The sequence below is a fragment of the Occallatibacter savannae genome, assembly GCF_003131205.1.
GTDB classification, from domain to species: domain Bacteria; phylum Acidobacteriota; class Terriglobia; order Terriglobales; family Acidobacteriaceae; genus Telmatobacter; species Telmatobacter savannae.
This window is the reverse complement of sequence record NZ_QFFY01000007.1, coordinates 57,672-115,342: the sequence shown is the minus strand read 5'-3', so window position 1 is coordinate 115,342 and position 57,671 is coordinate 57,672. Positions and strand designations below refer to the sequence as shown.

The window sequence follows — 57,671 nt, the reverse complement described above, 5'->3', positions numbered from 1 at the left end:
GAGCACGTCGTCCCTTATATTGTCTGACCAGATCTATGCGGTCAGTTCGCACGATATCGGCCAGGGCAATTGCGTGATCGGGAACACTCACGTTTGCCCGAGGGTGACGCCAAATCCGGCTACCCCGGTGAACTATAAACGCAACCAGGAGTTGAACTTCTGGATGCAGGTCTACAACCTTGGGATCAACGACCAGACCAAGGCGAACGAGGCCAAGGTTACGTACCAGATCATCGACACGGCGACAAACAACGTCGTGCTTGAGAAACAGCAGGATTCAAAGGACTTCGGCGAGCATAGCGACCAGCTCACGGTGGAGAAGACCCTTCCGATCGCTGGTCTGCAACCGGGCAAGTACAAGGTGACGATCAAAGTAAATGACGAAATCTCGAAACAAGAGATTGCGCAATCGGCACCTTTTGTCGTGGAATAGTACGCAAGGCTTCGCAAGAGGGTCAGCCGGCACTCAGACCGGCAACCAGCGAATGCTCGATTCCCAGGACTTAGCCAGGACGCCGCCCGGGTCACCAAGGTGTTGATGATTCGAAGCAGGCTCCATCTCGTCTCCCTCATCGCGTTGATCGTCGTCGCCGGCGCACCTCTCTACGGAGCGTCGGACGGGACCGTGTCGGGAGTGGTGCGCGACTCGGCCGGCGTGCCGCAGATGGGCGCGGCCGTCGAACTGCTGAGGCCGGACCTGACCGTGGTTGCAGCGGTCTATACGAACAGCAAAGGAACCTACACGTTTGGAAACGTGCTGCCGGGCCGCTATGCGGTGAAAGCGATGGGCACGTCGTTTCTTCCGTCGCTGCGCGAGAACGTTAAGGTCCGCAGCAATGCGGTGGTGAACCTGACGCTGAATACCCTGTATGAAGTGATGCAGTGGCTGCCGGCGGAGCCGAAGGCGGCAAACGCAAATAAGGACGACTGGGAGTGGACACTGCGGTCTGCTGCGAATCGTCCGCTGCTGCGCTGGCTCGAAGATGGTCCGCTGGTGGTGGTTTCAGACCGGCCGGGCGCGAGGCCGAAGCTGAAGGCGCGGCTGATGGCTACAGGGCAGGAAGGAACATTCGGCGAGAGCGGCGAGCGCTTTTCCGCGACGGTTGAAGATACACCGGCAAGCAGCCGTGAACTGCTCGCGCGGGTAGACTTTTCTCCGGACTCGAACGAGGGCATGGAGTCGATGCTGGGGTTCCGGCAGGACCTCGGGATTGCCGGAGCGGTGGAGTCACTGGCGGCGATTTCGATTCACCCGGTGGTCGAGGGACCGGATGGCGTGGGGCTGGAAGAGGCGATGATGCGCAGCGCCGAGACGATGAATCTTGGCGATGAGTTTGAAGTCGAGGCCGGAACGCAACAGGTGCTGGCGCGGTTTGGGCAGAATTCACAAAATACCGTGGTACAGGCGCTGCCGTTCGCGACTGTGAAATGGAACGGTGCGCAGTCGACGGTAAGCTACCGGATGGCCAGCGCGCTGCCCGTTGCGGGGCAGGCACCATCAGAAACTGGCTACTACATGCCGAGGCTCGCGATGCGCAGCGGGCAATTAACGATGGAGCATGGGCTGCACCAGGAGATTGCATGGGAGCGGCGGACGGATGCTTCGGGCGTTTCGTTCGCGGTGTACTCGGATCGGATTGACAATCCGGTGATCGAGGCAAGCGGACAGGCATCGGCGGGCGATAGTGTTCTGCGCGATCCGCGAAGCGGATTAATGCGTGGGGCCGGGCAGGATTTTTCTGGCGCGGGGTTCGTAGCGAGAGTTGACCACACGATGGCCGGCGGCAACCGGGTTCAGCTGGCGTACGCCAACGGTAACGCGATGGTGATGCCGGCAGTTGTGCATCCGACGGGGCTGAATCAGATCTTCGCTGCGGCTCGGCCGCGACGCGCACAGATGTACGCGATCTCGCTTTCGGGCACGCTGGAGGGAACAGGCACACGTTGGCGCGCAAGCTATCGCTGGCAGCCGTCGGACACAGTTACGGCGATCGCGCCGTACTCGATCAGCGCAATTGAGCCCTACCTCAATCTGCACCTGCGCCAGCCGATCGTCACCCATGAGGGCGGGGTGAACGTGGAAGCTCTGCTGAACGTGAGCAACCTGCTGGCGGAAGGCTATCGCCCCTACGTCACCAACCAGGGAACAGTGGTCTTCGCGCAAGACCAGCGCGGAGTTGGGGCCGGCGTGGCGTTTACGTTCTAGAGCAAGTCGGCTTCACGACTTGGTGATCAGAGACAATCGGGAATTTCAGCGCTTCGCAAGTGCGGGTGACTTCGTGTCTGGTTGAGGCAGCGCGCTCGCCGATTGCGGTCGGCACTCGAATGAGAGCAGTGCGAGGTTGTTGAAGGCGGGAGGCTGGGGCGCTGTCTCGGTGCATCCATGTTCAGCGAGAATTCTGCGCATGATTCCGGGTTCATCGGGGAACCTGCTCCAATGGCCCGAGCGAGTCGTGTATGCGATCCAAACTCTGCCCGAGGCCTGCTGAACAGCGTTGCCGAAGTCGTTTCGGACTAATGCTTCGCTACTCGTGGACTCGATGTCGGGGATGCCCCGTGCACAGCAGGGCCAAGCCGTGTTTCCGAAGCGAACCGGCGCATCGTCCCACCCATGCATTCGGAGATAGAGCTGGAACTGCTCCCGGAGCGATGCGTGCACCCACACGAGGTCGTGCGGTTGAACGTGCGTTTTCAGGTATGCGATGGCACCGTCAGCATCCTCGGTGGGTGCTATGTTGCGGGCGTTCTGGGATCGGCTCGCGTTCAGTGTCAGCACAATCGCAAGCAGAATTGCCAGATCCAGAACGGGTCTGATCCACGGACGCCCCATCGTCATCAGGTACACGGAAAGCAACTGAAGGCTGGAGACGATCGCAAGGACGAGGCCCGGGAGCGCAAACAGGCTGGTGCGCTGGCTGAATGGGTAGAGGGAAAGGTGATCTGCGATGACGATGATGAGACAAGGAAGCAGGCAGACGAACATTGTTGCAAACCAGTTGCGGTTGCCGTGACGCAAACGGATCCAGGACAGAATGAAGCCACAGAAGAGCAGGGCGAAAACGCAAAATAGCCGGACCGATTGCCGGTTGAAAAAGTGACCCAGAGGCATCTCGCCGATGAACCTGTAATATTCGAGAGTCCAACTCAGACCCGGGCCGCTGAAGAAGAGGTCGTGCAATGCGGGCGAGGAGTTGGGGACTGCGAAAACACGATAGATGCACAGGGCGACTGAGCCGACGATGGCCGAGAAGGTCGCGGCGTGCGCAACGGAACTGGAGAGCGAAGCGTTCCTGCGGGGAGTTGAGTTTGGAGTGACGGGGACGATGAAAAACAGGCTCGCCACTCCGGGCATGAGAAGGGCGCACCCGTAGCTCATGGAGAGGCATACAGCCGCGATTGCGAGCAGGAGCCAGAAGCGCTTCCGAGTTGAGCGCTGAATGTAGAAGGTGCACGCCAGCAAAATCGCAGTGGAAGCGAAGAACTCGGAGCTGTATTGCTTCACCTCACGAGCCAAGGTGATCTCGGTCGGGGAAAGAATGAGAAGCATCCATGCGAGCAAGGCATAGTGCCGCCAAAGTGTGCGGGATGCCAGCAGGAGCGTGGCAGCGACGGCTAGCAGGGCCATGATCAACGGGGCTACTCGCAAAGCCGCGTTGCTGATGCCGAAGATTGCTAAGGAGAATCGCGCCAATAGCAGCACGACGGGCGGAGTGGTTTGCAGCCAGTCGCTGGGATAGAACATGCCAGCGAGCGAGTGCGCTTGGATGGAGTTTGCAACCCACGCCTCATCGAGCCAGAGGCTCCGCCCCATGCTTCCGGTGAGCAACGCGATGTTGTATCCGGCGACGAGGAAAACAGCCAGCGAGAAAAAGGCGCGGGTTCGCAGAACGAGGGTGATGGGACGAAGAACCCGAAGCAGGGGCGTGTCGAAGCGGGAAGTGTCGACGAGGGTTCGCGGCGATCTGCGTTCTGGGAAAGTCAAGCTGGTTGAGTTTTGGGAGTGCTCAACCTACGATATACGCCGATGTAGTCAAGGCAAAGACCAAAAACGCCGACACTGCGCGTCGAGGGCGGAAACCAGGCGGGATGTTGGAGACTGGTGGACGCGGTAGGAATCGAACCTACAACCTGTCGGTTAAGAGCCGAATGCTCTGCCAGTTGAGCTACGCGTCCAGAGGTGTGTACGTTGTGCGGCGGGGAATGATGCGCAACGGAGATCTACAGAAGGTCATCTGCCGATCCTTGAAAAGGATACCACAGGGTTGGTGTGGATTCCAAAGCTAGTCGATTGAGGATCAGACGCTCTGGCTCTGGGAGTGTAAGCGATGAGGCTCCTTTGAAATCAGAGGTGTGTGCGAAAAGCGGATCCTTCGCTTACCACCCCCACGCTGATGAAAACGCGTGGGGCCCCGTGCGCTCAGGAAGACAGGCTCCTTTCATTCGTCCGAATCAATCACGAATGGTCGGGGTTGAAGTTTGAAGCGAAGGACTGGAATTTTTGTTCGACTTCAGCACCGGCCAGAGGTTTGCCGTGGCCGGGGGCGAGGATGCGGGGCTGCAGGAGTGAGAGGCGGCGGATGGAGAGGATCGCATCGGTCCAGTTGGACGTGAAATAGGCTGGGGGGCCGTGTAGTTCGGGCGGCTGCGCGACGGCGGCGTCAAAGAAGGACTCGGGTTTGGTGGTGCAGAAGGCGTCGCCGACGAGGAGAGTCCGGTCTGATCCGCGGAAGAAGGAGATGTGTCCGGGTGTATGGCCGGGAGTGTGGATGATCTGCCAGTTGGGGAGGACTCTGGACTCTTCTTCGCTCTCGAAGAGGCGCAGACGCGCGGAGAGATCGACGGGACCACGCGGATACATCGGAGATAGCAGAGACATGAGGCCGCCGCCAGCGCCGGTGTTTGGGGGCGGGTACTCCTTTTCGCCGGTGAGGTAGGGAGCTTCGAGCTGGTGAGCGTAGATGGGGACGTTCCAGTGGTCGGCGAGTTCGCCGGCGGCGCTGACGTGATCGAAGTGGCCGTGGGTAAGGACGATGGCGATGGGCGGGGCGGAGAAATGCTTTTCGGCCCAGTTGCGGATGAGCGAGGCGGAATAAGGAACGCCGGCGTCGATGAGGGTCCAGTGATGATCGGTGTGGCGGACACCGAAGACGTTGACGAAGGCGATGCGGAGGCCTTCGATACCTTCCGCGACATGGTCGATGGGGACGGCGGCGTGCTGGGTAATTTCGGTTGAGGCCATGCGGGCTGCTCCCTCTGCTAAGTCGGCCTGTGCCGAGGTTTGTCGGGGCACAGGCGCAGTGAGTCAGATGAGGGAAGCAGGGCGGGAGAGGCTTAGGACCTGAGGCGATCAGTTGCTGGAGAGCAACTCTGCTTCGTCGACGGTGCCAGTCATCGGGAAGAGGTGATCCACCTTGGTCATTTTGAGAAGCTGGAGGACGCGGGGACCGACTCCGGCGGCGACGAATCGCACACCTCTATTCTGGCAGCGCACAAAGTGACCGACGATGAGGCCGAGGCCGCAGGAGTCAACGTAGGGAACTTCGGTGAGGTCGAAGATGTTGAGCTGAGCCGGATGATGTGGTGAGGGTTCGGTTTCAAAGAGATTCTTGAGGGCCGCGGGACTGAGTGCGGCGTACATGTCGCGGGCGGTGAAGGGGCCGGAAAAACGAAAGACAAGCGAGTTGGGAGCCTGGCCCTGGGAGCGTTGGATGTGGAAGCTGGAACCTTTCCAGATTTGAGCGGGTGCGGTTGACATCGGGTCTCCACGGTCTGGATTTTCAGAGCGGGCGCCGGTCAGAAAGGCGTTGTGCTGGACCCAGGATGCGAACCGACCGGTGTGCAGGGATTGTTACTGCTGGGCAGGGCAAAAGGCAAGTTTAAAAAAATCGCGTCACAACGCGGTACTGCTGTCACGTGTGTGACGGAGATTACTTACAACCGCCGTCTGTTGTTGTGTAGACTCTACGTAATCAATCAACAGCTCGAACGTCTCGCGCAAAACGTGATCGATGATTTTGTGCACGCACGGAGACGGTTTTTGGGTTTTTGCGGCCGCCGTAGTGAGGCGGACGGTGGAGTTGTGCCTTGCGTTCGTTGTGCGTGCTGCGTGCGGAATTGTTGTGCTGGATTGGACCTCGCCTGGGTGAACGGGCGGACGGAGCGATCGGTTCAAGCCTGATCCAGAATGAGCGGGCTCTGCGAGGGAAACGGCAGTCCTGGACAAGGGTTTTCGCGGCATCGCTCGTGCTTATCGGCCTGCTGGGATTTGCGTGCACCGCTTCGGCGGCGACCACGTACTACGTGAACAATCGAGCGGACTCGAACTGCAGCGACGCCGGGCCCCATAGTCCTGCACGGCCCTGGTGCACATTTTCGCCACTCAACAAGATCGGGACGTTCGCACCGGGCGATCGGATTCTGTTGGCGCGCGGAGGTTCGTGGAATCAGCAGCTGACGCTGAGCGGACAAGGCTCTGCAGCTGCACCCGTCACTTTGGCGGCTTATGGATCCGGACCCGATCCGAAGATTCTTCGGAATCAGGCGATCGGCGACCTCTGTGTTTTGATCACCAATGCGAGCTACTGGGACGTATCGGATCTCGAGGTCGGGCGAGCAAGCGCGGGAGTTCTGTTCCATTACACGCAGCTCGGGAATCACGGGATCAGAATCAGCCACATCTATGCGCACGACAACAAGGGCATTTGGGGCGGGTATTCGGCCGATTATCCGGTCAGCAAGAAAGTGCCGGACCCATTTGCGGCCAGTCTGAATATCAACCTGTCGTCGGGAATTCTCTTCAATATCGCTTCGGACCTGACGTTCACTGCGGCGCAGTATGTGTTGAAGGGCGTGACGGTGAGCGATGTACGCGGCGCCAACAACGTGGACAGCCTGGCGTTCGATGCAGAGAAGACGACGGTCGAAGGCCAGGATGGGCACAACGCGTTTCAGGACGTGGTGATGAGCGGCCTCGTATTCGCCAGTGACAACGGGCATGCGAGCGATACCTACCAGCGGGCGGGGCTGGGATGCAGCGATGCGCTCCGGCTGCTGGGTATGACCAATGTGACGCTGATGAACTCGGTGTTGCTGGGCGAAGCAGGCTGCCGCACGCCGACCGGGACGGCCGCGTTGATGCTGGGACGCGTGAGCAAAGTCAGAATCGTGAACAACATCTTCTTCGGTGTTCCGCACTCGGGCAGTCCCGACGAGACGGCGATTGATTTTGAGTGGGCGGAGAGCGAAGTGGACCTGCATGCGAATCTTTTCGCGGGAAATGCGGGTCCAGCCGTGGAGATTCTCAACATTCATCTCGGGGATCATACGAATGCGTTCGACTTCTGCGGGAACACGTTCGCAGACAATGCACATTCGCATCGGCCGGGCGCGGCATCGATCTGGGAGGACAACTACGGACGCGGGTACGGAACGCCGTCGGGGAAGATCCGGAACAATCTCGTTTTCGAGCAGAACGGGCCGTTTCTGGCGGGCAAGAACATCGCGCTGATCTCAAATGTGAATCAGCATCAGACCGCGGTGGGGCCCAACTATGCGGCTGAGCTTTTCTCGCCGGTGCAGGGGAAGAATCAGTGGCGGTATTTGTATCAAGCAGGTGATTCGACCTGGAGCGAGATGTCGACGTACTCGGCGACTCTGGAGCACGGGGCCTGGATGCGAAGCGAGCACCAGTATGTGAGTGCTTTCGATCTGGTTCCGGCGAGTTGTTCCGGCGAATGCACGACGGGCGGCGTTGCGCGGGCATGGGTAGCTCCGCGGGCGGGCACGATCAGTATCCGAGGCCGGGTGCTGATGGCCGGCGCTGAAGAAGGTCAGGGTGCGCTCGCGAAGATCAGCGTCGCCTCTGCGCACAGCGTTGCGCAGATCTGGCCTGCAGTGCCGGGCAGACAATCGATCACGTCGAAGGATGAAGCGGGTTTCAGCACGGATGTTGATTCAATCCATGTAGAGCCGGGCGACGAAGTCCGCTTCGAAGTTCACGGCGATGGTGAAGGTGGACACAGCGCGGTGAGTTGGACCCCGTCGGTTGGATATGTGGACCAGGGCGGGGTGTCTATGGCTTCCAGAGGCCGTTGAGTTACGGGCTCGTTTAACGCCTATCTCGCCAAAATTGGAGGACCCTTCGACAGGCTCAGGGCGGGCCGTGGGGCACCCGATTCAGTCGACGCGGAGGGCTTCAGTGGGGCTGATTCCGGCGGCGCGGCGTGCCGGCAGATAGCTTGCGATTGAGGCTGCTGCGCACAGGATCAGGGGCACGGCAAGATACGTGAGCGGATCGTGGGGGCTGATTCCGAAAAGCAGCGACCTCATGGCCTGCGTGAGGACGCCTGCCGCAATGACTCCGATCGCAATACCAGCGACCGTCAGAGCAAGTGCGGAACGAACGAACATCCATTTGAGTTTGGATCTTTGTGCGCCGAGCGCGAGCCGAATGCCGATTTCGCGTGTGCGCTGCGCGACGGCGTAGGCGATGACACCGTAGATGCCGATGATGCCGAGCAGGAGCGCCATGACGCCGGCGATGGCCAGCATGGTGAGCGTGAAGGATGTGCGCGCCATGGATTTGGAGTAGATTTCCTGCATGGTTTCGACCGAAGCGACGGGCAGATTGCCGTTGACCGACCACACCGCTTGCTGGACCTGATTGATGAGGTTTTGGGTTCCCGCACGGTCGGTGCGAATGGCGTAGCGGACGGAGCGGACGGCGTCGGGCGCAGGCGTGGGAAGATACGGCGTGTTGAGGTATACGGGCCAGTAGATGATGGCGGGTGAGTTTTCGTCAGCGCCGTGCTGATGAACGTCGCGCACGACGCCGATGATTTCGCTCCACGGATTCTTCTCGAACTGGCGGATATGCTTACCCACAGCAGCCTGTGCGGAGCCCCAGTTTTCGCGTGCGAAATTTTCGGAGACGATCACCTTGTTGCGTATTGCGTAGATGTCGTTCCACGTGTAGTCGCGACCGGCAAGGATGCGACTGCCGATTGCGTTGAAGTATCCGGGTGCAACGTAGTTGAACATCTGGAGGGGAGGTTCCTGCCGCTGATAGCTCTTACCCTCAACGAAGATCAGGTCCCAATTGGGGTCGAAGGACTCGAGCGGCAGTGCGCTCGCGTATGAAACGGAGGAGACGCCGGGAATTGACGCGATCTTATCAGCGATTTCATTGTGACTCCGCGCGGCGAGAAGGGGATCTTTGACGAGCGACTCTGGGATCGAGATACGGAAAGTTTGCAGATGATCCGGGATGAACCCAGGATCGACGTGACTGAGAGCGGCGAACGTGCGGATCATGAGCACGGCGCTGACGAGCAGAACGAGAGCCATGGCGACCTGGGCGATGACAAGGATGTCGCGGGAACGCTGGCGGTCGCGACCGAGGCTGGAGGTACGGGAAGCACCGGCGGTGGTGAGGGATGCGCGCGAGCGAGAGTATTTCCATGCGGGAATGGAGCCGAAGAGCAGGCCTGCGATGAGCGAGAGCAGGAAGGTGAAGCAGAGCGAGCGCCAATCGAGCGCGATCTCAGTGGCGCGAGGCATATTGGCTGGGCCGATCGCCAGTAGAAGCCGGAGCGCGGAGTATGCGATGGCGATTCCGAGAACGCCGCCGAGGAGACCGAGAAGGAGGCTTTCCAAGAGAAGCTCGCGCGCGATGCGTGCGCGTCCCGCTCCCAGGGCGGCGCGGATGGAGAGCTCCTGCTGGCGTGATTCGGCGCGAACCAGCAGCAGGTTCGCCACATTGGTGCACGCAATGAGCATGACCATGCCTACAGTCGCCATGACGACCCAGAGAACACTTGAGACGTTACCGATGACGAGCTGCTTGAGGGACCGGAAAGCGGGTGTGATGCGCCACTTTTCGTAGTAGTGCGGATTGGTGCTGGGGCCGTTTGACCATGAGTCCATCCAGACGCCGAGAAGACGGCTGACGTCGGCGTCGGCCTGCTGCAGCGTGACGCCGGGTTTAAGACGCGCGATGCCGTCGTAGCCGAACGGAGCCATCCCGAGCTTTTGGGTATCGAAGGCGAGCGGTAGCAGCAGATCGACGTCGCGGTCGACCATGCGAAAGCCGCGCGGCATGACTCCGACGATTTCGCGCGCCTGGGAGTCGACCTGAATGGTGCGACCGATGACAGAAGGGTCACTACCGAAGCGACGCCGCCAGTAGCCGTAGCCCAGGATGGCGGTTTTGCCGCCGTGGGGATCCTGATCGGCAGCGGAGAACCAGCGGCCGAGAACAGGCGGAACGTCCAGGGTTTCGAGGATTCCGCCGGAAATGAGTGCGGTGGGAACTTCTTCGGGCTGGGCGAGGCCGGTGATGTTGGAGTTGCTCCACGTCCAGATGCCCATCGACTGGAAGCTCTGGTTGTGACGGGAAAACGTGAAGTACATCGAGGGCGATAGCTGCAGGCCGCTAGAGAAGTTGGCCAGGCCGCCTGCGCCTGGAGCATTGAGCCAAAGTGAGACGAGTTGGTTCGAGGCGGGGTAGGGAAGGGGCTTGAGAAGGACGGCGTCGATGACGCTAAAGACAGCGGTGTTGGCGCCGATGCCGATTGCGAGAGTGAGCAGGACGGTGAGCGCGAAGCCGGGTGACTTGCGGAGGCGGCGGAGCGTAAATCTGAGATCGGCGACGACGGATTCGAGTGCTGGCCATTGCCATTGTTCGCGGCTGCGCTGCTGGAGAAGGGCGACGTTGCCGAATTCGCGCCGGGCGGTTTGTTCGGCCTGGCTGCGAGGCATGCCTTCTGCTTCAAGCTCGTCAGCGCGCTCCTGGATGTGCTCTTCGATGGAGATGTCAATGTCGGTGTAGCGGCGGGTGCGACCGAAGAGGCGGCGAAGCGGGTTCATCGTGATCTCCAAGACTGCGTATAGGCCGGGAATGTTGAAGGGGAATCCGCGCTGGATCAGGCCTCGTTGAAGGCGAGGACGCGTGTGATGCCATCGAACATCTTGCCGAAGCTGGAGAGTTCTTTCTCGAGATGGCGGATGCCGGCATTGGTGACGCGGTAGATGCGCGTGGGACGGCCCTTGGCAGAGACGCCTTCTTTCGATTCGAGCAGGCCTTCGCGAAGCATGCGCTGAAGGGCGGGGTAGAGCGAGCCTTCTTCGACCTGTAGGAGGTCGTTCGAGACTTGCTTGATGTGTTTGACCAGCGCATAGCCGTGCATCGGCTTGTGTCGGAGGGACTGGAGGATCATGATTTCGAGTGCGCCGGGAAAGAGGTCGCGGGTGTCGGTGCTTCGAGCCATGGATGGAGGGTAGCGCTGGATAACTATTTTGTAAATAGGTATGTGACCGACAGTCATCAGTGATCAGTTATCAGTGGTCAGTGATCAGATAGCAGGGAGCAGAGGACACTGGATTAGATTTGGTGGCCGGCAAGACGGATCAGCTGGGGCGTTCGAGGAAGCCGCGGCCGGCAAGGATAAGGGGTATGCAGCGCTCGGCTCGGGTGGCTCGTGTGGCGGGCTGTTTGGCGGAGGAGATGTGAAAGCAGTAGGACTTTCTGCGGCCGGGAGTGAGGGCTTCGAATGCAGCTCGCAGTGCAGGATTCTTGTCGAGCAGGGTTTGCAGTTCGTCGGGGACGGGAAATTCGGAAGGCTTTTTGAGCTTTACTTTTTTGCCGGATTCTTCGAGTTCAATGGCTTCGTAGAGGTAGGCCGTCAGGGTTGATTCGAGAGCGGCGATTTCTTTGACCGAGGTGAACTTGATCCAGCGGCCGGCCTGGGTGTGTTCGCCGACCTTCTGAAGGATGTGCTTGGGGTCCTTGAGGAGCGCGCCTTTGAAGAAGGAGAAGGCGCAGGACTCTTTGAGCGGGATGATGATGGCGACGTTCTTCTTCTGGAAGGTGAAGCAGGATTTGCTCCACTTGATTTCTTCGGTGAGGTCGCAGTCGAGTGCGATCTTGCGGAGCTTGTCGGTTTCTTTCTGCCATTTCTTCGCGTAGGGGACTTGCATGGGTTCAGCTTAACGCGCTGACGGCAGGGGTGCGAGGGCTAGTGGCCGATTCAAGGATTGAAAAGCAACTGCGGGTTCCTCCGCTGCGGCCGCCTGCGGCGACCTCCTGGTCGGAATGGCACTCATTGTTGTTGGTCGGACAATTCGTATGCCGCGCTCGATTGGCGTTTTGCGCTGTGCGCTGAAGGTTCGATTCATTTACTTGCTGGTGGATTTTTGGGCGGCGATCCAGTGGGTGACGCGTTCGTCGAGGACGTCGAGCGGGAGGGCGCCGGAATCGATGACCTGATCGTGAAAGGCGCGGATGTCGAACTTTGCGCCGAGTTCCTTTTTGGCCTGGTCGCGGAGCTTGAGGATTTCGAGCTGGCCGATTTTGTAAGCGAGAGCCTGGCCGGGCCAGGCGATGTAGCGATCGACCTCGGCCTGCATGCTGGTTTCGTCGATGGTGGAGTGGTTGTGGAAGAAGTCGACCATCTGCTGGCGTGTCCAGTGCTGTGAGTGAACGCCGGTGTCGACGACGAGGCGGATGGCGCGCCAGATATCAGCCTGGAGACGGCCGTAGTCGGAGTAGGGATCTTTGTAGAGGCCTATGTCTTTGCCGAGGCGCTCGGAGTAGAGGCCCCAGCCTTCAGCGAATGCGGAGTAGCCGCCAAACTTGCGGAAATCGGGGACGCCCTGGAGTTCGCGGGAGATGGAGATTTGGAGGTGATGGCCGGGGAGGCCTTCGTGATAGGCGATGGCTTCGACTTGGTAGAGATCGCGGTCAGTGGGGTTGTAGGTGTCGATGAAGAGGCGGCCGGGGCGGGAGCCATCCGGTGTGCCCGCCTGGTAGTAGGCGGGGGCGGAGGTCTTCTCGAGGTAGTCGGGAACGGGTACGACTTCGAATGGGGATTTCGGGAGGTGGCCGAAGAGCTCGGGAAGTTTCGCCTGCATGGGGCCGAGATAGCCGCGGTAGGTTTCGAGAAGCTGGTCGCGCGAGGTGGCTTTGAGCTTGGGGTTGGTCTTGAGGCTGGCGCGGAAGGATTTGAGGTCCTGGAAGCCGAGCTTCTGCGCGATCGCCAGCATCTCGGCTTCGTCTCTCTTCACTTCATCGAGGCCGATCTGGTGGATCTGGTCGGCGGTGAGGTTGGTGGTGGTGCTCTCTTTGATCCGGAACTTGTAGTAGGCGGCGCCGTCGGGCAGGGATGAGATGCCGGGCTCAGCGCGACCTGCGGGTATGTAGGAGACCTCGAGGAAGCGGGCGAAGCGCTGATAGGCGGGGAGGACCTGTTTCGAGATGGCGGCGAGCATTTCGGTCTTGATCCGGGTTTGCTCAGCGGCGGAGATGGAGTCAGGGAACTTCTTGAGTGGGAGGGCCAGGGGGGAGTCCTCGGCATTTTGATTGGCGAGCTGCTTGACCTGGTCGAGGGTCTTTTCGAGGAGGAACTTCGGTGGGACGCGCTTGTCGTCGATGCCGAGCGACATGTTGGCGGTGACCTGGTCGAAGGCGTGGGGCAGGGCGCGAAGGCGTGCGATCCAGTCGTCGTAATCCTTGGCGGTAGTGAAGCTGAGCTGGGCGACGAGCTGAGGGTACTCGGCGTAGATGCCGCCCATCTGGTTGACGGGCATCTCCCAGGCTTTGAATTCGGCGCCTTCTTGCTCTTCGGTGAGGTCGTGGATGAGGAGATCACGGCTAACCTGGTCCTGGTCGGGGAGGCCGGCGGGGTCAATGGCTGCGAGCTTGAGAAGCATCTCCTGCTCGACGGCCAGCCAGTCGTTGATGGCTTTGACTGAGTAGTCGGAGAGCTGGTCGTTGTAGCGCTTGTCGCCCAGGGTGGAGGCGAATTCGGGGTTGCGCTTGAGGGTTTGCTCCCAGTAGTCGTGGAAGATGGCGTGGAGCGCTTTGGCGCGGTCTTCGGCTGAGGTGGGGGCGGTGGCGGAACCGGGCTGGGTGGATACGGGAAGGGAGGTGGAGAGGAGGGCCGCGGCGGCCAGCAGAAGTGCGGATTTCTTCAAGGGGGTACGTCCTTCGCGGGGAGTGCTCATCGGCTTGAGTTTAGAGCACGGGGGAGGAGGACGGTCCAGCGTCAGGCGGAGAAGGAGAGGCGTTTCTCGAGGAGGCGGTAGAGGGTGGAGCGGCTGATGCCGAGCTGGCGGGCGGTTCTGAGCTTGTTTCCGTGGTTCAGGTCGAGGACGCGGCGGATGTGCTGATGCATGACGGCATCGAGGTTGAGCAGTTCGAGGCTATGAATGGAAGAGGCTTTTGGTGCGATGCGGATGGGGAGGGATAGATCTTCGGCGCGGATGATGCCGCCGGAGGACTCAATGACGGCGGACTCGAGAGTGCTAAAGAGTTCGCGGAGATTGCCTGGCCAGGGGTGTTCGAGGAGGCGGGCGATGGCGCCTGAAGTGAGGACGACGGGTTGGATGCGGTAGCGCGCAGCGATGCGGAGCAGGAGACGGTTGGCAAGCGGAACGAGATCTTCGCGGCGTTCACGAAGGGGAGGAACGCAGAGACGGATGGAGGTGAGGCGCAGAGCGAGATCGGTGAGGAACTGCGAATTGCGTGCGAGCTCGCGCAGCGGCGACTCAGAGGAAGCGAGGACAACGAGCGCCGTGGACTGACGGAAGTCGAGATCTTTAAGAACGCGCAGGAGCAGAGCCTGGGCGGGACCGGAGAGGAGATCGACGCGATCGAGAAAGATGAAGCCGGCCAGAGACTGCGGATCGATCTGGGAGAGCAGCCAGTTGCGCGCGTCGCAGCGGGAAAAGCCCCACGGCTCGATCTCGGAGTGACGGCCTCTGTAGATTCGGTAGAGGTGACGCGCCAAGGTGTGCTTGCCGGATCCAGGTTCGCCCTCAATGGTGCAGATGCGGAGGTGGGGAGCGACGATGTTGGCCTGATGAAGCAGCTTGCTCATCGAGGGGCTTGCGGCGATAAAGGTACTTTCAGAATGATCTTCGTCGATGGCGTTCAAGGCTTCCGGCGCGGCGAGGTCCAGGGTAGGCATGGTTGTGCCTCATTGTGCGGGCTTGCGTCTGCCCACGCTCTGTTCATCGGCAGAGACTGCCGAAGAATGAAGACGATCGTTTCAAGCAAGGACGGCGGGGGTTCTGGGATAGGGGCCAACTGGCTCCTGCTCGTGCGACATCGTATACTTGAAGCATGTCGGTAGTTCGCAACATTGCGGCGATCGCGAAAGGCATGAGCATCACGTTTGGCGAGATGCTGCAGCCTACTCAGGTGGAGAACTACCCTGACGGCCCGGGGCCGATGCGCGGAGCGAAGTTTGAAGAGCGCTTCCGCGGGGCTCACGTTCTGCAAAGGGACGAGAACGGGCTGGAGAAGTGCGTGGCGTGCTTCCTGTGCGCGGCGGCTTGCCCGGCGAACTGCATCTATATCGAAGCTGCGGAGAACACCGAAGAGGTTCGGATTTCGTCGTCGGAGCGGTACGCTAAGGTGTACAACATCGACTACAACCGGTGTATTTTCTGCGGGTACTGTGTCGAGGCTTGCCCGACCGATGCGATTACGCATGGACACGGGTTCGAACTGGCTACGCTGAACGCGACGAACCTGGTGATGCGCAAGGAAGACATGCTGCTGCCGGTCAGCGCGATTGCGCCGGCAAGGTAGCTGATCTCAGGCTTCGTCTCCCCAATCTTTCTTCTTCATCGCTTTGAACGCGGCGGGGTCGCGTTTGGGGATCTGAACGAATTCGGCGTGGCCGTCGAGGCGGCAGAGCTTTGCGGTGATGCCGGCTTTGGTGATTTGCGGCTGGGCGAGGATGCGGGCGTTGGCGGCTGGAGTGAAGAGGCTGTCGCGGACGGCTATGAGGTAGGAGAACTTTTCGTCTTCCCAGGGGACGTCGGCAGATTTAAGCAGCATGTGATCACGCGAGCGCTGAACGCGCTGAGCGAAGTGGCACCAATCGGGTGCAACGAGGGGACAGGGCTGGTGATGGGGGCAGGGGGCGAGGATCTTTGCGCCTTGTTCGATGAGTAGATTGCGAGCGAGCAGAATGCGTTCGTAGCCGGCGGGGGTGCCGGGTTCGATGATGGCGAGTGCACCGGCGCAACTGGTCCAGGCAGAGGTAAGGAGGGCGCGGATGTCGGGTGCGGCCATTTCGGCGAGGGTGTAGCTGAGCAGGATGAGGTCGGCGGAGTGAGGCAGTGGAGTGGGCAGGCTGGTCTGGACCACGCGGGCTTCACGAAGCGGGCCGGACATGGCCGAGGCGGAGAGTTTGCGGCCGAGGTCAAGCAGGAGAGCGTTCGAGTCGAGTTGGGTTATCGAGGAGATGGCTGGCCACGCGTCGGCCGCTGCCCAGCTTGCGGTTCCAGGTCCTGCGCCGAGGTCTAGGATGGTGACGGGACTGAGGGCGGGGAGCCGCTCCGGGAACCGGGCGAGGACGTTGCGGACGGCTGCGTACGTCGCGGGCATGCGGGCGACTGCGTAGGCGAGGGCGTCGAGATCGTCGCGGAGAGCGTGAGCGGAGCCGCCTCCGTTGCGATAGTGCGCGGAGATGCGGGCAGCGCGTTCGCTGAGGAGGTTGCGGGAGACTCCTTCTAGCTGCCGGGCGATGGCGTTGCGCAGTTCTGGCGGTAATTGCATGGCCTGGATCAGTTTATCGGCTTCGACGAATCAGTTCGGGTCGGGGCTGAAGCGGTCTGGCGAAGGAATGTCGCCGTTCGATGCGGCCCTGGCAGGAATCGGACGCATGGCCCTTAGAATCGAAACAGATATGACGACAGCGCGGCAACATCCCCTGGTCGAGATCCTGAAGACACGCATTGCCATTATTGATGGCGCAATGGGCACGACTATCCGTACGTACGGCATGACCGAGGCCGATATTCGAGGCGAGCGGTTCAAAGATTCGAAGAAGGACCTGCTGAATAACGGAGATCTGTTCTCGCTGACGCAGCCGAAGATGATCGGCGATATACATCGGCGGTTTCTCGAAGCGGGTGCGGACATTCTGGAGACGAATACGTTTGGGGCGACAACAATCGCGCAGAGCGAGTTCTTTGTGGATGACCCGCGGGAGCATGGGGGACGGAAGGATCCGGCGTTTTACCAGAAGGTGATCGAGGATCCGTTCCTGAAGAAGCTGGCGTGGGAGATCAATGAGACGTCTGCACGGCAGTGCCGGGAGTGGGCGGACAAGGTCGGCAAGGAGACGGGGAGACCGCGGTTTGTTGCGGGTGCGATTGGGCCGCTGACGGTGTCGCTGTCGAATTCGCCGGATGCGAACGATCCGGGATTCCGCTCGGTGACGTTCGACCAGGTGAAGACGGCTTACGCGGAGCAGGCGCGCGCGCTGATTGCGGGCGGAGTGGACTTTCTGCTGGTGGAGACGATCTTCGACTCGCTGAATGCGAAGGCTGCGCTGGTGGCGATCCGCGAGGTTTTCGATGAGGATGGCGTGGAGCTGCCGGTGATGATTTCGGCGGCGGTGGGACGCGGGGGAGAGACGCTGATTTCCGCGCAAACGACCGAGGCGTTCTGGAATGCGGTGGAGCATGTGAAGCCGCTTTCGGTGGGGCTGAATTGCTCGCTGGGGCCGGATCTGATGTATCCGTTTCTGGAGGAGCTGTCGGGGAAGGCAAATGTGGCGATCTCGTGCTATCCGAATGCGGGGTTGCCGAATCCTTTGTCGCCGACGGGATTCAACTTCGGGCCGGAGGACATGGCGAAGTATCTCAGTGATTTTGCAAAGGCGGGGCTGATCAACATCGCGGGCGGGTGCTGCGGGAACACTCCGGAGCATATTGCGGCGATTGCGAAGGCGTTGGAAGGGCTGCCGCCGAGAGCATTGAACGCAGCGGAGCCCGTTGAGGTGAGCCGATGAGGCCGTTGCGTCTTTCAGGTTCGCAGCCCTTCCGGCAGCAACAGGGCGTCTTCATCATGATCGGCGAGCGGACCAATGTTGCGGGTTCGCCGAAGTTTGCGCGATTGATCAAGGACGGTAAGTACGAAGAGGCGGTCAGCGTTGCCAGGCAGCAGGTGGAGAACGGGGCAAATGTCCTGGACATCTGCATGGACGAGGGAATGATTGACGGCGTTGCGGCGATGACGCGCTTTCTGCAACTGCTGGCGAGCGAGCCGGAAGTAGCGAAGGTTCCATTCATGGTGGATTCGTCGAACTGGGCTGTGCTGGAGGCGGGGCTGAAGTGTTTGCAGGGCAAGGGCATTGTGAACTCGATCTCGCTGAAGGAGGGGGAAAAGGCTTTCTGCGAGCGGGCGGCGACGGTTCTGAAATATGGCGCAGCCGCGGTGGTGATGGCGTTCGATGAGAAGGGGCAGGCTGCGGATTTTGAAGACAAGATCCGGGTGTGCGAGCGGGCTTATCGGATCCTCGTGGATAAGGTCGGATTTCCGGCAGAGGACATCATCTTCGATCCGAACATCCTGACGGTCGCGACGGGGATGGAGGAACACAACAACTATGCTGTGGACTTCATCCGCGCGACGAAGTGGATCAAGGAGAACTTGCCGGATGCGAAGGTGAGCGGCGGCGTTTCGAATATTTCGTTCAGCTTCAGAGGGAACAATCGCGTGCGAGAGGCGATGCACGCGGCGTTTCTGTATCACGCGATCCATGCCGGGCTGGATATGGGCATTGTGAATGCGGGAATGCTGGAGGTGTACGAGGAGATCGAGCCGAAGCTGAAGGAGTTGGTTGAAGATGTTCTGCTGAACCGGCGAGCGGATGCAACGGAGCGGCTGGTTGAGTTTGGCGAGACGCTGAAGGGCGAAAGCGCTGTCGTCGCGGAGAAGAAGGAAGAGGAGTGGCGGCACGGTTCGGTTGAGGATCGGCTGACGCACGCGCTGGTGAAGGGAATCGACAACTTCATCGAACTCGACACGGAGGAGGCGCGGGCGAAGCTGGGCAGGCCGCTGGCGGTGATTGAAGGTCCGCTGATGGCGGGGATGAGCGTGGTGGGTGACCTGTTTGGTGCGGGGAAGATGTTTCTGCCGCAGGTGGTGAAGTCGGCACGCGTGATGAAGAAGGCCGTTGCGTATCTGACGCCGTTTATGGAGGCCGAGAAGGCGGCACTGGCGGCGGCGGGGCATGAGGTGAAGGCGCAGGGGAAGATCGTGCTGGCCACGGTGAAGGGCGATGTGCACGATATCGGGAAGAACATCGTGGGGGTTGTGCTGGCCTGCAACAACTACGAAGTAATCGATATGGGCGTGATGGTTCCGGCGGAGAAGATTCTGGAGCGCGCGAAGGAAGTAAAGGCCGACATCATCGGGCTGAGCGGGCTGATTACGCCGTCTCTTGAGGAGATGGTGCATGTGGCGCGGGAGATGGAGCGCCAGCAGTTCAAGCTGCCGCTGCTGATCGGGGGAGCGACAACGAGCCGCGCGCACACGGCGGTGAAGATTGCGCCGCACTACAGCGAGCCGGTGGTGCATATCGTGGATGCGAGCCGGGCGGTGCCGGTGACCACGAGTTTGCTGAGCGATGAGAACAGGGCGGAGTTTGTTGCGCAGCATCGGGCCGAGTACGATGCAGTGCGGAAGATGCATGCTGCGCCGCAGGTGAAGACGATTTCGCTGGCAGAGGCACGGAAAAGACGGACTCCGATCGAGTGGAAGGCCGAGGATGTTGCGAAGCCGGAGTTTACTGGTGTGCGCGTGCTGGATGATTTTCCGCTGGCCACGCTGCGGGAGTTTATCGACTGGACGCCGTTTTTCCATACGTGGGAGCTAAAGGGGGTTTATCCGCGGATTCTGGACGATGAGCGGCAGGGTGCGCAAGCAAGGCAGATCTTCAACGAGGCGAATGCGCTGCTCGATCGGATTGTCAGTGAGAAGCTGCTGAGGGCTCGGGCGGTGTATGGGCTTTTTCCGGCGCAGGCAGTGGGCGACGATATTGAGCTGTTCGGAGATGCGGCGAGGACGGAGTCGCTTGGGACGCTGCACTTTTTGCGGCAGCAGGCGAATCGTGAAGGCAGCGAGCCGTGCAGATCGCTGGCAGACTTCGTTGCTCCGCGGGAGATTGGGCTAGGCGATTACGTTGGGGCTTTTGCGGTCACGGCGGGGACCGGTCTGAAGGAGCTGGCGGATAGCTTCAGAGCGAAGCATGACGACTACAACGCGATCATGGCGGAAGCGCTGGCCGATCGGCTCGCGGAGGCATTTGCAGAGTGCCTGCATAAGCGTGTGCGCGACGAGTGGGGATATGGGCGGGCCGAAAACCTCAGCCCGGATGAGCTGATCCACGAGAAATATCGCGGGATTCGGCCAGCGCCCGGGTATCCGGCGTGTCCCGATCATACGGAGAAGGGAACGATCTGGCGGCTGCTGGATGTCGAGGCGAGTACGGGCATCAAGCTGACGGAATCATTTGCGATGTGGCCGGGGTCGAGCGTGAGCGGGTTGTACTTTGCGCATCCGGAGTCGCGGTATTTCACGCTGGGGAAGATCGATCGCGAGCAGGTTGCGGACTACGCTGAACGCAAGGGGATGAGCGTGGCCGAAGTGGAGCGGTGGCTGGCGCCGAATTTGAATTACGATTCGGGGCGGTGAGTCGCGTTCCCGCCCTAGCAAAGCTAGGACGGGGCACCCAGTTGTACGCTCTCGGGTTTCCGCTAGCAAAGCCAGGATGGGCACCCACTGTGAGATTTTTGTGGGAAGTGTCTCGTCTCCCATGTCTCCAAAATCGGGAGACATGGGGCACCCGCCTTTCTTAGTTGCCAAGAATGTTCCCCAGTCCCCAAATGCGAGGGACCGGGACACCCCGAGCTTGACGCGACGTATGTCCGTGAGGGGATGTGGTGGGAGTCACATCCTGCTGCGGTCTGCTTGATTGACCCTGTCTGACGTCAGATGTTCTGATGTTGAGCGGTAGTCTCCTGCGTGTGCCGTTCGTCAGAGGAGAGTTCGCGTGCGGATGAGGGTTGAAATGTTTGGGTCTTTATTGCTGATGGTTGCGTTGATGTGTGGTTGCGGCGGTGGGGGTAAGACAAGTTCGAACGGCACTGACACCCCACCTCCCGCTCAGAACGCTGCAACGCCGACGATGACGACGGCTGCAGCGCAGAACGGCGCGACGATTGTGAGTCTGGCGGACAGCACGAGCGGGGTAACGATCTACTACACGCTGGATGGTTCGACACCGACAAGCACGTCGATGCAGTACTTCGCTCCGTTTCTGGTTTCGTCGAATCTGACGGTGAAGGCGATTGCGGCGGCACCGGGATATCAGAACAGCACAGTGCTCTCGAAGGATTTTGCCCCGAACATCGCGTCGGGAACGCTGGTATGGAGCGACGAGTTTGCGAACGCGGGGGGCGCGAATGCGCTGCCAGACGCGAAGACGTGGACGTATGACACGGGATATCGCTGCTGCGGGAACAATGAGCTGGAGACGTATTGTGCAGCGGGTTCGGCGACGGCGCCTTGCGATCCAGCGAATCCGAATGCGTATATCGACACGACGGGAGTCCTGCACATCGTTGGGCGCAACACTTCTGGGACGACGTACTCCTCCGCGCGGTTGAAGACGCAGGGAGTGTTCAGCTTTATGTATGGGCGCATCGAGGCGCGAATGAAGCTGCCGGAGAGCCAGGGCATGTGGCCGGCGTTCTGGCTGCTGGGGAACAACATCACGACGGTGAGCTGGCCGGCGTGCGGCGAACTGGATGTGATGGAGCACATCGACGGCAGCAATCCGCCGTTCTATGCGGGAGCGCAGCCGCCGGGATATGACTGGATTGCGGGGTCGGTGCATGGCGGGACGACGAGCGCGCATCTGGATGGGACGCAGAAGTACAATCCGCAGGGGTTTTCGGCGGCGGCATGGCATACGTACGGGATGAGCTGGACGAAGGGGCAGGTGCAGTTCTACGTGGATGATCCGGCAAACGTGTATGCGACCTATACGCCTGCGACATTTGGGAACCCGTGGCCGTTTGATGCGGGCCCGCAGTTCATCATTCTGAACCTGGCGATTGGCGGGGACTGGCCGGGAAGTCCGGATGCGACGACGGTGTTTCCGGGCGACATGCAGGTCGACTATGTGAGGATTTACAAGAACTGATTGCAGTTGAACGGATGTTCGCAAGGCCCGCCAGGTGGATGAATGGCGGGCCTTTTTGCGTTATGAACGTGTCAGAATTCCAGGCAGCTTTTTGAAGGCAGGACCGGGCAAATGGGATGGTATGCTTTCGCGTACCATGACACCCCGAAAATTTTCTGCTCTCTATCTGCTTGCAGGTCTCGCGGTCAGTGCTTACAGCCAGAATTCCGATGGGCGAGTTCGCGTGACTTCGCCGGATGGGAACGTGGTTTTCATCCTGGCGGACGCAAAGACGCCGAACGAGGCAGAGCCGAAGAAGAACGGCCTCCGGTACGCAGTCGACTTCCACGCGAAGTGGCTATTGGATGAGAGCAACCTGGGGCTCAAGCTTCAAGGATCCGCGGCCATGGGGCCTCAGATGCACAAGGTCGATGTGCACACGGGCCAGCACGACGAGACGTATCGGATTCCGGTGGGCAAGACGAGCGAGGTGCGGGATCATTACAACTCGGCTGTAGTGGATCTGGCAGATGATGCCGGCCGGAAGATGTCGGTTGAGGTGCGGGCGTACGACGATGGCGTTGCGTTCCGGTATCTGCTGCCGGAGCAGGCAGGCGAGAAGACGGTGCGGATCGAGAAGGAGCTGACGGAGTTCAATTATCCCAAGGATGCGACGCTGTACCCGCTGATCGTGGATGGATTTCAGTCTTCGTATGAGGACGAGTATCAGCAGAGGCAGGTGAACGGGATTCATCGCGAGTGGCTGATGGCTCTGCCGTTGTTGAGCGAGGTTCCGGGCGCGGGCTGGGTGGCAGTGACTGAGGCGGATATCGAGAATTATCCCGGCATGTATCTGCGCAAGGGAGATGAGAGGAACGGGCTTCGGGCGGAGTTGTCGCCGCAGGTGGATGCACAGGGAAAACCGGGCAATGGCATCGCGGTGGAAACGGGTCCACCGGTAACCACTCCATGGCGAGTGCTGATGATCGGCGAGGAGCCGGGGCGGCTGGTCGAGTCGAACATCGTGCTGAATCTGAATCCGCCGTCGAAGATTGCGGACACTTCGTGGATCAAGGCGGGGAAGTCGGCGTGGGACTGGTGGTCGGGAGAGGCGGCTCCGAGCGTCAGCTTCAAAACGGGGATGAATACCGCAACGATGAAGCACTTCATCGACTTTGCGTCGGCGTCGGGTTTCCCATACATGCTGATCGATGCGGGATGGGCGTTGGCGAACCGGAAGAACGCACAGGATTACGCGGCGGTGGCGGACATCACGAAGATCGATCCGCAAATCGACATGCCGGAGTTGCTGCGGTATGCGAAGGAAAAGAATGTACGGATCTGGCTGTGGTCGCACTGGACGTCGGTGGACAAATACGTGGAGCAGGCGTTTCCGCTGTTTGAAAAGTGGGGCGTTGCGGGCGTGAAGATCGACTTCATGAATCGCGACGATCAGTGGATGACGGCCTGGTATCGGCATGTTGCGGAGCTTGCAGCGCAGCATCATCTGATGATCGATTTTCATGGGGCGTTCAAGCCGGACGGACTGCGGCGTACGTATCCGAATGTGGTGACGCGTGAAGGGGTGATGGGAAAGGAGTATCTGAAGTGGAGCGCGCGCGTGACGCCGACGCACAATACGACGCTGCCGTTCACGCGCATGCTGGCGGGGCCGCTCGATTACACGCCGGGCGCATTCGGGAATGCCACGCGGGCGGAGTTTGTGGCGAGGGATAAGGAGCCGATGGCGCCGAATACGCGGGCGCATGAGCTGGCGCTGTACGTTGTGCTGGAGAGCCCGCTGATGATGGTTTCCGATTATCCGGAGCACTATGCGGGGCAGCACGATTTCGAATTTATCAAGCAGGTGCCGGTGACGTGGGATGAGATTCGCGTCATCGCAGGACGGCCGATGGAGAACATCACGGTAGCGCGCCGGAGCGGGAAGGACTGGTACGTCGGGTCGATTACAAACTGGGACGCGCGGACAGTGAAGGTGCCATTGAGCTTCCTGGGAGAAGGGAAGTACACGGCGGAGATTTACGCGGATGCAGCGGATGCGGACAAGGTGGCGACGCACACGGAGTTCACAAAGCAGGAGGTCGACCGCGATACGGCGCTTGAGGTGAAGATGGCGCCGGGGGGAGGGAGTGCGGTTTGGATACACCCTGAAAGCAGGGACTAGAAACGAAGGAACAGCGAACAGGGAAGGACTCATGGAGGAGTCCTTCCCTTGTTTTTGTGGCAATTATCGGATTAGTCGCCGCGGCAGGCAAGCCAGGTGATGAAGGCGCCGGTGAGCATTCCTGCGGCGAAGATGACGCCGGCGGATTCGACCGGTTTGCGGCGCATCATGCGCTTGCCATCGTCGATCATGTCTTCGGTGGTCCGGCGGCCTTGCTCGTATGCCTTTACCGCGGACTTGAACCCATCTTCGACTGCCTGGGTGACGTTGTTGGAGATTCGGGAAACTTCGCGAAGGACTTCGTCGACGGAGGGGACCTTCTCCAGAATTTCTGTGGCCATGACGTGTCTTCTCCTTGATAGATATTGTGAGCCTTTCGGCAAGGCTTTTGGGGCTATTTATATAAGGGCGCAAACGGGCGCTTACTGGGTGAGATGTGCTCTGGATGAGAGTTGTTGTACTGAACGTGCAGGAAACGGGTTAAACGGCGCAGTTCCAGATTGAAGTTGATCCATTCAAATGGGTTTAGGTGCAATTCGCTGTAATGTAACTTGCACGGTGGACAGCCCTGTGATAAAAACAAGTCATTCATGTTTGCCCCCAAAGGGCAAGCCTGGATTTCATGCAGAGTGGCTGAGGGACGGGCCCTGTGACGCCACGACAACCTGCCTGGGCAAACCAGGAGTATGGTGTCAACTCTCGCTCGCCAAATAGAGGCGGGGAACATGAGATTCGGGGTCGTCAAGCAGTCAAAGCTTGGCGGCTTCTAGGGTTTATCGAATCACATCAGGTTCGCTCAGTCCGCTGAGCCGGTCACGTGCCCGCAGTTCCGTAGTCGCTCGCGAAGCGAGGGATCTTGACTACTGCGTATTGGTTGCGATGTCGGGAATGCGGCAAGACCTACGGTCATCAGCCGCTTTCGATCTGCGATGAGTGCTTTTCCCCGCTCGAGGTGGCCTACGATCTCGAGTACGCAAAGACGCGATTCACGCGCGAAACGATCTCCCAGGGACCGCTGAATATGTGGCGCTACCAGGCGCTGCTGCCGGTGAAAGATGGCTACGTTCCGCAGACCCCTTCGGGGCTGACTCCGCTGGTGAAGGCTCCGCGGCTTGGCGCGCAGTTTGGTGCGAAGAACCTGTACATCAAGAACGATGCTGTCTGCATGCCGACGCTGAGCTTCAAAGATCGCGTGGTTGCGGTGGCGCTGGCGAATGCGCAGGACTTCGGGTTCGACACGGTCGGGTGCTCCTCGACGGGGAATCTGGCGAATGCTGTGGCGGCGCATGCGGCGCGGTTGGGACTGAAGACGTACATCCTGGTCCCGTCAGACCTTGAGCCTGCCAAAATCCTCAACACGCAGGTGTATGGCGCGACACTGGTGCGCGTGGATGGGAATTACGATCATGTGAATCGGCTGTCGTCGCAGATTGCGGAGCGCTACAACTGGGGATTCGTGAATGTGAATCTGCGGCCTTATTACGCGGAGGGTTCGAAGACGGTTGGGTTTGAAATCGCGGAACAGCTTGGCTGGCGCTTGCCGGATAACGTTGTGGTTCCAATGGCGGGCGGGTCGCTGATTACGAAGATTCGCAAAGCGTTTAATGAGCTGATTGAGCTTGGGCTGGTGGAAGAGAAGCCGGTGAAGTTCTTCGGTGCGCAGGCGACGGGATGCTCGCCGATTGCGAAGGCAGTGAAGAACGACACGGACGTGATCGAGCCACAGCGGCCGAACACGATTGCGCGGTCACTGGCGATTGGAAACCCGGCGGACGGAATCTATGCGTCGCGCGTGATTCGCGGGACGGGAGGATGGGCTGAAGATGTTTCCGATGTGGAAATTGTTTCGGCTATTCAGGAACTGGCGGAGACCGAGGGTATCTTTACGGAGACTGCGGGCGGCGTTACCACTGCAGTAACGGCTCGACTCTATGCGCATGGGCGCATCCAGCCGGACGAGCTGACGGTTACGTGCATCACGGGCAATGGGCTGAAGACGACCGACTGCCTGAGCGGTGCATACGACCAGAGCAAGGCGATTCGTCCGCGGCTTACGGATTTCGAGTCGTTCGTGGAAGAACGCAATCCAGCAAGCCAGGGATTGAGCCTGGCGGGGGAAAGCTATGGCGGTTAAGGTTCTGTTGCCGAACGCATTTCAGAAGCACACCAATAACGTGAAAGAGATTTCGAGCACGGCGGCGAATCTGCCGGAACTTGTGACGGACATCGAGGGTAGGTTTCCGGCGCTTCGTCAGCACCTGCGCGGCGAAGACGGGCAGATCCGGCGGTTCATCAACTTCTATGTGAACGAAGAAGACATTCGGTTCCTGGGAAACGAGAAGTACGCGTTCCAGGAAGGGGATGAGGTGCTGGTGATTCCGTCGATCGCGGGTGGGTGTTGCTGAGTTTGGGGTATTGGCATGAGGATGCGCGGCCTTGATGCCGCGCATTTTTTTCGAAGCTGTGACTGATCATCACCCTCGATGTGATGGTCTCCCACCTCCCAGAATCGGGACATGGGCACCCGGCCTCGTTGTTGCCCAGGCTCTCGCTATGGGGTGAGGATGAAGGCGAAGGGGCTGGTGGTTGGAAAGGCGTAGCCGCCGGTGACCTGGCCGCGAGCATTGATGCTTCCGGAGATGTAAAGGTCTGCGCCGGGGACGCTCACCGGGCTGTATACACCTTTTGAATAGACGAATAGCTTGTTGGTGTCACCGATCGAAGCCTCAACCAGAGCCTGACCTGAAGCGTTCACGCCGGTGGCAATGGCTGAGTAGCTGCCGGGAGGGTCCAGCGTAGTGTAGACGCCTTTGCTGAACAGGAATGAGTGAGGCGTGTTGGGATCGTACCAGCTGCCTACGATGTCGCCACGGTCATTGATGCCGAGGGGAATGGTTTCGACCGAACCTGGGACGTTGACGGTAGTGAATTTCCCATCGTGCCAGAGAAAGCCGACGAACGGGCTGTCGAATTCGTCGCGCATCTGATAGTAGCCGACGACATCGCCCTGATCGTTGATGGCCCAGGGCGTGGTGGCCCAGGCGCCAGGGTAGTCAAGCAGAGCGTAGTGGCCGCGGTAGAGAATGAATCCGTGAACCACGGTGATATCCGCGTTGGCATAGCTGCCAGCCGTGCGTGTTCAGGTTGTCGTCGTACCAATAGCCCACGGATTCGCCGCTGTTGTTGATGCCAAAGGCGTAGGAGGCGACCGCGCCGGGCAGGTCGATGGTGACGACGTTAGGGGCGTGCGCGGAGAGCTGACGGCTTGCGCCGGGCTTAATCCCTGACCGAAAAGGCATGATCGGGACCTTGCTTTTGTCAGACGCATTTGCCGGGAAAACGACCGAGGCTGTTGCCGCGAACGCTATACAAGAAATTGCTGCAACTCTGGGGAAGAAGGGAAGTTTTTTCATGCGGGGATTGTAACCCGGCTTCTCCTTAAACCCATGGTAAAAACTGAGCAAAGATGCAGCGGTGCCGCGCTGCGGATTGTCAGTCTGCGGGCTGGGCAATCGAGCTGCGCTCGAGATCGATGCGGCTCTGGAACATGGCTTTGATCTCGAGGAAGGTTTCGTCTTCGGGGTTGAACTCGGTGCTGTGTTCGACGTTGCGAAGCGTGGCTTGCAGGACGGCGAGGCGGTGGCGCGTCTTGAGGACGTCGAGGAGATTCTGGGTTTCGATACTGCTCATGGTGGGGAACCTTTGTTTCTATGGAAACACGGTTTTGGCAATTTGTTGCTGCGATGTTGGTGACGGATGTCACGCGAGTTACTGGGCTGGGAAACTGAATGCCGGTGTCACCTGCCGGGCTGGTCTCCTGCTACTTCCTTCGGAGCGGCAACCTCACCTGGGTGTATGGCGATCGATGGATCCAGACATGCAATCATATGGTTGCGTATCTTATTGCCGCTTTGGTGGGATGAACGCATGTCGTGATGAGGACGAATTTAAAGCAGGTGCCGGATCAGTTGAATTTGGGCAAGCACACTACACGGAGACGACGGCTGAGTTTCAGGGAATGCTGCTTGGCTGGAGCAGGAATGGATTCGATAGAAACGGAACCGAGCGCGGCCATGTTCTCTGAAGTTTGAGGACATGGCTCCACAAAACCAGGTGTAGACTGGTGCAGGCGCGCAGGGCGCCACCTGTCCGCGGAGAGGACTGAGTCCACCTGTGAGTGCGAGTCAAACAACAAGGTTCCTTGCGAACCTCCTTTTCACCCCTTGTAGCGGACCTGGGGCAAGCTCAGCTGGAGCTGACGCTGACCACGAAGGAGGTCCGTTATGGCGAAGCGCCACTTTCCTGTTCGACCCAATCTCGACCAACTCAAGCACCAGGCGAAAGATCTGCTGCGCGCATACCGGCGCGGAGAGGCTGACGCTGTGCAGGACTTTCGTGAACAGATGACTCCGGACTCCGGCGCCCGAGAGCGAGGCACAGGAGGCGATGCGCATTCACACGACATGAAGCTGGCGGATGCGCAGTTCGTGCTGGCGCGAAGCTACGGACTGAAGAACTGGGGGCGGCTGGTGACCGCGTGCAGGATGACGGATGCGATCTGGCGCGGAGATGTGGACACTGTGCGCGAGATGGTGGTGAAGAATCCAAGGCTCATTGTTGAGAATGCGCGCGGAGTGGAGCAGAGCAACTGGGGGCCTCCGATGTCGTATGCGGCGAACCTGGGGCAGGACGCGATTATCGAAATGCTGCGGCGACTGGGAGCTGCGGATCTCGAGCCGGCTTTCAACCGGGCATGCCTGCAGGGTCAGATCGCGACGGCGCGCAGGCTCCACGAAATGATGGGACGTCCGCGGCCGGGAGACGGTGCGCTTAACGATCCGGCGTACACGCTGAATGTGGAGGGAACTGAGCTGCTGCTTGAACTCGGCGCGCGCGTATATGACGAAGAGGAGAAGCAACTGGCGCCAGTGGCGATGGTGCTGGAGACAGACAGCAGAAACCCCGCGGCAAAGCACCGGATTCTGGAGTTGTACGCGGAACACGGGTTAGTTTATCCGGACACCCCAATGATGGCGCTGCATCGAGGACGGCTGGATCTGCTCGAGAAGTATCTGCAGCGCGATCCTGAACTCGTGCGGCGCAGGTTTGCGTGGGAAGAGATCTTTCCACCGGAGATGGGTTGCCATGACGAGGTGCTGGCGACGCATGGAACACTGCTTGCCGGGACGACGCTGCTGCACATTTGCGCAGACTATGGCGAACTCGAGATTGCTCGTTGGCTGGTGGAGCGAGGAGCAGATGTGAATACGCCTGCGGCGGTGGATGCGGATGGCTTTGGCGGCCATACGGCGCTGTTTTCGACGGTAGTCTCCCAGGCGAATTTCTGGACGAATCATCACGGGCGAGAACCGGAGGCGCCGTTCACGCGGTTATTGCTGGAGCACGGGGCGGATGTGAATGTGCGCGCGTCTCTGCGGAAGGAGCTGCATCCCGGATACGAGATTCCGGGGGTATTCGAGTATCGCGATGTGACGGCGGTGAGCTGGGGAGAGAGGTTTCACTTTAGAAAGCTGGTGAACCAGAAGGCGGTGGAGATGATTCGGGAGTGTGGAGGGGTGGAGTGATTTCGGCCTTGAGACAGGCCAACATTGTTCCGGATTGCAGTGCCCGCTGTGTCCCAATCGGGACAACCGTTCGCGGAATGGGTGCGTTGGAGAAGCAGAATGAGGGGGAATTTGGTGGACCTGATCGGGATCGAACCGATGACCTCTTCCATGCCATGGAAGCGCGCTCCCAGCTGCGCCACAGGCCCACTCAGGTGGGATACAACTCCTCTATTGTCTCTGCTTTGAATCGATTCGTCAATTTAGGCCCGGGAGTGCGGGAGATCGGGCGGAAGTGGTGCCGTCTCGCGCGGAATGTCTACCTAGGGGACAAACACAGCCCGGCCTCATGCCCCGGGTAGCGTAGAACGTTCTGGAGCTTCTGGGCCTAAGTTGTCCTGAATGCGGCCGATAGCACGGAAGTGTTCCGTGACCGGGAACACTTTGGGGGTGCTCCGGTGTCTAAGAGAATAGGCGCGCGGGGCAATCTCAGAAAGCTTCGCACCCTGCGCGCGGGATTGTAAGGCTATTCGACTGGTTGTTTGGGGCCGGGAGTTAGCCGAAAGCCGAATGCACTTGGGCATGAACTCTGTTGAGAGATGCCAAGGGTGGCGTTGATGCGGTAACGTGGGGGGAACTGAATTGCAGGCGGATCTCACCATGGGAAATGTAGCAAGCGCGCTGGTACTTCAACCCGACGAAGCCGCACTGATCGCTGAGTTGCAGGCAGGGTCTGAAGAGGCGTTTGCGTGGCTGATTTCTCGTTATCATCAGCCGATCTACTCGCTTCTTGCGCGCACGCTGCACGATCGGGCTGACGCGGCCGATCTAACACAGGAAGTTTTCGTCAAGGTTTTCCGCGGCGTAGGCAGGTTCCATGGGGAGTCTTCTCTGCGGACGTGGATTTACCGGATTGCGCTGCATGAGGCGTCGAATCAGCGTCGCTGGTGGATGCGGCACAAGCAGCAGGAAGTGCCCATCGAGCAGGAGATCGGCGACGGTAGCTGCGGCTCGTCAATGAAGTTGAAGGAGACGCTGGTCGATCCTGGCGAGTCTCCGTTCGAGATGGCGCTCCACGAGGAAAACAGGGCGCGCGTTGAAGCAGCGCTCAGTCAGGTCCCGGAGCCGTTCCGGACCACACTTATTCTCCGGGATATTGAAGGATTTGTTTACGAAGAGGTAGCTGAGATCCAGGGGGTGAATCTCGGCACGGTGAAATCACGGCTCGTGAGGGGACGGGCCCTTTTGAAGGCCATTCTGGAGGAAGCTCGATCGGCCGACGCAGCGGCATCGCGCCGGGGATTCGAGGTTTCCCTGAGAGAGGAGGCGAGATGAGCGACTGCGGCTCCATCCAATCGAAGTTCTCGGAGTATCTCGATGGCCGGCTGACCGGGCACGAGATGCAGAGCATCGCCGCCCATATCGATGATTGCCGGGACTGCTCAAGCGAGTGGACCGGGCTGAAGAAGGCGCAGAAAGCACTGGCCTCTCTCGGTCCCGTGCCTCAGCCCCCGGATCTTCTGTTGCGCATTCGCGTGGCGGTGAGCCAAGAGCGGGCACGCAGCCGTAGAAGCTTCATTCAAAGCTGCAGGCTGGCTTGGGATAACACCGTCGGTCCGTTTGTTCTGCAAGCGGCGGCTGGATTCGCGAGTGCGGTATTGCTGCTGGGAACAGTAACGGTGCTGGTGGGGATGTTTACGCGACCGGAGATGGCGCATGGGGCCGACGAGCCGCTGGGGATGGCCACTTCACCTCACTTCCTGTACCTTTCTTCCGCCGTGAGCAGCAGCGACCAGATCCGCGAGGTTAGCTCGCCGGTCATGGTCGAGGCTTACATCAACGGCGAGGGCGAGGTTTACGACTACCGCATCGTCTCCGGTCCTGTAGACGACAAGACCCGGGCGCAGATCGAAAACCTGCTGCTCTGGAGCCACTTCGAGCCAGCTCGCTTTTTCGGGCAGCCGGTGCGCGGATTGGCAGTGCTGTCGTTCTCGGGGGTTTCGGTTCGGGGATAATCCTGCTGAGGCATGAGAAGGCCCTTGCGGTTTCCGCAAGGGCTTTTGTTTTTGGCAGGGAACGAGGTGACCAGGGAACAAGGGAACAGAGGTACGAGTGTATTGGGGCGTGCGGAGCGGGTTAGGACGAATGTGGGGCGGGTGGAGTCCAACAATTGTGCGTGTCTCTGATACTGTCCGGGCCGGACGCGGGGCCATCAGATGCCGTAGACTTCATGCAAGGTTCCTGTTCATGTCGTTAAGCCGTTTCTGCAATTTTGCCAGCGCTGTTTTTGCTGCTGTGAGTCTTCTCCTCGGTGCGGGCGTTCCTTCGGCGGTTTCTCAGTCTTCGAGCAACCAGCAAAGCTCCTCTTCGCAGCCGCTGCAGGAGAAAAACCCGACCATCGTCGATCCGGCTGGCCCGACGATTTCGCTGATTCCATCGCCGCAGCTGTTCTTTATGGCGGCGGCGCTTAACGCTTGCGGTTACGATGAGGGCCTCGAGGACAGCGCACCGGTACGCAAGCATGTACGGGACGAGATGAATGCCGCTCTGACGAAGAGCGAAAATGCCCGCAACAAGCGTGACAAGCTGTGCCTCTATATTGCTCAGCACCGGCTTACGGGATCGCAGCACGATGTTTCGCAGTATGTATCTCTGGCTCTGTATTTGAGCCCGCCGCCGGCGCTCGAGACCACGGTCGAGCTGCCCGAGATGCCGCCTGATGCTACGCAGGTAGCGGAGATCGTGCCGCTGCTCAAGGACTTTGCAGAAGCGATCGACCTGAACGGAATCTGGCTGTCGGTACGTCGAACGTATGACGAGGAGACCAATAGCCTCCACGATCCGCTGTCGAAGATGATCGTGTCGACGAACCTGTATCTCAAGATGCCGGCCTCCACGTATGTGGATCGCCGGTTTGTCGTGGTGATTGAGCCGATGCTCTCGCCGAAGATGGTGAACGCCCGCGTCTACGGGACCGACTACGTGGTCGTGCTTTCGCCTGTGAACGGGAACATCGATATGCAGAACGTGCGCCACGTCTATCTGCATTACACGATTGAGCCGCTGCTCTATTCGCGTACAAACGCTATCGACCGGATGCAACCGATTCTCAAGGAAGTACGCGAGGCTCCGCTGGAGTTCCGGTATCGCTCGGAGACAGTGCCGCTGGTGGTGGAGTGCCTGATCAAGGCCATCGAAGCGCGAACGATGAATACGGGGATTCCGGACTACAAAATTCCGGCGGGCGTGGACCGTTCCGAGCTGCCTCGCTACGAGCGCGAGCGGATCGCCACGCAGCAGAAACAGGAAGCGGTTCGCGTGGCATCGGTTCAGCATGATATGAAGCAGGGTTTTGTGCTGACGCAATACTTCTTTGAGCAGCTGACTCAATTTGAGAAAAACCCGGCCAGCCTGCGCGACACCATTGGGGAAATGGTCTACGGCATGGATGTGGAGCAGCAAGTGCATCGCGCGCGGCAGACGGAATTCGACCAGAAGGCAGATGACGACGTCCTGCAGCAAAGCAAGCCACGCGCGCTGACCGGTCTCGATCTCGCGGAGGCAAAGCTTGCTGCGGGTGATATGGCCACGGCAAGCGCGATGGCGCACAAGGTGCTGGCAAGCAAGACAGACACGCTCGATTCCGTTGCCCAGGAGGCGCGAGCCAATTTCATTCTGGCGCGGGTTGCAATTGCCACCGGGAAACCGGAGGAGGCAATCGACGACTTCCAGAAGACGATCGCCACGAGCAAGGAGCCGCGGCTGCTTGCGTGGTCCCACATCTACCTGGGCCGGATGCTGGACTTGGAGTGCAAGCGTCCTGAGGCGGTCAGCGAGTACCAAGCGGCGCTTGCGGCGCGCGACGGCCAGCAGGATACGCGCCTTGCTGCCGAACGCGGCGTGAAGGCCGCGTATATCGCGAAGCAGGGCCATACCTGCGAAGAGGATGCTGACGGGCCGGATACGCCGCCAGCCAACCCAGGAGCGCCTCCTGCGCCAAACCAGCCGAAGCCGCAGTAAGTGGATGCTACCGGGATGTGAATCCAGCGGCACACTTGCTGCTCTGAGGCGACGTTTACGCGCGATATGACGGTGATTGCGCGCATCCAACCTGTTTGAGCTTCTCACGTCGTTTCCAGTGACGGGGAATCAGGCTAGGTGAGCTTCTCCTGGAGGTTGAATGCGTAGGCGCGACTTCGTCCGCGCGGTGCTTGCTGTAGGTGCTGCGCCCAAACTCTTGCTTGGGCAGCAGGCCGCCGCTCCGCCACCTCCGCCCGCGCCGGTGCCGTGGCTGCTGGGACTGAATGCGAAGACTCCGATGCCGCAGGTTGCGGCAGCAGAAGAGGTAGCCGCTGCGCAGCTACGGTTCTTCTCGACGCAGCAGATGGCGACTCTTGCTCGTTTGAGCGACGTCCTGATGCCGCCGGTTGGCGAGAAGCCCGGTGCGCTGCAGGCACGGACTCCCATGTTTCTGGATTTCCTGATCGGCAGTTCATCGGGCGATCGCCAGAAGCTCTACAGCAGCGGGCTGGAGTGGCTGAATGGGGAGTCGAAGAAGAAGTACAACACGGAGTTTGCGCGCCTGACAGATCAACAAGCGGGAGAGTTGCTGAAGCCGTGGATGCGCACGTGGTTGAACGACCATCCACCGACGGAGGAGCACGCGGACTTCGTGAACATCGTGCATGACGACATTCGGACGGCAACCGTGAACTCGCGGGAGTGGTCAGCGGCTCCGGAGAAGGGCAGGGAACCGCGAACAGAGGAAGAACTCTACTGGTCGCCGATCCAGCCTGATCTTTCGCCACAGAGCGGCCGTGCATTGAGTGTGCAGCCGCATGTTCAGGCGGTACCACCGTCGAAGCATCGAATTCCTTCTTACCAGCGGTGAAGTTGTCCTCGCCCTTAAGAAACAAGAGAGATAGATCGAGATGTTGACCGAGACTTACGACGTTCTGATTATCGGGTCGGGACACTCGGGCGGGATGGCCGCCAAGATTCTGACGGAGTACGGTATACGCTGCATCATGCTCAATGCCGGACCGGTCGCCGACGTAACGCGCGATGCGCAGCACAAGCATGCTTACGAATTGCCGTATCGCGGATTCCGTCCGCCCGGGCAGATCGAACATGTATTCCAGTCAAACGGTTTCAATGCCAACGTGTGGGTGGATGAGCGCGAGGTGCCGTATACCTCGAAGGAAGACCAGCCGTACAACTGGGTACGGGTCCGGCTATTTGGCGGGCGATCGCTCTTCTGGTCGCGCCAGTCGTTTCGGCTGAGCGACTACGAATTCAAGGCAAAGTCGCACGATGGATTCGGCGAGGACTGGCCCATCAGCCATGCCGACCTTGCGCCGTACTACTCGCGGGTGGAGGGCATCTTGCGGGTGATGGGCGCGCAGGACGGCGTGCCTCAGTTGCCGAACGGAAATTTTATTCCGGATGATGCGCCGTGGACTTTGGCGCTACAGCGTTTTATCGAGGTCACGAAGCCTCGCGGCATCCCGGTTTGCAAGCAGCGACGGGCGCTGGGCCGCGACGGGCTTGCGAGCTCGGTGAATCTGCTGCTGCCTGATGCTGAAGCAACAGGAAAGCTGACGTCGGTGGCGAATGCCGTGGTGCGGGAACTGACGGTGGACAAGAACACGGGACTTCCGAATGGCTGTAACTTTGTCGATCGGCTGACGCATCGCGAGATGAGCGTGAAGGCGCGGGCGGTGGTTCTTGCAGCGGGGACGTTGGAGAGCACGCGCATTCTGCTGAATTCCAATCTGGCTAATTCAAGCGGGGTTGTGGGGCGGTATCTGATGGACCAGGTGTATGGGCCCGGAGTGCTGGCGTCAGTGCCGCAGGCGCGCAGGGGAAACATCAACGCATGGATGGGATCGGCGGCGATCGTTCCGAGGTTCAGAAACATCACCTCGAAGACTGACAAGTTTCTGCGTGGCTACGCGATCAACACGACGGCATCGGTCGAGGCGGTCCCGGCGCGCAATTTCGCTCTGTATGGAGCGGAACTGCAGCGCAAGCTCGATGAGTACTTCGGCAGCGGGTTCTATATGACGATCATGGGCGAGGTGCTGGGGCGGTACGAGAATCACGTTCGCATCAACAAGGATCGGAAAGATGCCTGGGGTATCCCCGTGCTGCATGTAGATACGAAATACACCGACAACGAATTCAACATGGCGAAGGATGCTGTGGATACTGCGTGCGAGCTTGCTGATGCCGCTGGATTCGAGATCCTGTCGAAGAACGACAAGCCGAACCCGCCGGGGTACAGCATTCACGAGGTGGGAACCTGCAGGATGGGGGATGACCCGAAGAAGAGCGTGCTGAACAGATTCAGCCAGAGTCACGATCACAAGAATTTGTTTGTGGTGGATGGCGCGCAATTCACCAGCGCGGGATGGCAGAACCCTACGACGACTATCCTTGCGTTGTCGATGCGAGCTTCGGAGTATCTGGCAGGAGAGATGATGCGGCAGAATATCTGAGCATGGAAAAGGGGAGCGGAAAGAGCGCTCCCCTGAATGATTCCGGTCAGCTTAGATAATCGATATCCGGTTCATAATCGGTTCAGAAACGAATTTCCGGACCAAATGTCACACGTAGATTGTTATAGGCTCCGTTATTGAAATAGATCTGGTCGCCGGCTTCGAGACGCAGGCCAATTGGACCGAAGAAGCCCTCGATGCCGCCGCCAGGGTACGCCGCGAAGTGCGTCGTGCCGCCGCCGAACTGGTCGAGAGAGTTGCTGAAGGTCTGCCCTGAGGCCGTCGTTGTCGAACTATGGCTGAACTCGGTGAATCCAACCTTGCCGGTAACAAAAGCGCGGAACGGGCCTGAAGTGCCGAACTGGAACTTAGGTCCGAAGAGACCCGTCAATGGACGCGTACGAGTGGACACAGTGGTGCTGCCCACGCTGCCCGAGTTTGTGCCGGTATTGATCGTGGTGTAATTCTTCACGAAGTCGTAGTTCATCTCGGCTTCGAGAGCGATGTTCGGGTGTACGTTGAATCCGACACGAGCGCCAAGTCCGAGGAAGTTGACTGCGGCTGCGTGCGCCGGGTTCACGCGGAACATATCGCCGTAGACGCCGACTGTTGCGTGATTCAGGTCCCATCTGCTGTGCGGTGGGTTCTGTACGTATTGTGGCGGAGGAGACGTGCTTTGATCCTGCGCTTTGAGGGCTAGGGGGAGTGCCAGAGCAGCGATCAGTCCGGCACAGCCGAGAATGCGTTTCATGAGGTGTGCTCCCAATGTTGAGTTATCCTCGTCCACAGATTGCTCCGTGCGCACGAGAAGCGTTCGCGAACATCACGTGCGGTGTGAACCGCAACGCCCGAACTCGTGTCTAGATGCCTGGGAACCGCAGCAGGTTGGCACGCGGAAGGGTTGCCTGCGGTCGTCACATTCGTCCCTAGACTTGCGCCGAACAGCAGATTCAGCTGTTTAGACACTGTGTCCCTCTGCCGGAGCAGTGGGATGCTCCGCTTGGAATGCACACCACGTCTAAGGAATAATCGGGTAGAGACTGAGCTGCAGCGCTGCCTACAAGGCCACGGCGCTGGATCAGCTCGGGCATTTGTGCTGCAGAGGGTATGTGGAAGCAGTATTGGCGGAATTGGAGTCTGCGCTTGGGCACGAATTTGCGAAGCCCGAGTTGCTGATCTGCGCCCTTACGCATCGTTCCCTGGTAAACCAGCAGCTGCAGTCTGGACCGGACGATTCGCGCAGGCTCGCGAGCGACAATGAAAGGCTGGAGTTTCTGGGGGATGCCGTCCTGGGGCTAGTCGTCGGAGAGGCGCTTTTTCTGAGCCATCCCGAGTGGCAGGAAGGTGAACTGACGCGCGCGCGCGCGCAGCTGGTAAGTCGGCAGCACATGGCACGCGTAGCGGAGGCGCTCTCGCTGGGCGAGTACCTGCGGCTGAGCCGCGGGGAAGATCGCAGTGGGCTGCGTCGGAAGAGCACAGTACTATCCAACACGATGGAAGCGGTGATCGGAGCGCTGTTTCTCGATGGGGGCCTCGAGACGGTCCGCGCTTTTGCCCGTCGATACATCATCGGAGATGCTGTAGAGAAGCTGGCTGAACAGCTGCGATCCGGCGCGGCCTTGGGCAATTACAAATCGGCGTTGCAGGAGAGACTGCAGGCTGAACGCGCCGGCGCTCCGGTGTATCGCGTGAAGAGCGAAAGCGGTCCGGACCATCGCAAGCGCTTCCTGGTCGAGGTGAGGCTGAAGCCTGCGGAGGGAGAGCCCGGCAAACCGCTTGCGCGTGGAACCGGCACGACCAAGAAGCATGCGGAGCAGGACGCGGCGCGTAAAGCGCTGGCGAGACTGACGGGTTCGGCAGCAGCCACCGCCGACGAAGACGCAGATGCAGGGGAGGAAGGGACGGAATGAGTGCTCCAACTCAGACTCCAGCGCCTCCTACGCACAGGTCGCACGTGTGGGAGCACCTGCCGACAGTTCCCGAGGCGCTGGCTTCACTGATGCGCACGGTCGTGGTCGCGCTGTTTCTGCTTACATTTGTGCTTCAGCCATTTCTGATTCCTTCCGAGAGCATGGAACACACGCTGCTGGTCGGGGATTTCCTGCTTGTGAACAAGCAGATCTTTGCGCCATCGGGTGGAGCGCACAGCATCGCCCATCTGGTCATGCCGTATCGCGACGTACGCCGCGGCGACATTGTGGTGTTTCATCACCCCGATCCACCTTACCTCGTGAAGCGTGTGGTCGGGGTACCGGGGGATCACATTCGTATCGATGCTGGGCGGGTGACGGTGAACGGAACGCAATTGAGCGAGCCGTATGTAGCATTCGAACCGGTGGCTCCGAACCAATTCGGTGAAAACTTTCCAACCAGCATCTATACCGATCCGAATGTGGATCCGGCCTGGTGGCGTGAACTGCAGGCTTTGACCAGAAATGGCGAACTTGTGGTGCCAGCCGGCGAGTACTTCATGCTTGGTGACAACCGCAATCACAGCAAGGATTCGCGGTTCTGGGGATTCGTTCCGCGCTCAGAGATTATCGCCCGTCCGCTCGTGATCTACTTCTCACTTCGGCGCCCATCGACAACGGATGTGCAACAGGCCACGGATGATAGACTCGGACACGACAGGGAACTTACGGCACGCCTTGCGGCTTTTGCGCGCTGGAAGCGCATCTTCCGCGTTGTGCATTAGCGGCCGAACACCTACCGATAGAGCGACAGGATGAGCACAAAGAATACGCCGCCAGCCAATGCACAACCAGAAATTGAGCCGGTTCAAGGTGAGAAGCAGGAAGAAACTCCGTTCGAAGCGGCGGCCAGTATCTGCTCGGTGCTTGTAGTGGGGCTGTTCATCCTTACTCTTCTGGCGCAGAACTTTGTTATTCCCTCCGGCTCGATGGAGAACACGCTTCTGGTCGGCGATCATCTCGTTGTCGATCGGATTACCCTTTCGCCACCCACGAAGTGGATGCCCCTTGTCCATTACCGGGAGCCAAGGCGCAACGATATCGTTGTCTTCATCAAGCCAGGGACGATCGACGGTGATGGTAAGCCGACGATTATGTATCTGGTGAAGCGCCTGATCGGAGTGCCTGGCGATCACATTCATCTGCACAACGGGATTGTCTACATCAACGGGCAGGAGCAGCATCAGCCGCATGCCCAGCCCACCACACCGGCGAACTACACGCCGTTCAACGACGAGTTCCCATCGATCCCGCCTGAAGGCAACGGCGATCCGAATACCGGTATTCCGGATGCGTGGGCGAACGAGTTTTCGAGCCATGTTGTTGACGGCGACCTGGTGGTGCCGCCGGGCAAGTACTTCATGATGGGGGATAACCGTCACGACAGCCTCGACTCTCGCTATTGGGGCTTTGTGCCCCGGGAGAACATCATGGGCAGGCCACTTTTCAACTACTGGTCGTTTGTGACGCCCGAGCATCAGCAAGATGAAACCGGGATCGGCAATAATATCGCGTGGATCGCGCACGTAGCGCTTCACTTCTTCACTGACACGCGCTGGAAGCGCACGCTGCACGTGACTCGGTAGATTCGAGAGCGGCAGGGGAGCTTCAGATCAGAACGAACACCATGACGGAAGAGGCGCAAGGCCGGCAGCAAAGGCGGTCAAGGCTGTGGATGCCGGCTCTGGCATTGACCATCCTTGTCGCCATCGTTGTTCTTCCGCCGCTGTTCAGCATCAACGGATACAAGTCTCGTATCGCAAGCGCGGTATCGGCGTCGCTCGGGAGGCCGGTACATCTATCAGGAGTAGAGTTACGCATATTGCCGCGACCTGGGTTCGTGATCACGGATCTGACGGTGCAGGAAGATCCTGCTTTCGGGGCGGAACCGGTGCTTCACGCAAACGAGGTAAAGGCGGCTATACGCCTGTTCTCGCTCTGGCGCGGAAGGCTGGAGATCAGCCGCATCAGCGTCGATGAGGCAAGCCTGAACCTGGTACGCACTGACGACGGCCGCTGGAATATGGACGGCCTCTTCCGGAATGCGGCGCAGACTGAGGCGGGCAAGTTGAAGTCGCACCCGCAGCCTCTGCCATATCTGGAGGCAACAAACTCGCGCATCAACATCAAGAAGGGGATCGAGAAACTTCCGTATTCCTTGCTAGGCGCGGACATGTCCTTCTGGGAAGACGTTCCCGGCGAATGGCGGGTTCGCTTGAAGGGACAGCCGGCGCGCACGGATGTGAGCCTGGAACTGGGTGACACCGGCATCGTGCAACTCGAAGCCAGTATGCGGCGCGCGCCGGAACTGAGGCTGATGCCTGTACATGTTGAGATGGAATGGCGGCAGGCGCAGCTTGGGCAGCTCAGCCGTCTGCTCATTGGAAGCGATCCAGGATGGCGCGGCGATCTCACCGCCGAAATGAAGCTTGATGGTACGGCGGAATCGGCACAGGTGGCGACGCGGCTGCGCGCTGCAGGTGTACATAGAGCCGAGTTTGCGCCGGCCGAGCCGCTGGACTTTGATGCGAACTGCAACCTGGTTTATCGGCACTCAGCACGTGCTATCGAGAAGCTTGCGTGCAATTCGCCTCTGGGCAATGGAAAGCTCTTGATCGAAGGCAACCTGCCCAGTAACGGCCAGCCAAAGCTTTCTGTCCAACTCGACAAGATACCTGCGCAGGCGATTCTGGATGGTCTCAGAACGGTGCGTAACGAACTTGGCGCTGGGCTGGAAGCCGCTGGAACGCTGAGCGGACGGCTTGACTACGATGGCGTTGTGCCCTCGGCTCCGAATCCGGTGGCCGTGCCGCAGAGCCGATCGCGTCGAGTCAGGAGCGTTGCGATACCGACTGCAATCGCAACTGGGCCTTTGACGGGCAGCATTGTTATCGATTCGCTGCGCCTGAGCGGTGGAAGCCTGAGCCAACCGATCGCGATCCAGAAGGCTTCACTCGAGCCTGCGCTGGCGGACGACGGACAGAGCGAGTACCTTGCGGGATCGTCGACGATCCCTGCCGGTGCGCCAACGCCGCTTGCTGTCTCTGTCAGGTTGACGCAAAGCGGGTATCAGGTCGGGGTGAAAGGCGCCGGGACACCGTCGCGGCTCCGACAGATTGCGGAGGCTGCCGGCCTGAAGGAAGCAGGCGCGCTGGACGCGATTGCCGGGGATCCGATAGCTCTCGATCTCTCCATTGGAGGGCCGTGGCTGCCGGCTCCAGAGATACTGCTTGCGGCGAGCGCCGGTGTGAGTGCGGTACCGGTTTTGGGTGGCGCTGCTATTCCAGCCCAGATCATTCCAGATCGCCTGAACGGCACGGTGACGCTGCACAATGCGAACTGGAAGACCGACTCTCTTGCAACCGCGGTGCAGATTCCGCAAGCCGTTCTCCATCTCAGTGGCGGAGCGAAAACATGGGATCCAGTCTCGTTCGAATACGGGCCTCTGAAGGGTACCGCTCGCGTGGTGATCCCGGTGTGCGACGCCGACGTGCCGTGCACTCCAAAGGTGACTCTGGCCTTGACGGCGGTCGATGCGGCGGAGCTGCAATCGACTCTGCTCGGCGCTCCAAAGAAAGGCACGCTGCTTTCGTCGGTAATCTCCCGAATCACCTCTTCGTCTTCCGATCGCAAGTGGCCCGCATTTGAGGGAACGGTGAAAGCGGAGTCGCTCACACTCGGACCTGTGACGCTGGACAATGCCGTCGCCGAGGTGAAAGTCACGCCTGCCGACGCCGAATTGACGACGCTCAGCGCTGAATTGCTGGGCGGCGAAATCCATCTCACCGGAAAGGTCGAGAATGCGGACAAGCCGGTGTATTCGCTTGATGGGCAGGCGGAGGAAATCGAGCCTGCTGAACTCTGCAAGGTGTTCGAGCTCAAGTGCACGGGCCGTCCGATCGATGCCAGCGGCAAGGTGCAGCTCGCGGGATTCACGGACACCGATCTTGGATCTTCGGCGAAGGGCACGCTGCACTTCGATTGGAAGAAGGGCGGCGTGGCCGGTCGCAGTTCCGAAGAAGAGGAGCCGGTTCCTCCGAGCCTCACGCGTTTCGATGACTGGGCGGCAGACGCGGAGATTGGAAACAACGGCGTCACGCTTGGCGAGAACAGCGTGAAGACGGGAGCGCGCAGTTCGACGGTGAAGACGACTGTGCGATTCGGCGATCCGCCGCGCGTCAACTTTGGCACGCCGAAGACGGCCACGCCGAAGAAGTAGTCGGCGGCTTCTGGCAACTCATTACAATCAGGGCATGGCACCCAAGTCCGTTCCTTCCCCTGTCGAGATCCGCTGCAAAGGCGTGCTGTTCGACATGGACGGCATTCTGATCTCGTCGATCGGCTCGGTGGAGCGCAGCTGGACGAAGTGGGCAGAGATGCGCGGAGTGGATCCGGAGTTTGCACTCAGAGTGGCGCATGGGCGGCGAGCGATCGAGACAGCTGCAATGCTGCGACCAGACCTGGACAGTCGAGATGAATTAAAGCTGATTGAGGACATCGAACTCGCTGATGGCGAGGGGCTCGCGGTTCTTCCGGGTGTGCTGGATCTGCTTGCAGCTTTGCCTGCCGATCGCTGGACGGTCGTGACGAGCGCGACGGAGAGGCTGGCTCGACAGCGGATGGCACAGGCTGGACTTCCGGTTCCCGCGCGGCTGATTACGGCAGACGATGTGGAGCAGGGGAAACCCGATCCCGCGCCCTATGTCGCAGGAGCTGCGCTGCTCGGAATTCCACCGGAAGAGTGCATCGTGTTCGAGGATGCGGAGTCGGGCACGCTGGCAGGACGCGCTGCGGGCTGCACAGTGATTGCGACGACGTTCTCGCACGAGGTGGAGTCGCTTGCGGCGGCACACTACCTGATCGAGGATGTGACCGGAGTGCGGGTGAGGACTTTGGCGGGAGAACAGGGGATGGAGCTCGTGTTCACGCCGCTAGCCAGTGATCAGTGATCTGTGAACAGTGGTCGGTGATCGGTGAACAGTGATCAGCGTCTGAGGGCCCCCGCCCCCCTCCCCATATACCTTGTGAGCAAGTCCCCTCGTTTCTTTGGTTTGCAGTAGGGCGGCGTCTGCAAGTGTGTCCAGCGATTGAGTTTAGCTGTAAGTGTATCTTGCGGCGGTACTTAGAGGATATTGCGGTTCCTGAGGTCCCCGGAGGCGCGCCTGTTTCTCCCTTCCATGTCGAGCTCGTGTGCGATGCAGTGCGAGCTTTGATCCGATTATGCGCTTTTGCATGGAAATAGACTGCAAGGGAAATGGTGATGGTGGATACAGGTGGCGAGGTGACGAAGGGCTTCAGATGCCAACCACTGTCTTCTATTCGTTGGCTTCGATGCGGCGGCCGTGGGTGTCTTGCAGGGGACGGGAGTTCAGGCGGAACAGGTAGGTGTAGGCGCGGATCTGGTCGAGGCTCACGCTGATTTCGTTTTCGAGCACGAACCAGCGCACGCCTTCGGTGCAGGGCGGAGTGGTCAGGGAACCTGCGTAGGTCCAGTAGCCCTGATCGGCGGGAAGAAATCCGCGAGGGTTGACCATGTCGGTGACGTTCTCTTTGGCTCCGGCCTTGGGCAGGTGAGGCCAGAGCATGGCAAGCACCGCGTTGGGTGCGCCGCGGTCGAGCGCCATGCGAACTTCGATGACCGCCATCTTTCCATCAGAACTCTTGTGGAGCAGCTCGACGTCCATGTCGGTGAGCTTGCCATTCACTGCTGTTTCGCTGGGATGGTGAAATTCGAATTGCTGCAGGTCGTAGCGAACGCCATCGGCAACGATGTAGCTGCCGGGCCTGACATGCGCAACGATCAGGTTGCCGGTATTCTCGAGGTCCAGGGATGCACCGATGTAATGAAATTCGATGGGCTGCAGCTTCTTGTTTAAGTGCGCGCCGTGGATGTCGATGGGCGACTGATCGCGGCCCTTGGAGCAGGCCTGGTAAGCGGGATCGAGCTTTCCCCAGGCGAGAGGGCCGGTTTTGCCGGCGTAATCCCACTTGGCGCCCGACTGCGCGGCGGCGCAGGCGCTTCCCAGGACAAACACGATCAAGGATGCACAAAGGCGCATGAATCAGATCTCCTGCTAGCTGTTTAGACAACAGAAAGATTTTAAAGTACCTCGCCGCCTCCGATTTCTCCGCGATCGGAAACAAAATCCCGGAACGGCTCGAGATGCGGCAGGGTAGACTTGAACGGAAAACCCCGGCCCAGGCTGCGGGCCGGTGATTCAGCAGTTCGAGTGATCCCGAGAGGACGCTTCAGCGAGATGGAATCGACGAATCCCCTGCGCAGAGCGCCGCGAAAATCGGTCATCATCTTCCTTCTCGCCGTCTTCTTTACTTTCGGCGTGATGGCGCTGGCGAACGACATCATGGCCGTAGGCCGGCAGCCGGTGATCAAGCTTGGGATTTCGCTGGTTCTCTCAGGGGTGTTCGCTGTTTCCTATGCGGCGGGCGGAATCTCGCTGCGCAAGAAGTTCTTCTTCCTGTTCGTGCCGCTGTTTGGGTTTCAGGTCCTCCTGATGGGTTACATCGCCCACGCGTTCCCGGACGCGAAGGCAACTCCGCAGCTTGACGCGGCTCAGACGAGCAGGCTGCAGAAGCGGCTGATTTTCGACGGCATTGCGATGATCGTTACTGTGTCGCTCGGTTATGCGGGCTTCGTGCATGTCTTCGTCCGCGAGACGCGGCGGCATATCCAGGCGCAGGCTGAGAAAGCGCAGCTTGAAGCTGAGATGGCGGCTGCTCGCGAGGTGCAGAGGCTGATGCTGCCGGAGGAAGCGGAGACGTTTCCGGGCTACCTGGTTGACTTTGTATACCGGCCCGCTCTGCAACTGGGCGGCGACTTCTTTCAGATCCTGCCGGATGGGAGCGATGGATTCCTGCTGGTGCTCGGCGATGTCGCGGGCAAAGGGCTGGCGGCGGCGATGCATGTGTCGATGCTGGTTGGCGTGATCCGGAGTGTGGCTCTTGAAACGAGGGATCCGGCGATTGTTCTCAAGAAACTGCACGATCGGCTCGTTGGGCGGACGTCTGGTATCTCGACTGCGCTTGCCGCTCATGTTTCGGCGAGCGGGGTGGTGACGATTGCGAATGCGGGGCACCTGTCGCCCTACCTGGACGGCCGGGAGATCGAGCTTCCGGGAGCGCTGCCGCTTGGAATTGCAGAAGGCGGCGACTACAGCGCGGTTCGTTTTGAGCTGACGCCCGGGGGGCGGCTGACGTTCTACTCCGATGGTGTTGTGGAGGCGCAGAGCAAGACCGGTGAGCTGTTCGGGTTTGATCGCGCGCGCGCGATTTCAGGGGAGGTGGCGGACGCGATCGTTGAAAAGGCGGTCCAGTTCGGTCAGGCGGATGACATCACGGTGGTGACGATCAAGCGGCTGGCGAATGTGGAGGGGCCAATGATGAGCGTGACGAATGCGGTCAGGCCGGCGTCGGCGTAGGGGACGAAAAAGGGGCTGAAGCCCGCGGTTTTCTCGAGCTGGGGTGGCACGACTGAACAGGTTGCTGCGCCGGTCTTGCCAGGACTGATCGAAACCGTCCCGCAGCGGCTAAAGGCGCGCTCTATTTGCACCCGTTGTCGGCACAGATAAATCTGTGCCCTTTCAAAACCCAGCAGTTTCGGACTTTTGCAGCAAGCTGTGAAGTCGTGCCTTGAAGTCATGCTCCGGAACGAAAAAAGGACTCCTTGCGGAGTCCTTTTTCGAGCTTGCTGAAGCGAGGTTAGCGGGCGTTTGCGGTTGCGGCGACGCCGGACTGTTCGGAGAGCTTTGCGGCCTTGTCCGTGGCTTCCCAGGTGAACTCCGGCTCGGTTCGGCCGAAGTGACCGTAGGCCGCCGTCTGCTTGTAGATGGGGCGGCGGAGGTTGAGGCTCTCGATGATGGCCTTGGGCGTGAGCGAGAAGTTCTTTCGCACGAGCTCGGTGAGCTTTGCCTGGCTGATCTTTCCGGTGCCGAAGGTGTCGACCAGAACGCTGACAGGCTCGGCAACGCCGATGGCGTAGGCGAGCTGAACCTCAGCCTTGTCGGCGAGGCCGGCAGCGACGATGTTCTTCGCGATGTAACGGGCCATGTACGCGGCCGAGCGATCGACCTTTGTCGGGTCCTTGCCCGAGAAGGCGCCGCCGCCGTGACGACCCGCGCCGCCGTAGGTGTCGACGATGATCTTGCGGCCAGTGAGGCCGGTGTCGCCCATAGGACCGCCGATGACGAAGCGGCCGGTTGGATTGATGTGGTACTTGGTGTGCTCGTCGAGGAGCTTGGCGGGAAGGACAGCCTGGATGACGTGCTTGAGAACGTCGGAGTGGAGCTCGTCGTTGGAGATCGTCTCGGAGTGCTGGCTGGAGATGACGACTGCGTCGATGCGGGCTGGCTTGCCGTTCTCGTCGTACTCCACGGTGACCTGGCTCTTGCCGTCGGGGCGGAGGTAGGGGAGCTTGCCGTTTTTGCGGACGATGCTGAGCTGGCGGGTGAGCTTGTGGGCCAGTGAGATGGCCGCGGGCATCAGCTCCGGGGTCTCGTTCGTGGCGAAGCCGAACATCATGCCCTGGTCGCCGGCGCCGCCGGTGTCCACGCCCTGAGCGATGTCACCCGACTGCTTGTTGATGGTGGAGATCACGGCGCAGGTGTTGGAGTCAAAGCCGTAGAGGGCATTGTCGTAGCCGATGGAGGCGACGACGCCGCGGACGAGGCTCTGGAAATCGACGTAGGCCTTGGTGGTGATTTCGCCGGCAATGACGACCAGGCCGGTTGCGGTCAGGGTCTCGGCGGCAACGCGGCTGTAGGGGTCCTGTTCGAGGCAGGCGTCCAAGATGGCATCGGAGACCTGATCTGCAATCTTGTCGGGATGACCTTCTGTCACCGACTCAGAGGTAAACAAAAAACGATCGCTCAACTTCGCATTCCTCCCCTTTTGAAGGGCTTAAGGTAGATTGCCTGCCGCGAATCGGCTTGTGAGGGCAGTTGCAGCGGAAGACAAGGCGCATCGGCGGACCGAGGTCGCACCTACACATTGTCTATGGTAACTGCGGCAAGGCTGCGGGGGCAAAGAATGGCAGGGAATGGCGATTCATGCGCACCCAGAGGAGCAATGCGGCGGGTCAATGGGAGAGGCGAGGGGACAGGGGAAAGGGATTAGAGAACGGGGCGGAACCCCTGGGCCGAGGCTGCTTGGATTGCCGAGGGTCGGCGATCGATTAGTGTTTCAGCCAGGAGGCGAGGTGGGATACGACGGCTTCGGCTTTGGCGGGGACGGGGACGACGGAGCTCCACCAGCCGGCGCGGACGCCTACGTAGCGGACGGTGAGGTAGCCGGCGACGGCGACGATGGCGACGAGGACGGCGGCGCCGATCCAGCGGAGGCGGATTTCCATGGCCTCGCGGCGCTGAATGCGCTCTTTGCCTACGTTGGAGGCGAAGGTGGCCCAGCCGTTGTCGGGGGTATCGACGGTGAGGCCGATCTGGTGTGTGGCTTTGAGGAAGCGGTCGGTCCAGTCGCGGGTGTCGAGGCCGAGGGCGCTGACGTAGCCGCGGACGATGCCTTTGCTGAGGATGCCGCCGGGAAGCTGCTGGTAGCGATCCTGCTCGAGCGCGACGAGGTGGCGCTGGCTGATCTTGGTCACGGCAGTGATCTGCTCGAGCGCGATACCGCGGGAGATACGCTGCGATCGAAGCTCTTGCCCAAAAGTACTCATTTGGTAACCAGTTTCGCAATCATAGCCCGGAGCTTATACGCAGGCAAGTTACGAAGGACATTTCAGCTATGAACCAAGAATATCACCCTTAGTTATCACCGAGCTAGGGGGAGCAGAAGTGCTGTGCGTCACTCGAAACTGTGCAAAAAAGGCTTCGGGTCGGTGCGGGGCTTCTAATGGCTGAATTGGCCGAGGTTAATCGTGGAAAGGGGTGCAGGGGCTGAAGCCCAAAGGTTTCGGTTGCGGCGTTCGGCACGACTAAAGTCGTGCACTGACGCTTCTTGCTTCGGCGATGAGCTGTTGCGACTGAAGTTTCGCTCTTTCAGAACGACGCTGTCTTGGATTTCAAGTAAGCAGTGAAGTCGTGCCCTGGTACAAAGCTGCTCAAGGCTCAGTTTTCCAGCAAGCCGGGAGGTCGAGTGCACTGGAACAGGGCTGGTAGGCTTGATCTGAGGGCCGATGCTCGCTGGAGTGTTCCGAGAGATCCGATGAACAAGCTTGTCATTGCCAATATTTTGCAGAGGCCGGTGCGGTCGCTGATCAGCATCACGGCTGTCGCGATTGAAGTGATCATGATTCTGTCGATCGTGGGCATCTTTATGGGGATGCTGAACGACAACAAGCAGCGGACGAACGGCATTGGAGCAGACCTGATGATGCGGCCGTCGAATGCAGCGGCGATCAACGGGATGGGCGGCGCGAGCATGTCGCTGAAGACCGCGGACTATCTGCGGGGCCTGGCTCATGTCGCGGTTGTCTCGCCGGTAAATATTCAATTTTCGATGGGCAGCTCCGTGGAGAACATCTACGGAATCGACTTCGAGAGCTTCGACAAACTGCGTCCGTTTCAGTTTGTGGAAGGCGGGAAGTTCGAGGGGCCTTACGACGTGATCGTCGACGATGTGTTTGCGCGCAGCAAAAAGGGCGGCGGGTATCACGTCGGCGACAAGATCGAGATCTTCAATCATGATTTTCGGATCTCGGGCATTGTGGAGGCGGGCAAAGGCGGGCGAAAGCTGTTGCCGCTGGACACGATGGGAGATCTGACGGGGAGTTCGGGGAAGGCATCTGTCTTCTTTATCAAGTGCGACGATTCGGCGAACGAACAGACAGTGATCGATGAGATCCACAAGTCGCCGGGGCTTGCGAATTATCCGGTGTGGACGATGCGGGAGTGGCTCTCGATGATGACGCCGGAGAAGCTGCCCGGATTCAACCTGGCGCTGGATGTGATCACGGTGATTGCGGTGATTGTTGGATTCCTGGTGATCTTCCAGTCAATGTATACGGCAGTGCTGGAGCGAACGAGGGAGATCGGGATACTGAAGTCGCTTGGGTCATCGAAGCTGCAGATTGTGGGCGTGGTGTTGCGTGAGACGGCGGTGATGGCGGTGGCGGGCGTAGGGCTGGGGATTGGAGGCACGTACCTGATTCGCACCATCCTGCTGCACTCGACGACCATGCACTTTGAGATCACGGGACGGTGGCTCGCGCAGGGCGCTGTGATTGCGTTTGCGGGGGCGTTGATCGGAGCTGTTTATCCGGCGTGGATGGCCTCACGGAAGGATCCGATCGAGGCGCTGGCTTACGAATAGGGGCCGGCCGGTGGTCTGGAGTAGCGTTATGGCCGCCGGGTTTGCTGATGCGAGCCGGATATACTTTGTGTAATTCCCGGCAACAAACAGAGTGAGGTCATCTGCGCCACGCGCAGCGGAGAAAGTGTCCTTGCCGAACGTCGCGAAAGAATCCAGCAGATCTGCAACGCGGTGGATGTACGCCGTGTGGGTGGTGGTGATTGGGGGATTCGCGGTTCTGCATGCGATGAACCTGGCGGCGGATTTTCCGAACCATACTCCGTGGCATATTGACTGGGCGAAGTATACGGACGAGGGCTGGTACGGGAACGCGGCGGTGCGGGCCCATCTGTTCGGGCAGTGGTATGTGCCGGGGGACTTCAATCCTGCGCCGGCGGTGCCGGTGTGGCCTTTTCTGGAGTGGGTGCTGTTCTTCTTTACAGGCGTGAATGTAGAGGCGGCGCGGGGGCTGGCGATCGCGTTCTTCTTCGCGAATCTGGTTCTCTGTTATGCGCTGCTTCGTCCGCGCGCGCCGAAGTGGGTGGCCCTGCTGGCGCTGACGCTGCTGGTGACGAGTCCGTTTCTCTATTGCTTTAGCCGGCTGGCGATTCTGGAGCCGATGCTGACGACGCTGATGCTGGCGGTGCTGAACCTGTCGGTGCGGCTGCCGAGGATGCGGCATCCGGTCGCGGTGGCGGCGGGGATCGGCGTGCTGTTCACGCTGATGATGCTGACGAAGACGACGGCGATTTTTCTGCTGCCGGCGATTGGCTGGGCGATGTTTGCGGCGTTCTGGGGCCGGGGCGAGGCTTCGGCGAATTCGAGCCGGTCGAGCTTGCGGGCGTGGTTTCATCAACGTGCGGTGCAATGCGCGGCGAGTGCGGGGATTGCGTTTGCAGTGACCTTTGGCGGGTGGATGGCGCTGGTTACGGCCTGCGGCTATCTGGGCGATTGGAAGTATCTGCTGTTCATCAACAAATATGTGAAGCCGACGGAGTTCTACTGGCCGCTGCTGAGCTTCTGGTGGTCGTTTCACGCGACGATCTGGGTGGATCGGATTTTGATCCCGCTGTCGGGATTGCTGATGGCGGCGGTGCTGGTGGCTGCGGCGGTTTTTCGCAGGCGGGCGGGATGGGCGTCGGAACTGGTGGTGGATCCAGTGTTTGGTGCGTGCGTCCTGGCGGCGGGCGGATACATCCTGTTCATGACGTATCAGAATCATCCGCAGCCACGGTACTTCGCGCTGGTAGCGGTGTTCTGCTTTCTGATCGTGGCGATGACAGCAGGGAAGCTGAGCGAGGAGCCGGGATTCAGGCGCGTGTTCGGGTATGGCGCTGTGGCGCTGGCTGCGACGGCATCGGTGGTGAACGGCGTGTGGACGATCAATTTTGCTTCGCATCCCGAGTACACGTTTGTGAACGCGGCGCGGGCGCTGACGAACTATATCGACCAGCATCCGAATGGCAATCGGCTGCTGGTGTCGATCAGTGGAGATGAGATCACGCTGGTGACTCACGTGCAGTCGCTCTGCGACGACTTCAGCATGCGTACGCCGCAGTTTCCGGACCTTGGGGCGAAGCTGGCGCATTATCAGCCGGGGTGGTGGGCGACGTGGAACGACATCGATCCGGGCACACTCGAGGACCTGCACACGCACTATTCGCTGGAGCAGGTGGCGGAGTTCAAGGCCTTTGACGATCCGGAGCGCAACGTTCTGGTGCTTTTCAAGCTGCATCCGCTGCCGCAGCCGAGGGTGATTGACGGCAACAACCTTCAGCAGCCTCTTCCCGACGACAAGATCGACATCATGGTCGAGTAGGCCCGGCGTGTTTGCTTTTTTGAACACTCCGTCGAACGCCTAGTAGACGACTTGATGCGGGATTGAGTAGACTCCTCCCCGCTGCAGGTGCAGGTGTTTTTCCGATTCCCGCAAAAGGACGGTGTGAGCTTCCCCATGATGCGTTCGCCGTAGAAGCGTGTGACTGCAATCACTCGACAGTCCTGTAGTCGGATGTTAGCCTTCCGGTGACTTCGACCGGGGGCCGCGCGGGCCTGTACTTTTGCAGGAAAACTTCTGAGGCTTGAGAGTTCAATTGCCTTGGAATTTCCGCCAATTTGGAATCGCAAATCTCTCTTGGAGGGTATGTGACAGCTATCGAATCGGTGTACCTGTTTATCAAGCGGCAGAGCAAGGCCATGGCCATGGTGCTGGGCGTTCTGCTGCTTCCAGTCTTCGCGTTCGGGCAAGGGGAACAGTCAGGAGGCGGAGAAGCCAACCTGGTGCTGCCGGATCTGTCGACTGTGAACTTCCTCGGCATGAATGGACATGCGCTTCTGCTCATCGGACTGCTGTTCTGCGTGGGCGGTCTTCTGTTTGGGCTTGCGATTTATGTTCAGCTGAAGAACCTGCCCGTGCATCGCACGATGCGCGATATGTCCGAGCTTATCTATGAGACTTGCAAAACTTATCTCGTAACGCAGGGCAAATTCATTCTGCTGCTGTGGGCCTTTATCGCCGTGGTGATCGCGATGTACTTTGGCTGGCTGGCGCCGGTGGCAGGGAAACCTGTCGCGGTGACGCTGCCGGTGATCCTGGTCTTCAGCCTTATCGGAATAGCGGGCAGCTACGGTGTGGCGTGGTTCGGCATTCGCGTGAACACGTTTGCGAACTCGCGCACGGCTTTTGCGGGTCTGCGCGGGAAGCCGTATCCGTGCTATGCCATTCCGCTGAAGGCGGGCATGAGCATCGGCATGCTGCTGATCTCGGTCGAGCTGCTGATCATGCTGGCCATTTTGCTGTTTATTCCTCGTGATTTTGCAGGGCCGTGCTTTATTGGGTTCGCGATTGGCGAATCGCTCGGTGCAGCGGCGCTGCGAATCGCGGGCGGCATCTTTACCAAGATCGCCGATATCGGATCCGACCTGATGAAGATCGTCTTCAAAATCAAGGAAGACGATGCGCGCAATCCCGGTGTGATTGCAGACTGCACGGGCGACAACGCGGGCGACTCGGTTGGACCGAGCGCTGACGGGTTTGAGACCTACGGCGTGACGGGCGTGGCGCTGATCACGTTTATCCTGCTGGCGGTTCGCGATCCGAAGATCCAGGTGCAACTGCTGGTGTGGATCTTCGTGATGCGCGTGGCGATGCTTCTGTCCAGCTCTGGCGCGTACTTCCTGAACGGCATTATCGCGAAGGCGAAGTATCAGAACGCGGACGAGATGGATTTTGAAAAGCCGCTGACTTCGCTGGTGTGGATCACTTCGATCATTTCGATCGTGTTGACCTACATCGTGTCGTACCTGATGATCCCGAACATCGATGGAGACGGCACGATCTGGTGGAAGCTGGCTTCGATTATCTCTTGCGGAACGCTGGCCGGCGCGCTGATTCCGGAACTGGTGAAGGCATTCACTTCGACGAGCTCGGCGCACGTGCGGGAAGTTGTTACCTCGGCGAAGGAAGGCGGAGCGTCCCTGGGCATTCTGTCGGGATTCGTTGCCGGCAATATGTCCGGCTACTGGCTCGGACTATGCATGGTCGCGCTGATGGGAACGGGATACTACTTCAGCCTGGGCATTCCGGCGATCACCGCATCGAATCCCGGCGGATTGATGCTGGTGCCGGCGGTGTTTGCTTTTGGCCTGGTGGCGTTCGGCTTCCTGGGTATGGGGCCGGTGACGATTGCGGTGGACTCGTACGGCCCGGTGACGGATAACGCGCAGTCGGTGTACGAACTGTCGTTGATCGAGAATGTTCCGAACATTGAAGCCGAGTTGAAGAAGGATTTCGGCTTTACGGTGAATTTCGAAGCTGCAAAACATTGGCTTGAAGCGAACGATGGCGCGGGCAACACGTTCAAGGCAACTGCAAAGCCGGTGCTGATCGGCACGGCGGTGGTGGGCGCGACCACGATGATCTTCTCGATCATCATGGCGCTGACCAACGGACTGCAGGATGTGAATGCCGTGAGCAGGCTGTCGCTCCTGCACGCGCCCTTCATGCTTGGCTTGATTACGGGCGGCGCGATGATCTACTGGTTTACCGGCGCCTCGACGCAGGCTGTCTCGACTGGAGCTTACCGCGCCGTCGAGTTCATCAAGGCCAACATTAAGCTGGAGGGTGTAGAAGCAGCGTCGGTTGCCGACAGCAAGAAGGTGGTCGAGATCTGCACGAAGTACGCGCAGAAGGGCATGTTCAACATCTTCCTGGGCGTATTCTTTGCGACGCTCGCTTTCGCGTTCTATGAGCCGTACTTCTTCATCGGCTACCTGATCTCGATCGCGGTCTTCGGCCTGTATCAAGCGATCTTCATGGCAAACGCAGGCGGCGCGTGGGACAACGCGAAGAAGGTTGTTGAAGTCGACCTGAAGCAGAAGGGCACCCCGCTGCACGATGCAACGGTCGTGGGCGACACGGTGGGCGATCCGTTCAAGGACACGTCATCGGTGGCCATGAATCCGGTGATCAAGTTCACGACGCTGTTCGGATTGCTGGCGGTGGAATTGGCGGTGACACTGAATGCCGGCAACCCAATGCTCGCCCGCGGGCTCGCGATCGTGTTCTTCCTGATCTCGATGTTCTTCGTGCGGAAGTCGTTCTACGGGATGCGTATCGAAGGCGGCAAGTAAGGGAAGCGGCGGGTTGCGCCGGCCAACAAGCTTGGATGTCCTGACCGGCTTCGGCTGACTGAGGACATCCGGGACTACAACTCATCACTGATACTGGTGGACGACCGGTAAGCTGCGGCCCTGCGTGCAATGCGCAGGGCCGTGGTGTTTGATGATCCGGTGGAATCCCATGTCTCCAAAAGAGGGAGACCCTTCGACTTCGCTCAGGGCAGGCTATGGGCACCTGAATACGTGGCGATGCGCGGGGCCTCGGGGGGATCGATGGTAACGGGAATCCCTGGTGCCCAAATGCGAGGCACCAGGGGCTTCCGGATTTCAAGAGTCGGGGGAGAGGTCAGCGATTGAGGGTGACGGTGCCGTGGGTGCCTACGTCGACGGCGCCCCTGGTGGCCGCTGCGGCGAGGTATTTGAGGCTGCGGACGATTTTGCTGTCGCTGGCTTCCCAGTACTCGGCTTCATCAACGTCGACGCGCAGGACGCGGATCTGCGGATCGTCTTCGCCACCGGGGAACCAGGCTTTGTACATGGGGTTCCAGAGCTCGTGGATTTTAGCCTTGTCGCGCGAGACATTGGCACGGCCTTTGATGGTGACGTAGTTCTGGTCCTTGGGGTCGGCGTACATGAGGCCGACATGCTGGTCGGCGGCGATCTCGTCGACTTTGCGCGAGTCGTGCGCGGTAAGGAACCAGAGGGTTCCGTCGAATTCCTTCTTCTGCGTCGCCATGGGGCGGCTGTCGAATGAGCCGTCCTGTGCGGCGGTTGTGAGCATCGCAAACCGTATTTCGGAAATTAGGCTTCCGATCTTCTTCAGCCCTTCGGGGCCAGTGAGTTCTTTTGCTTCCGACATGGTTCCTCCACGTGTCTGGATATGCGGCGGAAACTGGATGCCGTCGCTGCAGATGGTTCAGATGCGGGGAGGAGAGTGGACGCAGGCACATGCGGCTCGGCGCAGGTCAAATTTGAGCGTGGTTTTGATCTGAGCAAAGAGCAGCTGCGGGTTCCCAAGGCCAAGAACAACTGGAGGTTTCTCCGCTCCGCTGCGCTCCGGTCGAAATGACACTTCGTGTTTCAGGGCAGGTTGGCGGCGATTTGCGAGAGGGATTTTCGCTGATGGCCGTCGGCGTCGAAGTTGGTGGGGTCGAGCCAAGCTTCGAAGGCGGTTTTGCGGGCGGGCCATTCGGAATCGAGCATGGAAAACCAGGCTGTGTCGCGGTTTTGGCCCTTGATGATCATGTGCTGGCGGAAGATTCCCTCGAAGGTGAAGCCGTAGCGCAGAGCCGCACGGCGAGAAGGGCCGTTGAGGGCGTTGCACTTCCACTCGTAGCGGCGGTAGCCGAGGTCGTCGAAGATGTGGCGCGCCATCAGGTACATGGCTTCAGTGGCTGCGGTGGTCTTCTGCAGGGATGGCGTCATCAAGATGTTGCCGACCTCGATGACCCCGTTGGCTGGATCCATGCGCATGTAGCTGGCGTAGCCTTCGGCCTTGCCGCTGGCTTTGGGAATGATGGCGAGAAAGGCCGCTGCCGTGCCTGCCTCTTTGGCTTCGATGGCGCGCCTCAGATCCGGCTCGGTTGCGTAGGGACCGTCGCTGAGGTAGTCCCAGACCTCGTCGTGGCCCTGCACCGCGCTCCAGAGGTCAGCGGTGTGCTTCTCAGCGCTCAATGGGAAGAGCTGGACACACCGTCCGGCGAGCGATGCGGGGCGGGGAAGCGCGACGGGTTTCCACCCGGCGAGGGGCTGAGATGACGGCATGAACTCAGGCTATCAGCGATGCAGCTGAGCCGTGCGGCCGTGCCAAGAAAGTAACGTCCGGCTTCTCCACATTTTGCTCGATTTCGCACAGCAAAAATACCTGAAATGCACCCGTTCTGCGCCTTGTACGCACCCCCTCCCCCCTCTAGTCTTGAGTTTCAGAACGATGCTGCCCGGACGACCGCGTCTGCACTGGATTTTAGGCAATTCAGACGGTGGAAGTGCGCTATTGGTGCCCTTTTTGGGGCTTTCCACAGGCTGAATCCCAGTGTTTAGAGGGCGGATGCAGTAAGTAGCAGCCATACACAATATGTTGTGGTTTATGGTTGACAGGCCCTACCGACAGCGCTATTTTTGCATCTGCGACTGTAAAGAGACTTTAATGATGTCCCGCCTGCAGCCGCTCGAGATTAGGACAGAAAGCAGTCAGGAAAAGCCCCCCGCTTTTCGTTTGCTGCAGTATTTACCCCGCCCCAGATTTGGCCGTTAAACGCCTCAGGGACAGGTGTTTTCAAGAAATCGCCAATGGAGAGAAATCGATGAGCGAGGCCCACCTTCAGACATCTACCGACGCAGCCCTGCAGACTCCCAAGAGCCAGGGTGGCTTGACCTTTTCCCGCCGTTTTTCGACTGAAGGGGTGTCCCCCTACGACGAAGTGAAGTGGGAGCGACGTACAGCCCTGATTGCCGACAGCAGGGGCAACACGATCTTCGAGCAGAAGGACGTGGACATTCCTGTCGACTGGTCGATGACCGCGACCAACATTGTGGCCTCCAAGTATCTGCACGGACCGATGGGCTCGCCGGAGCGCGAGAGCGGCGTTCGGCAGCTTGTGTCGCGCGTTGCGGAGACGGTTCGCGACTGGGGTATCGCGGGCGGGTACTTTGCGTCGGACAACGATGCGGCGATTTTCCACGATGAGCTTGCGCACATGCTGCTGACGCAAAAGGTGGCGTTCAACTCGCCGGTGTGGTTCAACGTGGGCTGCGACCGACTGGAGCCGCATGCGGCCGGCGCGAACTGGCATTGGGATCCGGCGACGGGCGGTGTGGTGCATGGAGCGACGGGCTACAAGAATCCGCAGTGCTCGGCCTGCTTCATCAACTCCGTCGACGACTCGATGGAAGGCATCATGGAACTGGCGCGCACGGAGGCGCTGCTGTTCAAGTACGGGTCGGGAACAGGGACCAACTTCAGCTCGCTCCGTTCGAGCCACGAAGGCGTGACAGGCGGCGGAACGGCCAGCGGTCCGCTGAGCTTTATGCGTGGGCTGGATGCGTTCGCCGGCGTGATCAAGAGCGGCGGCAAGACGCGGCGCGCGGCGAAGATGGCGATCCTAAACGCGGAGCACCCGGACATCATCGACTTCATCGAGTGCAAGGCGAAGGAAGAGGCCAAGGCGCACACGCTGATCCGGAATGGCTATGACGGCTCGGGTCCGGACTCGGAGGCGTTCTCGTCGATCTTCTTCCAGAATGCGAACAACTCGGTGCGCGTGACGGATGAATTTATGCGCGCGTATGAGAGCGACGGTGAGTACTGGACGAAGGGCGTGAAGGACCAGAAGCCTGTGCAGCCGTTCAAGGCGCGCGAGATTATGCGGAAGATTGCCGATGCGACGTGGCATTGCGGCGATCCGGGACTGCAGTTCGACACGACGATCAACAAGTGGCACACGTCGAAGAACACGGCGCGGATCAATGCGTCGAATCCTTGCAGCGAGTACATGTTCCTGGACAACTCGGCGTGCAACCTGGCGAGCTTCAACCTGATGAAGTTTGTCTCGTCGAACGGCGTGTTCAACATTCCTGAATATCGGCAC

General features: G+C 59.8%; 45 protein-coding genes, 2 tRNA genes and 1 riboswitch (2 of these 48 cut by a window edge). Of the genes, 26 read left to right on the top strand and 21 right to left on the bottom strand.

What is annotated here, in order from left to right:
* A protein-coding gene (locus DHV10_RS23065; protein WP_109488782.1) for a GWxTD domain-containing protein crosses the window boundary here: on the top strand, positions 1 to 433 show its 3' portion. The gene continues 1,310 nt to the left of window position 1, outside the view; the window shows 433 of its 1,743 coding nt (coding positions 1,311–1,743); its start codon lies beyond the left edge, outside the window; the stop codon is at positions 431 to 433.
* A gap of 105 nt (positions 434 to 538) precedes the next feature.
* The gene (locus DHV10_RS23060) at positions 539 to 2,206 is read left to right on the top strand and encodes a TonB-dependent receptor (RefSeq protein ID WP_109488781.1); all 1,668 of its coding nucleotides are present in this window, start codon (positions 539 to 541) and stop codon (positions 2,204 to 2,206) included.
* Between the two features lie 45 nt (positions 2,207 to 2,251).
* On the opposite strand, the gene DHV10_RS23055 is transcribed toward DHV10_RS23060, so the two are convergent.
* The 4 genes from DHV10_RS23055 to DHV10_RS23040 all read right to left on the bottom strand — a co-directional run bounded on the left by DHV10_RS23055 (position 2,252) and on the right by DHV10_RS23040 (position 5,755).
* Positions 2,252 to 3,982, bottom strand: a complete 1,731-nt coding sequence (locus DHV10_RS23055; RefSeq protein ID WP_109488780.1) for a glycosyltransferase family 39 protein — start codon at positions 3,980 to 3,982, stop codon at positions 2,252 to 2,254.
* A gap of 115 nt (positions 3,983 to 4,097) precedes the next feature.
* A tRNA-Lys gene (locus DHV10_RS23050) sits at positions 4,098 to 4,173 on the bottom strand.
* Positions 4,174 to 4,453: 280 nt separating this feature from the next.
* Positions 4,454 to 5,239: an MBL fold metallo-hydrolase gene (locus tag DHV10_RS23045; protein WP_109488779.1), complete on the bottom strand. Its 786-nt coding sequence runs from the start codon at positions 5,237 to 5,239 to the stop codon at positions 4,454 to 4,456.
* Between the two features lie 108 nt (positions 5,240 to 5,347).
* The gene (locus tag DHV10_RS23040) at positions 5,348 to 5,755 is read right to left on the bottom strand and encodes an STAS domain-containing protein (RefSeq protein ID WP_109488778.1); all 408 of its coding nucleotides are present in this window, start codon (positions 5,753 to 5,755) and stop codon (positions 5,348 to 5,350) included.
* A 329-nt stretch (positions 5,756 to 6,084) separates the two neighbouring features.
* On the opposite strand from DHV10_RS23040, the gene DHV10_RS23035 reads away from it, so the two are divergent.
* A complete protein-coding gene (locus tag DHV10_RS23035) occupies positions 6,085 to 8,094 on the top strand; it encodes a cupredoxin domain-containing protein (RefSeq protein ID WP_162601815.1) in 2,010 nt (669 codons plus the stop codon).
* Between the two features lie 81 nt (positions 8,095 to 8,175).
* Here DHV10_RS23035 and DHV10_RS23030 read toward each other — a convergent pair whose 3' ends face one another.
* The 5 genes from DHV10_RS23030 to DHV10_RS23010 all read right to left on the bottom strand — a co-directional run bounded on the left by DHV10_RS23030 (position 8,176) and on the right by DHV10_RS23010 (position 14,966).
* Complete coding sequence (locus tag DHV10_RS23030) at positions 8,176 to 10,866, bottom strand: ABC transporter permease (protein WP_109488776.1); 2,691 nt, start codon at positions 10,864 to 10,866, stop codon at positions 8,176 to 8,178.
* A 56-nt stretch (positions 10,867 to 10,922) separates the two neighbouring features.
* Positions 10,923 to 11,267, bottom strand: a complete 345-nt coding sequence (locus tag DHV10_RS23025) for a PadR family transcriptional regulator (RefSeq protein WP_109488775.1) — start codon at positions 11,265 to 11,267, stop codon at positions 10,923 to 10,925.
* 139 nt (positions 11,268 to 11,406) lie between these two features.
* Positions 11,407 to 11,976, bottom strand: a complete 570-nt coding sequence (locus tag DHV10_RS23020; RefSeq protein WP_109488774.1) for a YdeI/OmpD-associated family protein — start codon at positions 11,974 to 11,976, stop codon at positions 11,407 to 11,409.
* Between the two features lie 198 nt (positions 11,977 to 12,174).
* Positions 12,175 to 13,971: a DUF885 domain-containing protein gene (locus DHV10_RS23015; RefSeq protein WP_239461995.1), complete on the bottom strand. Its 1,797-nt coding sequence runs from the start codon at positions 13,969 to 13,971 to the stop codon at positions 12,175 to 12,177.
* Between the two features lie 71 nt (positions 13,972 to 14,042).
* On the bottom strand, positions 14,043 to 14,966 hold the full coding sequence (locus DHV10_RS23010; RefSeq protein ID WP_109488772.1) for a sigma-54-dependent transcriptional regulator: 924 nt from the start codon (positions 14,964 to 14,966) through the stop codon (positions 14,043 to 14,045).
* A gap of 155 nt (positions 14,967 to 15,121) precedes the next feature.
* On the opposite strand from DHV10_RS23010, the gene nuoI reads away from it, so the two are divergent.
* On the top strand, positions 15,122 to 15,592 hold the full coding sequence (nuoI, locus tag DHV10_RS23005) for an NADH-quinone oxidoreductase subunit NuoI (RefSeq protein ID WP_109488771.1): 471 nt from the start codon (positions 15,122 to 15,124) through the stop codon (positions 15,590 to 15,592).
* Positions 15,593 to 15,598: 6 nt separating this feature from the next.
* Here the strand turns inward: nuoI and DHV10_RS23000 are convergent, their stop codons facing one another.
* Positions 15,599 to 16,567 (bottom strand): small ribosomal subunit Rsm22 family protein, encoded by a 969-nt coding sequence (locus DHV10_RS23000; RefSeq protein WP_204101509.1) that lies wholly within the window; start codon positions 16,565 to 16,567, stop codon positions 15,599 to 15,601.
* A 130-nt stretch (positions 16,568 to 16,697) separates the two neighbouring features.
* On the opposite strand from DHV10_RS23000, the gene DHV10_RS22995 reads away from it, so the two are divergent.
* The 4 genes from DHV10_RS22995 (at position 16,698) to DHV10_RS22980 (ending at position 24,171) form a co-directional block, all read left to right on the top strand.
* Positions 16,698 to 17,807: a homocysteine S-methyltransferase family protein gene (locus tag DHV10_RS22995; protein WP_109488899.1), complete on the top strand. Its 1,110-nt coding sequence runs from the start codon at positions 16,698 to 16,700 to the stop codon at positions 17,805 to 17,807.
* Positions 17,804 to 20,494: a methionine synthase gene (gene metH / locus DHV10_RS22990; RefSeq protein ID WP_109488769.1), complete on the top strand. Its 2,691-nt coding sequence runs from the start codon at positions 17,804 to 17,806 to the stop codon at positions 20,492 to 20,494. The genes DHV10_RS22995 and metH overlap by 4 nt, the downstream gene beginning before the upstream one ends.
* 364 nt (positions 20,495 to 20,858) lie before the next feature.
* Entirely contained in the window at positions 20,859 to 22,007 is a 1,149-nt protein-coding gene (locus DHV10_RS22985; RefSeq protein ID WP_109488768.1) for a family 16 glycosylhydrolase, read from the top strand.
* Positions 22,008 to 22,128: 121 nt separating this feature from the next.
* Positions 22,129 to 24,171 carry a glycoside hydrolase family 97 protein gene (locus DHV10_RS22980; RefSeq protein ID WP_109488767.1) on the top strand — a complete coding sequence of 681 codons (2,043 nt, stop codon included), beginning with the start codon at positions 22,129 to 22,131 and terminating at the stop codon, positions 24,169 to 24,171.
* Between the two features lie 71 nt (positions 24,172 to 24,242).
* Here the strand turns inward: DHV10_RS22980 and DHV10_RS22975 are convergent, their stop codons facing one another.
* Positions 24,243 to 24,512 (bottom strand): hypothetical protein, encoded by a 270-nt coding sequence (locus DHV10_RS22975; RefSeq protein ID WP_109488766.1) that lies wholly within the window; start codon positions 24,510 to 24,512, stop codon positions 24,243 to 24,245.
* Positions 24,513 to 24,788: 276 nt separating this feature from the next.
* A riboswitch (SAM riboswitch) is annotated at positions 24,789 to 24,903 on the top strand.
* 124 nt (positions 24,904 to 25,027) lie between these two features.
* On the opposite strand from DHV10_RS22975, the gene thrC reads away from it, so the two are divergent.
* On the top strand, positions 25,028 to 26,305 hold the full coding sequence (thrC, locus tag DHV10_RS22970; RefSeq protein WP_109488765.1) for a threonine synthase: 1,278 nt from the start codon (positions 25,028 to 25,030) through the stop codon (positions 26,303 to 26,305).
* Complete coding sequence (locus DHV10_RS22965; protein WP_109488764.1) at positions 26,295 to 26,576, top strand: MoaD/ThiS family protein; 282 nt, start codon at positions 26,295 to 26,297, stop codon at positions 26,574 to 26,576. Before thrC ends, DHV10_RS22965 begins: the two co-directional genes overlap by 11 nt.
* A 146-nt stretch (positions 26,577 to 26,722) precedes the next feature.
* Here the strand turns inward: DHV10_RS22965 and DHV10_RS22960 are convergent, their stop codons facing one another.
* From DHV10_RS22960 to DHV10_RS22955, 3 genes are read right to left on the bottom strand one after another with little or no spacing between them, the layout of a single operon-like run.
* On the bottom strand, positions 26,723 to 27,271 hold the full coding sequence (locus tag DHV10_RS22960; protein WP_109488763.1) for a hypothetical protein: 549 nt from the start codon (positions 27,269 to 27,271) through the stop codon (positions 26,723 to 26,725).
* Positions 27,225 to 27,683 carry an alpha/beta hydrolase family protein gene (locus DHV10_RS27345; RefSeq protein WP_162601813.1) on the bottom strand — a complete coding sequence of 153 codons (459 nt, stop codon included), beginning with the start codon at positions 27,681 to 27,683 and terminating at the stop codon, positions 27,225 to 27,227. Before DHV10_RS27345 ends, DHV10_RS22960 begins: the two co-directional genes overlap by 47 nt.
* On the bottom strand, positions 27,664 to 27,861 hold the full coding sequence (locus tag DHV10_RS22955; protein WP_109488762.1) for a hypothetical protein: 198 nt from the start codon (positions 27,859 to 27,861) through the stop codon (positions 27,664 to 27,666). The genes DHV10_RS27345 and DHV10_RS22955 overlap by 20 nt, the downstream gene beginning before the upstream one ends.
* 593 nt (positions 27,862 to 28,454) lie before the next feature.
* Here DHV10_RS22955 and DHV10_RS22950 point away from each other — a divergent pair.
* Positions 28,455 to 29,756, top strand: a complete 1,302-nt coding sequence (locus DHV10_RS22950) for an ankyrin repeat domain-containing protein (protein ID WP_109488761.1) — start codon at positions 28,455 to 28,457, stop codon at positions 29,754 to 29,756.
* Positions 29,757 to 29,868: 112 nt separating this feature from the next.
* Here the strand turns inward: DHV10_RS22950 and DHV10_RS22945 are convergent.
* Positions 29,869 to 29,944, bottom strand: a tRNA-Ala gene (locus DHV10_RS22945).
* 451 nt (positions 29,945 to 30,395) lie between these two features.
* On the opposite strand from DHV10_RS22945, the gene DHV10_RS22940 reads away from it, so the two are divergent.
* The 5 genes from DHV10_RS22940 to DHV10_RS22920 all read left to right on the top strand — a co-directional run bounded on the left by DHV10_RS22940 (position 30,396) and on the right by DHV10_RS22920 (position 36,235).
* Positions 30,396 to 31,070: an RNA polymerase sigma factor gene (locus DHV10_RS22940; RefSeq protein ID WP_109488898.1), complete on the top strand. Its 675-nt coding sequence runs from the start codon at positions 30,396 to 30,398 to the stop codon at positions 31,068 to 31,070.
* Entirely contained in the window at positions 31,067 to 31,750 is a 684-nt protein-coding gene (locus DHV10_RS22935; RefSeq protein ID WP_109488760.1) for an anti-sigma factor family protein, read from the top strand. The genes DHV10_RS22940 and DHV10_RS22935 overlap by 4 nt, the downstream gene beginning before the upstream one ends.
* Before the next feature lie 232 nt (positions 31,751 to 31,982).
* Positions 31,983 to 33,755 (top strand): tetratricopeptide repeat protein, encoded by a 1,773-nt coding sequence (locus DHV10_RS22930; RefSeq protein ID WP_109488759.1) that lies wholly within the window; start codon positions 31,983 to 31,985, stop codon positions 33,753 to 33,755.
* 160 nt (positions 33,756 to 33,915) lie between these two features.
* Positions 33,916 to 34,626: a gluconate 2-dehydrogenase subunit 3 family protein gene (locus DHV10_RS22925; protein ID WP_109488758.1), complete on the top strand. Its 711-nt coding sequence runs from the start codon at positions 33,916 to 33,918 to the stop codon at positions 34,624 to 34,626.
* Between the two features lie 40 nt (positions 34,627 to 34,666).
* Positions 34,667 to 36,235, top strand: a complete 1,569-nt coding sequence (locus DHV10_RS22920; RefSeq protein WP_109488757.1) for a GMC oxidoreductase — start codon at positions 34,667 to 34,669, stop codon at positions 36,233 to 36,235.
* Between the two features lie 82 nt (positions 36,236 to 36,317).
* Here the strand turns inward: DHV10_RS22920 and DHV10_RS22915 are convergent, their stop codons facing one another.
* Positions 36,318 to 36,986, bottom strand: a complete 669-nt coding sequence (locus DHV10_RS22915; protein WP_109488756.1) for a hypothetical protein — start codon at positions 36,984 to 36,986, stop codon at positions 36,318 to 36,320.
* Positions 36,987 to 37,344: 358 nt separating this feature from the next.
* Between DHV10_RS22915 and rnc the strand changes: the two genes are divergently transcribed.
* The 5 genes from rnc (at position 37,345) to DHV10_RS22890 (ending at position 43,154) form a co-directional block, all read left to right on the top strand.
* The gene (rnc, locus tag DHV10_RS22910) at positions 37,345 to 38,145 is read left to right on the top strand and encodes a ribonuclease III (protein ID WP_109488755.1); all 801 of its coding nucleotides are present in this window, start codon (positions 37,345 to 37,347) and stop codon (positions 38,143 to 38,145) included.
* Entirely contained in the window at positions 38,142 to 38,930 is a 789-nt protein-coding gene (gene lepB / locus DHV10_RS22905; RefSeq protein ID WP_109488754.1) for a signal peptidase I, read from the top strand. The genes rnc and lepB (DHV10_RS22905) overlap by 4 nt, the downstream gene beginning before the upstream one ends.
* A gap of 30 nt (positions 38,931 to 38,960) precedes the next feature.
* Positions 38,961 to 39,791 (top strand): signal peptidase I, encoded by an 831-nt coding sequence (gene lepB, locus DHV10_RS22900; RefSeq protein ID WP_109488753.1) that lies wholly within the window; start codon positions 38,961 to 38,963, stop codon positions 39,789 to 39,791.
* An 89-nt stretch (positions 39,792 to 39,880) separates the two neighbouring features.
* Positions 39,881 to 42,424, top strand: a complete 2,544-nt coding sequence (locus DHV10_RS22895) for an AsmA family protein (RefSeq protein ID WP_162601812.1) — start codon at positions 39,881 to 39,883, stop codon at positions 42,422 to 42,424.
* 34 nt (positions 42,425 to 42,458) lie between these two features.
* Positions 42,459 to 43,154 (top strand): HAD family hydrolase, encoded by a 696-nt coding sequence (locus tag DHV10_RS22890; protein WP_109488751.1) that lies wholly within the window; start codon positions 42,459 to 42,461, stop codon positions 43,152 to 43,154.
* 366 nt (positions 43,155 to 43,520) lie between these two features.
* Here DHV10_RS22890 and DHV10_RS22885 read toward each other — a convergent pair whose 3' ends face one another.
* Complete coding sequence (locus tag DHV10_RS22885; RefSeq protein WP_109488750.1) at positions 43,521 to 44,264, bottom strand: carbonic anhydrase; 744 nt, start codon at positions 44,262 to 44,264, stop codon at positions 43,521 to 43,523.
* 198 nt (positions 44,265 to 44,462) lie between these two features.
* On the opposite strand from DHV10_RS22885, the gene DHV10_RS22875 reads away from it, so the two are divergent.
* Positions 44,463 to 45,641 carry a PP2C family protein-serine/threonine phosphatase gene (locus tag DHV10_RS22875; protein WP_109488748.1) on the top strand — a complete coding sequence of 393 codons (1,179 nt, stop codon included), beginning with the start codon at positions 44,463 to 44,465 and terminating at the stop codon, positions 45,639 to 45,641.
* Positions 45,642 to 45,921: 280 nt separating this feature from the next.
* On the opposite strand, the gene metK is transcribed toward DHV10_RS22875, so the two are convergent.
* Together metK and DHV10_RS22865 are read right to left on the bottom strand one after the other, a co-directional pair.
* Positions 45,922 to 47,091, bottom strand: coding sequence for a methionine adenosyltransferase (gene metK / locus DHV10_RS22870; RefSeq protein WP_109488747.1), 1,170 nt, complete (start codon positions 47,089 to 47,091; stop codon positions 45,922 to 45,924).
* Positions 47,092 to 47,392: 301 nt separating this feature from the next.
* The gene (locus tag DHV10_RS22865) at positions 47,393 to 47,890 is read right to left on the bottom strand and encodes a helix-turn-helix domain-containing protein (protein WP_109488746.1); all 498 of its coding nucleotides are present in this window, start codon (positions 47,888 to 47,890) and stop codon (positions 47,393 to 47,395) included.
* A 488-nt stretch (positions 47,891 to 48,378) separates the two neighbouring features.
* Here DHV10_RS22865 and DHV10_RS22860 point away from each other — a divergent pair, with 488 nt between their 5' ends.
* From DHV10_RS22860 to DHV10_RS22850, 3 genes are all read left to right on the top strand, one after another.
* The gene (locus tag DHV10_RS22860) at positions 48,379 to 49,485 is read left to right on the top strand and encodes an ABC transporter permease (RefSeq protein ID WP_109488745.1); all 1,107 of its coding nucleotides are present in this window, start codon (positions 48,379 to 48,381) and stop codon (positions 49,483 to 49,485) included.
* A 130-nt stretch (positions 49,486 to 49,615) separates the two neighbouring features.
* Positions 49,616 to 51,283, top strand: a complete 1,668-nt coding sequence (locus DHV10_RS22855) for an ArnT family glycosyltransferase (RefSeq protein WP_109488744.1) — start codon at positions 49,616 to 49,618, stop codon at positions 51,281 to 51,283.
* Positions 51,284 to 51,609: 326 nt separating this feature from the next.
* The gene (locus DHV10_RS22850; RefSeq protein WP_239461994.1) at positions 51,610 to 54,096 is read left to right on the top strand and encodes a sodium-translocating pyrophosphatase; all 2,487 of its coding nucleotides are present in this window, start codon (positions 51,610 to 51,612) and stop codon (positions 54,094 to 54,096) included.
* A gap of 334 nt (positions 54,097 to 54,430) precedes the next feature.
* On the opposite strand, the gene DHV10_RS22845 is transcribed toward DHV10_RS22850, so the two are convergent.
* On the bottom strand, positions 54,431 to 54,943 hold the full coding sequence (locus DHV10_RS22845) for a pyridoxamine 5'-phosphate oxidase family protein (RefSeq protein ID WP_109488743.1): 513 nt from the start codon (positions 54,941 to 54,943) through the stop codon (positions 54,431 to 54,433).
* Positions 54,944 to 55,164: 221 nt separating this feature from the next.
* Positions 55,165 to 55,848 (bottom strand): GNAT family N-acetyltransferase, encoded by a 684-nt coding sequence (locus DHV10_RS22840; protein WP_109488742.1) that lies wholly within the window; start codon positions 55,846 to 55,848, stop codon positions 55,165 to 55,167.
* A 539-nt stretch (positions 55,849 to 56,387) separates the two neighbouring features.
* On the opposite strand from DHV10_RS22840, the gene DHV10_RS22835 reads away from it, so the two are divergent.
* A protein-coding gene (locus tag DHV10_RS22835) for a vitamin B12-dependent ribonucleotide reductase (protein ID WP_109488741.1) crosses the window boundary here: on the top strand, positions 56,388 to 57,671 show its 5' end (the start). It continues 2,004 nt past the right edge of the window; the window shows 1,284 of its 3,288 coding nt (coding positions 1–1,284); the start codon lies at positions 56,388 to 56,390; its stop codon lies off the right edge, out of view.

Coding starts and splice junctions, on each gene's coding strand:
- DHV10_RS23060 (WP_109488781.1), top strand. CDS start 539: ATGATTCGAAGCAGGCTCCATCTCGTCTCCCTCATCGCGTTGATCGTC.
- DHV10_RS23045 (WP_109488779.1), bottom strand. CDS start 5,239: ATGGCCTCAACCGAAATTACCCAGCACGCCGCCGTCCCCATCGACCAT.
- DHV10_RS23040 (WP_109488778.1), bottom strand. CDS start 5,755: ATGTCAACCGCACCCGCTCAAATCTGGAAAGGTTCCAGCTTCCACATC.
- DHV10_RS23030 (WP_109488776.1), bottom strand. CDS start 10,866: ATGAACCCGCTTCGCCGCCTCTTCGGTCGCACCCGCCGCTACACCGAC.
- DHV10_RS23025 (WP_109488775.1), bottom strand. CDS start 11,267: ATGGCTCGAAGCACCGACACCCGCGACCTCTTTCCCGGCGCACTCGAA.
- DHV10_RS23020 (WP_109488774.1), bottom strand. CDS start 11,976: ATGCAAGTCCCCTACGCGAAGAAATGGCAGAAAGAAACCGACAAGCTC.
- DHV10_RS23010 (WP_109488772.1), bottom strand. CDS start 14,966: ATGCCTACCCTGGACCTCGCCGCGCCGGAAGCCTTGAACGCCATCGAC.
- nuoI (WP_109488771.1), top strand. CDS start 15,122: ATGTCGGTAGTTCGCAACATTGCGGCGATCGCGAAAGGCATGAGCATC.
- DHV10_RS23000 (WP_204101509.1), bottom strand. CDS start 16,567: ATGCAATTACCGCCAGAACTGCGCAACGCCATCGCCCGGCAGCTAGAA.
- DHV10_RS22995 (WP_109488899.1), top strand. CDS start 16,698: ATGACGACAGCGCGGCAACATCCCCTGGTCGAGATCCTGAAGACACGC.
- metH (WP_109488769.1), top strand. CDS start 17,804: ATGAGGCCGTTGCGTCTTTCAGGTTCGCAGCCCTTCCGGCAGCAACAG.
- DHV10_RS22985 (WP_109488768.1), top strand. CDS start 20,859: ATGAGGGTTGAAATGTTTGGGTCTTTATTGCTGATGGTTGCGTTGATG.
- DHV10_RS22980 (WP_109488767.1), top strand. CDS start 22,129: ATGCTTTCGCGTACCATGACACCCCGAAAATTTTCTGCTCTCTATCTG.
- DHV10_RS22975 (WP_109488766.1), bottom strand. CDS start 24,512: ATGGCCACAGAAATTCTGGAGAAGGTCCCCTCCGTCGACGAAGTCCTT.
- DHV10_RS22965 (WP_109488764.1), top strand. CDS start 26,295: ATGGCGGTTAAGGTTCTGTTGCCGAACGCATTTCAGAAGCACACCAAT.
- DHV10_RS22955 (WP_109488762.1), bottom strand. CDS start 27,861: ATGAGCAGTATCGAAACCCAGAATCTCCTCGACGTCCTCAAGACGCGC.
- DHV10_RS22950 (WP_109488761.1), top strand. CDS start 28,455: ATGGCGAAGCGCCACTTTCCTGTTCGACCCAATCTCGACCAACTCAAG.
- DHV10_RS22940 (WP_109488898.1), top strand. CDS start 30,396: ATGGGAAATGTAGCAAGCGCGCTGGTACTTCAACCCGACGAAGCCGCA.
- DHV10_RS22935 (WP_109488760.1), top strand. CDS start 31,067: ATGAGCGACTGCGGCTCCATCCAATCGAAGTTCTCGGAGTATCTCGAT.
- DHV10_RS22930 (WP_109488759.1), top strand. CDS start 31,983: ATGTCGTTAAGCCGTTTCTGCAATTTTGCCAGCGCTGTTTTTGCTGCT.
- DHV10_RS22925 (WP_109488758.1), top strand. CDS start 33,916: ATGCGTAGGCGCGACTTCGTCCGCGCGGTGCTTGCTGTAGGTGCTGCG.
- DHV10_RS22920 (WP_109488757.1), top strand. CDS start 34,667: ATGTTGACCGAGACTTACGACGTTCTGATTATCGGGTCGGGACACTCG.
- DHV10_RS22915 (WP_109488756.1), bottom strand. CDS start 36,986: ATGAAACGCATTCTCGGCTGTGCCGGACTGATCGCTGCTCTGGCACTC.
- lepB (WP_109488754.1), top strand. CDS start 38,142: ATGAGTGCTCCAACTCAGACTCCAGCGCCTCCTACGCACAGGTCGCAC.
- lepB (WP_109488753.1), top strand. CDS start 38,961: ATGAGCACAAAGAATACGCCGCCAGCCAATGCACAACCAGAAATTGAG.
- DHV10_RS22895 (WP_162601812.1), top strand. CDS start 39,881: ATGCCGGCTCTGGCATTGACCATCCTTGTCGCCATCGTTGTTCTTCCG.
- DHV10_RS22890 (WP_109488751.1), top strand. CDS start 42,459: ATGGCACCCAAGTCCGTTCCTTCCCCTGTCGAGATCCGCTGCAAAGGC.
- DHV10_RS22885 (WP_109488750.1), bottom strand. CDS start 44,264: ATGCGCCTTTGTGCATCCTTGATCGTGTTTGTCCTGGGAAGCGCCTGC.
- DHV10_RS22875 (WP_109488748.1), top strand. CDS start 44,463: ATGGAATCGACGAATCCCCTGCGCAGAGCGCCGCGAAAATCGGTCATC.
- DHV10_RS22865 (WP_109488746.1), bottom strand. CDS start 47,890: ATGAGTACTTTTGGGCAAGAGCTTCGATCGCAGCGTATCTCCCGCGGT.
- DHV10_RS22860 (WP_109488745.1), top strand. CDS start 48,379: ATGAACAAGCTTGTCATTGCCAATATTTTGCAGAGGCCGGTGCGGTCG.
- DHV10_RS22845 (WP_109488743.1), bottom strand. CDS start 54,943: ATGTCGGAAGCAAAAGAACTCACTGGCCCCGAAGGGCTGAAGAAGATC.
- DHV10_RS22840 (WP_109488742.1), bottom strand. CDS start 55,848: ATGCCGTCATCTCAGCCCCTCGCCGGGTGGAAACCCGTCGCGCTTCCC.